Origin of the sequence: Mitsuaria sp. WAJ17 (genome assembly GCF_014174515.1) — a bacterium.
Taxonomy (GTDB): Bacteria; Pseudomonadota; Gammaproteobacteria; order Burkholderiales; family Burkholderiaceae_C; genus Roseateles_B.
In genome coordinates this window covers 229,141-285,723 of the sequence record NZ_JACJUG010000002.1, presented here as the reverse complement: position 1 = coordinate 285,723, position 56,583 = coordinate 229,141, and the positions used below count along the sequence as shown (strand labels likewise).

The window sequence follows — 56,583 nt, the reverse complement described above, 5'->3', positions numbered from 1 at the left end:
CCAATTGGCCTGGCACTGGCTGTGGCTGGGCTTCGTGATGGCCATGGTCTTTGGCCATGCGCCCATCATGCTGCCCGCCCTGCTGCGCCTGCAGCCGCGCTACAGCCCCTGGGCCCTGGCGCCGCTGGGCCTGATGGCGCTGAGCCTGCTGCTGCGGGCCCTGGGCCAACTGGGCGTGGAAGCGTCACACCTGCTGCCCTGTGCCGCCTGGCTGCATGGTCTGTCCCTGCTGGGCTTCGGCCTGCTGATGGCCTGGCTGTGCCACGCACGGCGGCCCTCCTGATCGCCCGCAGCGTCGGTCAGGGCAGGCGCCGCGGCGGCGCCTCGGCATGGCAGATCAGACCACCACCGCCGCTCTTGGCCCGGTACATGGCCTGGTCGGCCGCGCCCATCAGCGTTTCGCCGTCCTGCCCGTGCTCGGGGAAGCGGCCGACCCCCACGCTGGCGCCGACCCGCAGCTCGCGCCCTTCCCACAGCACGGGCTCGGCCAGGGCGTCGCGGATCTTGCGGGCGACCACGTCCACGTCCTCGGGATCGCTCACCTGGTCGATGAGGATCACGAACTCGTCGCCGCCGATGCGGGCCACGGTGTCGGACTCCCGCACCATGTGCCGCAGCCGCAGGGCCAGAGCCTTGAGCACGGCATCACCGGCCGCATGGCCCACGCTGTCGTTGATCTCCTTGAAGCCGTCCAGGTCCACGAAGAGCATGGCCAGACGGCCCTGGTCACGGCGGGCATGGGCCAGGGCATGGTCCAGCCGGTCCATGAAGAAGCGGCGGTTCTGCAAGCCGGTCAGGCTGTCATGGCTGGCCAGGTGGTCCAGCTCGTGCTGCTTCTGGGCCAGCTTGGCGAACTGGCCGCCAATCTGCATCTGCATGTGCTCGATGGAGCGGGCCAGCATGCCGATCTCGTCCCGGCGGCCGGTGGGCAGTTCATCGCTGCGCAGACCGCCCACGAAACCCTCCACCGCGCGGACGATCTGCGCCAGCGGCCGGGTCAACGCGCGCGCCAGCAGGGCGGCCATCAGCACCGCCAGCGCACTGAAGGCGGCGACGATGCGCAGCACCATGCGCCCGAGACTGTCGCTCTCGGACAGCACCTCGGACAGGGGTTGCGAGAGGCCCAGCACAAAGTCCTCCTCCGCCTTCAGCATTGACGGCGGCTGACGCACGAAGGCCGCCACATGGGCCGTGGCATTGCTGCCCAGGGAACGGGTCACCACCGTCTGTTCGCCCTGGACCGGCGGGTTCACCAGCAGTTCGCTCACGCTGGGGAACTCGTCCTGCACCAGCGAGGACTGGCCGCGGTCAAAGGCAAAGGTCTTGCTCCGGTCGGGATGGACCAGGTACTCGCCCTGCGCGTTGCTGAGGTAGAGCTGAAGGCCCGGTGGGAGGTCGGCGGCGAGCTGGCCGAAGAGGCCATTCAGGTCCACATTGATCACGATGACGCCCAGCACCACGCCATGCATGTCCATCACCGGCGCGGACACCTCCAGTGCCGGCTTGCCATGGCCGGCATGGGCGCCGACCTCATGGTTGATCACCGCGCGCGAGACATAGACCTGGCCGGCCTGCAGGCGCATCGCCTCGTAGACGTAGGGATAGTGGCCCTTCTCCTGCAGGTCCTCGCCCTGCACGCGGGTCACGCCGATGTCGTCACGGTCCACGCGCACGCGCTCGAGGCCATGGTTGGCGGCGTCCATCAGGCGCATCTGGAAGTACTCGGGATGGGTCTCCAGCACCTGGCGGAACAGCTGGGCCAGGGTGGTCTCGTTGCGGGCCACCAGCTCGGGGTCCGCGCGCAGCAGCAGGCGGGCGGCACCCGGATGACCGGCCACCATCAGCACGTCCCGGGCCGTGCCGTCCAGCCCCACGGCCAGCTGGCGGACCAGCACCCGAGTGGCCGTCACGAGGCGCTGCTCGGCGGCCGCGACCAGGAGTTGGCGGCTGGCACTGTAGGCGTAATAGCCCGTCAGCCCGGCGGCCAGCACGCCGCTCAGGGCCAATGCAAGGCCCAGACGCCAGGAGATGCCGACCTTCATCGATGCAGCACCTTGGACGGCTGGTCACCGGACTGGATGCGGGACCAGAGCAGCTCGCGCCGCGGCTCGTCCTCCACCGGCTCCAACCAACGCAGCGGCACCTGCGGCGCGCTGCTGACCGATTCGCTGACCGTGTTGGCCAGGCCCTGGCGCGTGACCAGCAGGCTGCTGGCGGGCTCCTCCAGCATGAAGTTGATCCAGGCATGGGCCAGTTCGGGCTGGCGCGTGGCCGTGGAGATGGCCCAGCAATCCAGCCAGGCCAGCGCGCCTTCGCGCGGAATCACATAGCCCACATCGGCACCCGCAGCCTTCAGGAGGTGCACCTGTTGCATGCCGTAATTGGCGTACATCAGGGCGACGCGATGCCGCTGGAACAGCTGCACGGACTCCTCCGGCAGGCTGTAGAAGCTCAGCACATTGCGCCGCAGGGCCACCAGCTTGTCCACGGCCGCCGGCCAGCGCGAGTCCTCGATGTGGAAGGGCTGGGCCTGGCCCAGGGCCAGCGCGGCCAGCGAGAAGTTGTGGGTGCCGCCCGCATAGGCCAGGACCTTGCCCTTCCAGCGCGGATCCCAGAGGTCCTGCAGGGAGCCAGGCGGTGTGGTGATCTGGCGCCGGTCGTAGATCAGGCCCATCTCCGAGTAGGTATAGGGCACGGCGAAGACCCGCAGCTGGCCCTCGCGCCGGCGGCTCAAGCCCGGGATGGACGCCAGCTCGCGGAAGCGCGGCAGCTGGCGCCGGGTGTTGGGGATGCGCTGGAGGTCGATGGGCAGGGCCATGCCCTGCTCGATGTACTGCTGGAGTTCGGCGGTGTTGAGGGCGAAGACGTCGAAGTCGCCGCCCTTGTTGGCCAGCAGCCGCTGGCGCATGGCCTCGTCGGAGCCAACCACGGTGAGCTCCACCCGCGCCCCGGTCTTCTGGGTGAAACCCTGCAGCACCTCAGGATCGGCATAACCCGGCCAGGCCAGCACGCGCAAAACCTTGGCCCCCGGCTGTGCCGCAGCCGGGCCATGCGGGCCCAGGAGTCCCGGAAGTCCCAGGACGCAGGACAAGACGAGCAGGAAGCGCAGCGCCATGCGTTCATCGTAGAGGAAGCCGGCGAAGGCCGGCCCGGTCCTTGGGCGTCAACGCCACAGGGAGAAGCCTTGATTTGCGGCAGATGCCGCGAATCAAGGCTGGGCGCCTTGTCGCGCTGGGCCTCAGGCGACCGCCACCGGCAGGCCATGGGCCATCCAGGCGGCCATGCCCCCTGCCAGGTTGCGCACCTTGCTGTGGCCGTGGTGCAGGAGGTAGCCCATGGCCTGCTGGCTGCGCCCCCCGGCCGCGCAGGCCAGGACCAGCTCGGCATCGCGCGGCAGCTCGTGGTGGCGGCGCTCCAGCTCGCTCAGGGGCATGGGGATGCAGCGTTGCACGGCGTAGGCCAGGCGGGCTCTCTCGTGGGGCTCGCGCACATCCACCAGCCAGGCCCCCTGGTGCAGGGCCTCCAGGGCGGATCGGGGATCGAGGTGCAGCGGGGGCTTGTTCATGTCGGTGCATTCCTTGCGTGGTCAAGCAGGACAAATGGAAGGAAGCGCTCAAGGCCTGAGGACGCTGGCGCCAGCCTTGGCGATGCGCGCGTGCTGGCGGGCCAGTTGGCCGCAGACGAGGTCACACAGCGCATAGACCGAGGGGTCGGCGATGCGGTAGTACACATGGGTGCCCCGGCCCTCGCGGTGCACCAGACCATGGTGCTGCAGCTGCGCCAGATGCCGCGAGATGTTGGCGGTGCTGCTGCCGCAAGCCCGGGCCAGATCGCCCACGCACTGCGGCTGCTCGCGCAGCAGATGGAGCACGCGCAGCCGGCTGGGCTCGGCCAGCAATTGGAAGAAGCCCGCCACCTGCGGCAGAGCGCTGTCTGGCAGGTTGCGAATGCCGCCAGGCTTCGCCGCATTGACCGGCGCCGGCAGCGGCGGGGATACATCGGGGGCAGGACGGGACTTGGGCATGACAGGCCGACCTCCGGCGGGCGCAGCAGCCATGGACCCATCCGGTCCACGCCGCCTGGATGGAACCATTTGACTATTTGCATGATTGCGCAAATAATAAATATAACACGACGCCCTGTCCAGCCCTCGACGCCCCACCATGCGCAAGATCCCTTCCCCCGCCCTTCTCCCGGTCGCAGCCCTGCTGATGCTGGCCCTGGCCGGCCTGCCAGACGGCCCAGCCCAGGCAGCCGAGATGGTCCTGCCCTCGCTCAGGACCTACACCGTGCAGGCAGGCAGCGGCGCGCAGAGCCAGTCCTTTGAGGCCCGCGTCGAAGCCATGCGCCAGACCACGCTGGCCGCCCAGGTGGCTGGTGCCGTGGTGGAGCTGCTGGTCAAGCCCGGAGACACCGTCAAGGCAGGCCAACTGCTGATGCGCCTGGACGCCCGCAGCGCCGACCAAAGTGCCCAGGCCAGCGAGGCTCAGACCCAGGTCGCGCGCGCCCAGTTGGAGCTGGCCCGGCGCGAGCTGGACCGCCAGCAACAACTCTTCAACCAGCGCTTCATCAGCCAGGCGGCCCTGGATCAGGCGGACGCCCAGTTCAAGGCCACGGCGGCCCAGGTGCAGGCCCAGTTGGCCCAGGCCGGCGCGGCGCGCAGCCAGAGCGCCTGGTTCCAGCTGCGTGCGCCCTTTGCCGGCGTGATCGCGGAGCTGCCCGTGGTGCAGGGCGATATGGCCCTGCCCGGCCGCAGTCTCGCCGTGCTCTACGACCCCTCAGCCCTGCGCGTCACGGCCCATGTGCCGCAGGCCCAGGCACAAGCCGCCCAGGCCGCGGGCAACGCCGTCCTGCTCGACCTTCCCACCCTGGGCGTGCAAGGGCAGATCCCCAGTCGCGTGCAATGGCTGCCGACCGTGGACAGCAGCAGCGGCACCATGGAGCTGCGGGCCGAGCTGCCCGCCACCCTGAAGGGCCTGGTGCCCGGCCAGTTCGCGCGCATCCGGCTGAGTGGCGCGGCTGAGGCTCCCGCCCTGGCAGCCCCCCTGCTGGTGCCGACCCAGGCCGTGGTGCGCCGTGCGGAAATGACCGGGCTCTATGTACTCAATGCCGAAGGCCGACCCCTGCTGCGCCAGGTGCGTCTGGGCGAAAGCCGCGGCAGCCAGATCGAGATCCTCAGCGGCCTGAAGGCCGGCGAGCGCGTGGCCCTGGAGCCGCAGGCTGCCGCCCGGCTGCGTTGAGCGGGAGTCCCCATGGATTCAATGGACAAGCCGGCACTGGGCGCCTCGGGGCGCATCGCGGCCTTCTTCCAGTCTGCCCACATCACCCCGTTGCTGGCCCTGGTGGCCCTGCTGTTGGGCGTCTTTGCTGTGCTGGTCACGCCACGCGAGGAGGAGCCGCAGATCAACGTCACCATGGCCAACGTGCTGGTGCCCTTCCCCGGCGCCTCGGTCAAGGACGTGGAGCAGATGGTGGCCAGTCCCGGCGAGCAGGTGCTCTCGCGGATGGCGGGGGTCGAGCATGTGATGTCGGTCTCCCGTCCCGGCCTCGCAGTGCTGACCGTGCAGTTCAAGGTCGGCGTGCCGCGCACCGAGGCCCTGGTGCGCCTGCATGACACCGTCAGCAGCCATGCCGACTGGCTGCCCGTCGGGCTCGGGGTGCAGCAGCCCCTGGTCAAGCCCAAGGGCATCGACGACGTGCCCATCGTCAGCTTCACCCTCTTCAGCACCCAGCCCGAGACGGGCGCCTACGATCTCGAGCGCGTGGCCCACAGCCTGGAGAACGAGCTCAAGCGCGTGCCCGGAACCCGTGACGTGGTGAGCCTGGGCGGCCCGGGCCGCGCCGTGCAGATCCACATCGACGCCGCGCGCCTGGCCAAGGCCGGGCTCAGCCTGGGCGAACTGCGCCAAGCCCTGCAGTCGGCCCAGATGGGACAGCCCGTTGGCGAGCTGCTGCAGGGCGGCCAGGCCATCGCGCTGGAGGCCGGCTCCTGGTTGTCCTCGGCCCGCGACCTGGAGGAGCTGGTGGTGGGCGTGCGCGAAGGCCGGCCCCTGTTCCTGCGTGAGGTGGCCCGCATCGTCGATGGCCCCCTGACGCCCAGCCGCTACGTATGGCACGGCACGGGCGGTGCGCCGCAGCCGCAAGGGGCGGCCTCCGAGCTGCGGGGCGAGCATCCGGCCATCACGATCGCCATTACCAAGAAGGCCGGCGAGAACGCCATCGACGTCGCCAATGCGCTGCGACACCGGGTGGAGGCGCTGCGCAACACCGTCATCCCCGCCGAGGTGCTGGTGCAGGAGACGCGCAACTACGGCGCCACCGCCAACGACAAGGCTCAGAAGCTGATCCAGAAGCTGCTCTTCGCCACTGCCTCGGTGGTGGGCCTGGTCTTCCTCGCCCTGGGCCGGCGCGAGGCCGCCATCGTGGGCGCGGCCGTGATCCTCACGCTGACCGTCACCCTCTTCGCCTCCTGGGCCTGGGGCTTCACTCTCAACCGGGTCTCGTTGTTCGCGCTGATCTTCTCGATCGGCATCCTGGTGGACGACGCCATCGTGGTGGTCGAGAACATCCACCGCCACCAGCAGATGCATCCGGGCCGCAGCCTGGCCCAGCTGATTCCGGGTGCCGTCGATGAGGTCGGCGGCCCCACCATCCTGGCCACGCTGACGGTGATCGCCGCCTTGCTGCCCATGGCCTTCGTCAGCGGGCTGATGGGGCCCTACATGGGGCCCATCCCCATCAACGCCAGCATGGGCATGCTGCTGTCACTGGCCATCGCCTTCGTGGTGACACCCTGGCTGGCCCGCCTGTGGATGAAGGCGCTGCCCGCCGATCATCCGGCGGATCCGGACGCATTGCAGGGGCTCTCCGCGAAGCTGGCGCCTCTCTTCACGCGGCTGTTCACGCCACTGCTGGACGCACAGCGCGGCGCCCGCAGCCGCCGACTGCTGGGCCTGGGCATCGCGGGGCTGATCGCGCTCTCGCTGGCCCTGCCCGCGGGAGGGCTGGTCATGCTCAAGATGCTGCCCTTCGACAACAAGTCCGAGCTCCAGCTGGTGGTGGACATGCCGGCGGGCACACCGGTGGAGCAGACGGCCGCGGTCATGCACGAGCTGGGCGCCTACCTGTCCACCGTGCCCGAGGTGCTGCACTACCAGGCCTATGCCGGCACGGCCTCGCCCATCAACTTCAACGGCCTGGTGCGCCAGTACGAGCTGCGCGCCGGTGGCGAGCTGGGCGACATCCAGGTCAATCTGGTCGACAAGCACCACCGCCAGGCGCAGAGCCATGCCATCGCCACCCGCCTGCGCCCGCCGCTGCAGGCCATCGCCCGGCGTTTTGGCGCCAACGTGAAAGTGGTGGAAGTGCCGCCGGGCCCGCCGGTACTGGCGCCGCTGGTGGCCGAGGTTTACGGCCCCGACGACGCCGGCCGCCAGCAGCTGGCACGCCAGGTGCGCCAGGTCTTCGAGCAGCAGACCGGCGTGGTGGACGTGGACGACAGCAGCATCGCCGCCGCCCCGCGCCAGCTGCTGCTGGTGCAGCGCGCCCGCGCCGCGCAGCTGGGCGTGAGCCAGGCCGCCATCGTCAGCACCCTGCGCACGGCCCAGGCCGGCGAGGCGGTGGTCTGGCTCCATGACCAGAGCAAGTACCCCGCCGCCGCCTGGCTGCAGCTGCCACCCGAGCAGCAAGGCAGCCTGGACGCCCTGCTCTCCCTGCGCGTGCGCTCGGCGCAGGGAGCGCTGGTGCCGCTGCGCGAGCTGGTGACGATCTCCGACAGCCTGCGCGAGCAACCCATCCATCACAAGGACCTGCTGCCGGTGAACTATGTGATGGGCGACATGGCCGGCCGCGTGGACAGCCCGCTCTACGGCATGTTCCAGATGCGCAGCGCCATCGCCAGCATCCAGGCGCCGGACGGCGCCGGGGTCGATGAGCACTTCATCCGACAGCCCGACGACGCCTACCGCGGCTACGCCCTCAAGTGGGACGGCGAGTGGCAGATCACCTATGAGACCTTCCGCGACATGGGTGCCGCCTACGCCGTGGGCCTGGTGCTGATCTACCTGCTGGTGGTGGCGCAGTTCGGCTCCTACCTGACGCCGCTGATCATCATGGCGCCCATCCCGCTGACCCTGATCGGCGTGATGCCAGGCCATGCCCTGCTGGGCGCACAGTTCACCGCCACCAGCATGATCGGCATGATCGCGCTGGCCGGCATCATCGTGCGCAACTCCATCCTGCTGGTGGATTTCATCAATCTTCAGGTCCGCGCCGGCATGCCCTTCGAGTCGGCCATCCTGCGCTCGGCCATCACCCGCGCCCAGCCCATCCTGCTGACGGGCCTGGCCGCCATGCTGGGCGCCTTTTTCATCCTGGACGACCCCATCTTCAACGGCCTGGCCATCTCGCTGATCTTTGGCATCCTGGTCTCGACCCTGCTGACGCTGATCGTCATCCCGACGCTCTATTTCATTGCCTACCGCCACCGCTTGCATCTGCTGCAGGCCGCGTCTTCAACACCCTCCCCCACTGAAGGAGACTGACATGACTTCCTGGCAAATCGTCCGCATCGCCGCCGGCTTCTTCGTCTTGATGTCCCTGGCCCTGGGTCTGCCCGGCAGCCCCGTGTTCCACTCGCAATGGTGGCTGGCCTTCACGGCCTTCGTCGGCCTGAATCTCCTGCAAAGCGGCTTCACCCGCTGGTGCATGATGGAGTCGATCCTGCGCAAGCTCGGCGTGCGCCCGGGCTGCTGAAGCAAGGAGCTGTCCATGCATCTGGTCTGTGCCCATTGCGGCGCGACGAACCGTGTCCCCGAGGAGCGCCTGCAGGACCAGCCGGTCTGCGGCCGCTGCGGGTCCGAGCTCGCACCGACGCATCCGCTGGCCCTGAGCGACGCGCTGTTCGCCGACTACATCACCAAAACCGAAGCCCCCGTGCTGGTGGACTTCTGGGCGGCCTGGTGCGGCCCCTGCCGCATGATGGCGCCGCAGTTCGAGGCGGCGGCAGCGCAGGCGCCCGGCGTGCGTTTCATCAAGGTGGATACGGAGGCCTGCCCGCAGACTGCAGCACGCCTGGGCATTCGCAGCATTCCCACCCTGGCGATGTTCCTGGGCGGCCGCGAGATCGCGCGCCAGAGCGGCGCCATGCCGGCCGCCGAACTGCTGCGCTGGATTCAATCCCATCTCCAGAAAGGACATCCCTGATGAGCGATGAACACGTTCGCGTCGATCTGGTCCAGCAGGCGGACTACCGCTGCGACACCCGCTTCGGCGGCGAAGTCCCCGCCCTGCTGACCGATGAACCGCCGCCCCTGGGCTCGGGCCTGGGCCCCTCGCCCGTGCAGCTGCTGTGCGCGGCGGTGGCCAACTGCCTCACGGACTCCCTGCTCTTCGCGCTGCGCAAGTACAAGCAGGCGCCGGAGCCGCTGCGCTGCAGCGTCGAGGCGCAGGTCGGCCGCAATGCCGAAGGCCGACTGCGGGTGCTGGCCATGCAGGCGCGGCTGCAGCTGGGTGTGCCCGCGGCGCAGCTCCTGCACCTGGATCGCGTGCTGAGCCAGTTCGAGGCCTTCTGCACCGTGACGCAGAGCGTGGGCCATGGCATCGCCATCACGACGGAAGTGCGGGACGCCGAGGGCGCCCTGCTGAAGCCAGCCACCCCTCTCGTGCATTGACCCCTCCGAGGAGAACTCTCATGCAAGCCAATGTCGGAAACCTGGACCGCGCGATGCGCGTCATCGCCGGCACCGTCCTGATTGCCGCCACCCTGATGGGCTTCATCGGCCTGTGGGGCTGGATCGGCGTGGTCTTCATCGCCACCGGCCTGCTGCGCTTCTGCCCGGCCTACCTGCCCTTGGGCATGAGCACCTGCAAGGCTCCGGACCGCAAGTGACAGGCCGCGCCTGATGCCGCCCTCGGGGTCAGGTTTTGCCTGAATCGCGGGCGATCTGCTCCTGTACCCAGTGCTGCAGCAGCTCGACGGGCTGCTGGCTGCGCTGCAGCTCATAGAGTGGGCCGATGCTCAGCACCTTGCCCCCGGGACTCAGCAGGGCGAAGGCCGGGAAGGAATTGATACCCAGCGACTGCAGGAAGGGCTTGGCCTGGGGATAGACCGGCCAGCGCAGGCCGTGGTCCTGCACAAAGCGGCGGCTGGTGGCTTCGTCGTCGAAGGTGACGGCGGCCAGGCGCAGTTCGGGCATGCGGGCCTGCAGGCCGTTCAAGGTGGGCACCTCCGCCACACAGGGCGCGCAGGTAGAGAAGTAGAAGCTCATCAGCGTGTAGCGGCCCTTGAGCGTGTCGGGCGTCAGCGCCGCCTGGTCCAGGGAACGCAAGGAAAAGTCCGGCACAGCCTCACCCGGCGCGACCTTGAAACGCATCGGCTCCGGGCGCTTGCCCGGCAGCTGCAGCTGCAGCGTCACTTCCTGCGCGCTCTTGGCGACGGCCAGGCCCAACTTGCCCTCCGCGCCCGCGAGGCGCTGGTAGAAGGCCTCGCGCGCCAGGCTGCGGCCTTCCTCGTCCCGGTAGCTGACCTTCGTCTGCGGAGACACGCCGAAGGCCGTCAGGAAGGCCGGCTCCTCGGCCGCCGACTGCAGCAGGCTCAGGCCTGCGGCCTGCGCCAGGTTCAAGCTGGCGCCGAAGGCCAAGGCCGCCAGCCATGCGGCCAAACGGACGGGAGGGAGATGTCGGGCGCTGATCATGGGCGCTAGTGTCATCCGCGGGTGGCGCCGCCATCTTAGGGCCCGCTTAAGCCCGGACCGCGCTGGAGGAACCTGCGGCAGGGCTCTGCCCTGTCGCCCTGTCGCCCTGGCGTCAATCTGCAGGGGAAGGCCCCAGGGCCGGGGCCGCGGCCACTCGGTTAGTGTTGCGGGATGATCAGCACCCCGCCCCGCACAGTCTTCGAGGCTGATTTCACCACCGCCCTCTGCCAGATCTTCGAGGAGCACATCAGCTTCAACAAGGTGCTGGGCCTGCGGGTCACCGGGCTGGAGGCGCAGGCTGCGGAGGCCGCTGTGGCCATGCGCCCCGAGCTGATCGGCCATTTCGCCCATCAACGCATGCACGGGGGGGTGATCTCGGCCACGCTGGACGCCTTGGGCGGCCTGGCCGTGATGGCCGCCATCGGCGACCGCCACCGCGAGGAGCCGCCGGCCACCCGCCTGCAGCGCTTCAACAAACTGGGCACCATCGACCTGCGGGTGGACTACCTGCGCCCCGCCATCGGCGAGCGCTTCCGGGCCCGTGCCGAGGTGCTGCGACTGGGCAGCCGCGTGGCCAGCACCCGCATGGAGTTCATGGATGACCAGGGCCGCCTCTTGAGCACGGGATCGGCGGCCTACATGGTGTCCTGAGCCAGGCCGCAGCAGCGGCGGTCAGGCGCGCCGATCATGCGCCCCGGCGGCGTAAAAGGCCTTTTTGTGTTCGTACATCATCGTGTCGGCGCGATGCACCGCGGCCTCGATGCGCTCGCCGCCGCGCCAGACGGCATGCCCCATGGACATCTCCAGCAGCGCCCCCGCATGGAACTGGTTGTTGAGCTCCAGCAGCTCCTCGACCTGGGCCTGCAATGCCTCCACGGCCGTTTCGTCGGCCCCGGGCATGAGCAGCACGAATTCGTCTCCGCCAACGCGTGAGGCCGTCATCGGCGCCTCCACCGCCTTGGCCAGCACCTCGCCGGCGCGGCGAAGCAGGGCATCGCCCGCGGCGTGGCCGGCCTCGTCGTTGAGGCGCTTGAGCCCGTTGACGTCCAGCAGCAGGATGCCCAGCGGTGCCAGGCCGCGGCGCTCCAGGCGGTTGATCTCGTCGCTGAAGAAGCTGCGGTTGCGCAGCTTGGTCAGGGCGTCGTGCTTGCCCAGGAACTCGAGGTAGGCTTCGGCCTTCTTGCGGGCGCTGATGTCAGTCAGCGAGACCTGCACCAGGGACCAGTCGTGCTCATGGCCCGGCAGAACGCTGAACTGCAGGTGCACATGCAGCAGCTCGCCGTCCAGGGTGTAGTTGACCGTCTCGCGCTGCTGGAAGATCTGGCCGTTCCACAGCTCGATCAGCTGCTCGGTGAAGGGGCGACGCATCTCGTCCCGGAAGACATCGCTGAGCCGTGCCACCAGGGTGGCCTGATCGGGCGAGCGGAACAGGCGCAGGGTCTGACGGTTGACGCGCAGCACGCGGATCTGGGCCATGCAGCGATCGACGAAATCCGGGTGCACGTCGGTGAAGGTGCGGAAGTCGGTGATGCCCTGCTCGCGGACCTCGTCCAGAAGGCGCTTGACGCCGCTGAAATCCTCCACCCACAGCGAGACGGGTGAATGCTCGAAGAGGCCGTTGGCATAGCGCTCGCTGGCCTGCAGCTCACGCTGGGCCTGCGCACGCGCCGTCACATCCTCCAGGGACAGCAGCACCCTCGACCAGTCCGTCTCATGCCCCGGCAGCACCCGCACAGCCAGGCGCACGTCCAGGCGGCGACCATCGAGGGTGTAGTTGACGGTCTGGCTCTCGTAGCTCAGCTCGCCACGCCACAGCCGCTCCAGATCCTGTACGTGGTGCCCCAGCATGTCGTCCCGGAAGACAGCGCCCAGACTGGCCAGCAGCTGGGCCTGATCTCGGGCGCCAAACAGGCTCAGGGTCTTGCGGTTGACACACAGCACGCGGATGCCTTCCGTGCACACCCGCAGGTCGGCAGGATGGCTCAGCAGGTGGGCGCGCAGATCGCTCACGCCCTCGGAGCGCAAGCGCTTGAACAGTTGGGCCAGGGCGCTGAAGTCTTCCAGCCAAAGAGACACCGGCGCCAGCTCGAAGAGTGCAAACCACTCGTGGGTGTCGGCGTGCCCGTTCGGGGCGGCACGGGCTTGGGCGGGCTTGTCGGCATGCATGGCTGGGTCTGGCATTAGGGTTCCCGCCCCAGTCTAGCGGTGAATCCCGGGAGCGAGGCGCCAAGGATTTGGCATAGAGTCCGGGCATGCAGTCCCCGCAGTACCCGCAGTACCCCGGAGCCGGCCCGGCCGAGCCCCCTCGCGCGGCCCCGGTCGCCCCCGCCAGTCCGGCTTCGGGCGAAGCCCTTCTGGCCCAGGCCATCCAGTCCTGGCAGACGGGCGACCTGTTGGGCAGCTGCCGCCAGGCCCTGGCGGCCGCCGTCGCGCTCAGCGGCGGCCCGACGTCCACCGCCCTGCCACATGCCCTGCGCCAGGCTGCCCTGGCCCTGTGCGAGTTCGGTCTGGCCGCCGAAGCGCTGCCCCTGGCCCGGGCCTCGGTGCACTACCTGGAGCGAGAGCAGCTGCATGAGCCACTTTCTGCCTGCCTGAGCTGCCTGGGCCATGTCCATGCGCGGCTGGGCGAGCTGGACCAGGCTGAGCTGCTGCACATGCGGGCCCTGTCCCTGGCTCGCGAATCCATCGACAGCGCCGATCGCATGCGGGCCTACACCAATCTGCTGGTCTCCATGGCCGCCGCCCACGAGCAGGCCCTGGACCGCGGCGACGAGGAAGGTCGGGTGATGGCCCGCCTCGCCCTGCGCCGCGCCGAGCGCCAGTTGGGTGGCGCCCGCTCCCTGGCCCAGGATGGCCGGCTGCATGCCGTCTTTCAGGGAGTACTGAAGCTGGCCGTGGCCCACCTGCTGGTGCTGCTGCATCGGCTGGACGAGGCCGAGGTCCTGCTGAACCAACTGCTGGCGCAATGGTCCGTCGATGACCGGACGCGCTACTGGCGCTGGTCTGCCGAGGAAACCCTGGCCGACCTGCTGAACCGCCGGGGCCGCCATGCCGAGGCCTGGCATCTGCTGGCCCTGCTGCTGGCCGAGCCCGATCTGCAGATCAATGTGCAGTTGCACGGCTCGGTGCTGCGCCAGGCCCTGCGCAGTCTGCGCGCCATGGACGGGCCGCAGACGCAGGCCCGCATCCGCGAGCTGGAGATGCAACGGCAGCAGTGGGAGCAGCGCTGCGCCCAGGCCGCAACACAGGCGCGCGAGGCGCTGGCCCAGGAGCTGCTGCAGCTGGATCCCTGGCTGCGTTCCGTGCTCAGGGGTGCGGACTGACGCGGTAGGCGCAGCGCCGCGCGCCCGCCAGTTGATGCTCGGTGCGCTGCACCTGCCCCCAGGGCGCCAGGCAGCGTTGGAACAGGGCCAGCTCCGAACGACAGAAGCCCTGGCAGGCCTGGGCCGCGGCGCAGATGGGGCAATGGTCCTCGATTAAAAGCCAGTCCGCCCCCATCCGCTCGACCCGCGCCATATAGCCCTCCCGCTCACGCTCGGCGGCCAGCGCCGCCAGGGCACTGCGCAGGGTGCGCTTGCCGGCCAGTGCAGCCTGGTAGCGGCGTTCGCTGTCCTGCTCGCGGGCGTCGATCAGGCGCTCCAGCGCGGGCTCGCCCAGCAGGCTGCGGATCTGCCGGATCAGCTGGACCGTGAGTTCGCCATGGCGGTCCGGAAACTCGGCATGGCCCGCAGCACTGAGCCGCCAGACCCTCCGCGGCCGGCCGACAGCGCCCGCCTCGTCCTGCCACTGCAGCAGGCCTTCGTCGGCCAGTTGCTGCAGCTGTTTGTGGGCGCCCATGGCGCTGAGGCCCAGGACCTCGGCCAGCCCGGCCGCCGTCTGTGGGCCGCCGCTCTTGAGCTGCTGTAGCAGGCGTTGGCGGGCTTCGGTCTTCATGCCTGGCCCTCTTGCCGGACTGCTCGCCGGTGCTCCGCCCGCGCCAGCGCCACCAGCTGCCAGGCCGCCAGCACACAGGTCAGACCGCCCAGGCCCATGATCCAGCGCGAGGACAGCAGGGCAAGACCTGACCCCAGCAGGGCCACCACCACATTGGCCAGGCAGAAGATGGTGGACAGCAGGCCCATCACCCGGCCCTGGCCATGGCTGGCGAAGCGCTCGGACATCCAGGCAGGCATGACGGCGTTGTAAAGCGCCAGCGGCAGGCCCAGGAAGGCGATCATGAGCAGGCCCGGCGTGGACGGCAGCACCGCCAGCAGGCTCAGCCCCAGGGCTGCGGCCAGGGCCAGCCAGGCGGCGTCGCGCAGCGGGTGCTGACGCCGCCCGCTGCCGAAGCGCCCTGCCATCACGCTGGCCAGGGTCATGGTGGCGCACTGGGCCGCAGTGACGTAGGCAATGCCGCGGCTGTCGAGCCCGGCCTGCTCCAGCATCCACAGCGGCGCGAATTCGTAGAGGGCCGTCACGCCCACGGTGTAGAGGAACTGCAGCAGCGCCAGGCGAGCCAGCACCGGGTCCTCGCGCAGCAGCCCCAGGGCCTGCTGCTCGCGCATGGACTGCAGCAGGCGCAAGGGCCCGGCCACTCGCTTGCCCGCGGGCACACCCGCCCCCAGGATCAGCAGGCAGGGCAGCATGGCCAGGCCGGCCAGCAGGAAGGGCACGGGCTCGCCCAGGCCCAGCGTCAGCCCGCCGGCCAGCGGCCCCAGCAGCCAGCCCGCGTAGAGACAGGCATTGAGCCATGCCAGGCCCCGGGTGCGGTCGATCTGGCCGTGCAGGTCGGCCACCAAGGCACGGGCCACGGCCACATTGCCCTCCGTGATGCCCGTCAGGAAGCGTGCCAGCACAAAAACCAGGAACCAGCGCTGGTGCAGGGCATAGGCCGTCAGCAGATAGCCCAGCAGCGTGGCCGTCAACGTGACGTTGAGGGTGGCACGGCGGCCGAAGCGGTCAGACAGCGGGCCGATGAAAAGGCTGCCCAGCAGGATGCCCAGCGGGTTGACTGCCAGGGCCAGGCCCATCAGCAGCTTGGGGTCGAGGCCCAGGAAGTGGGTGAAGGCATCCGGCGGACCATCGACAAAGATGGGGGCCAGGATGGGATAGGGCATGGACACGCCGACCGTGCTCATCAGGGCCAGTGCGCAGACAGCGCCCAACACCCAATAGGGATGGCGGATCTGCGAGGCTTCGGGCTGCGGAAGGGGCGAATTCAGTGCGGCGCTCATGGGGCGGGGACTGCTGCGCAGGGCTGTCGATTCGTCATGGCGGCATGATGCGGGCAGCGCTTCAATTAATCAACAAAACGTTTATTAACCACGCAAGCGCCGCTGACATCGGCAGGCACCGAAGGCACAATCCCCCCATGGCATTCCGTGCACTCGAACTCCCTGCTGACATCAGCGGCCGGCTCTGGCTGCAGTCCATGCCCGGCCGGCTGGAGCCCTGGGGAGCCTTTCTCGATGAGGCGAGACTGCGCCAGCTGAGTCTGGTCAGCTGCCTCAATCCGATGGACGAAGTGGCGCAGCTCTCCCCGCTGTACCACAAGGCCGTCAGCGAGGGCCGCCTGCCCTTCCGCTGGCAGCACTTGCCCATGCGCGACTTCGGCCTGGGCAGCAACCCCGAGGTCTTCCGCCAGGGCGTGGAGACGCTGATCCACAGCCTGCGCGTGGGCGACCGCGTGCTGCTGCACTGCGCCGCCGGCATCGGCCGCACAGGCACCGTGGCAGCCTGTGTGCTCAAAGGCCTGGGCATGGAGGTGGACGAGGCACTGCAGCGCGTGCGCAAGGCCGGCTCCAACCCCCAGTCCGCCGTGCAGAGCGGCTGGGTGGAGCAGTTCTGAGCGCCGCGCCTGCCCCCCCGCACGCACTGCCGCCCCCACCGGCACCTGAGACCCTGCGGCTGGGCTGGATCCACGTCAGCCCGGGCTGCGTGGTGGTGGACAAGCCCAGCGGCCTGCTCTCCGTGCCCGGCCGGGGCGAAGACAAGAAGGACTGCGCGGCCAGCCGCGTGCAGGCACGATTCCCGGAGGCCCTCGTCGTGCACCGCCTGGACATGGCCACCTCGGGCCTGCTGGTCTTCGCCCGCAGCCAGGAGATGCAGCGTTTGCTGGGCGATGCCTTTGCCGCTCGCCGGGTCGAGAAGCGCTATGTGGCGGTGCTGGGCGGCCTCGTCGAGGCCGACGAGCAGGCCATCGACCTGCCCCTGCTCACCGACTGGCCGAACCGCCCGCGGCAGATGGTCTGCCATCAGCGCGGCAAACCCTCGCAGACCCTGCTGCGGGTTCTGGAGCGCGACAGCGCTCGGCAGCAGACGCGCGTCGCGCTGCTCCCGCTGACCGGGCGATCGCACCAGCTGCGTGTGCACTGCCTGGCCATCGGCCACCCCATCCTCGGCGACGCGCTCTATGCGCCGCCAGCCCTGCAGCAAGCCGCCCCGCGCCTGCTGCTGCACGCCTGGCAGTTGGGCCTGCCCGACATGGGCGAGGCGCCGGCGCTGCTGCTGCAGAGCCCTCCCCCGTTCTGAGCGCCCAGCCCGCTGCCATCCGATGCAATCCAGCGCGAGAATGCAGGCATGAACAGCCCCAAGCGCCACCTCTACATCCTCAGTGGCAGCTCGCGCGGCCTGGGCCTGGCCCTGGCTCGCGAACTGCTCGCAAGCCCCGAACACCAGGTCCTGGGCATTGCCCGGCGGGACAACGAATCGCTCTACGGCCTGGCCGCCTCCACCGGCAGTGTGCTGCAGCAATGGCGCCAGGACCTCGCCCAGCCCCTGCCCGTGGCCCAGGCCCTGAAGCAGTGGCTGCAGGCCCAGCCCCTGGAGCGCTTCGACACCCTCACCCTGATCAACAATGCCGGCGTTGTGACCCACCCGGGCGCCGTGCAGGACACGCCCCTGGCCGAGCTGTCCAGCGCCCTGCGCGTGAGTGCGGAGGCGGCGCTGCTGCTCAGCGCGGCCTTCCTGGACGCCTGCCGCCTAGCGCCGGGCGAACTGCGCGTGCTGAACATCTCCTCCGGCCTCGGGCGTCGTGCCATGGCCGGTACGGCGGCCTACTGCGCAGCCAAGGCGGCGCTGGACCACCTCTCCCGCGCAATGGCCCTCGATGAGGCGCATCGGGCCAGTCTGGGCCTGAAGGCGGCCCGCATCGTATCCCTGGCGCCGGGCGTCATCGACACCGACATGCAGCAGCAGCTGCGAAGCGCTGCCCCCACCGTACTCCCGGACCAGCCTCGGTTCAGCGCCCTGAAGGCCGATCAGCAGCTCAGCAGCCCGGCCCAGACGGCCACGGCCGTGCTGCGCTACCTGGCGCGGCCGGATTTCGGGGAGCAGGTGATCGCAGACGTTCGCGAGGTCTGAGGCGCTCCGGACGATTCAGCGACGAGGCACCCGCGGGCGCTCAGCCGGCTGATCAGCCCAGCAGATTGGCCAGCGTCAGCAGGGCCAGCAGGAACATCCACAGCACCACGGAGCGCCAGACCAGGCCCACCACGCTCTGCAGATGACCCAGGGCTGGCGGCATGCCGGGGGTGGAGCCTTCGGCGCGGGTGGCGTCCATGTCACCGCCGGCCTCGAAGGTCTTGCTGCGGTCCGGGGTGACGCCCGGTGCGGCCGAGCCGCCCAGTTGCACGCCCAAGGCACCGGCGGCCGAGGCCAGGATGATGCCCTCGTTCGGGTGCATCCACAGGCCGGCGTCACGCCGCCAGCCGTTCACCGCTTCCTCGAAGTTGCCGACGATGGCAAAGCCGGTGGCGGTCAGGCGGGCGGGCACGTAGTCCACCCAGCCGAAGAACTGGCGGGAGATCTCCATCAGGCGCTCGTTGGTGGGGGCGTCGATGGTGCGGCTCTTGAAGGCCCAGTAGCGGCTGGCAAATTCAGCCATGCGGTACAGGATGGCACCCGCAGGTCCCAGGCCCACGGTGGACAGCACGATGAACCAGAAGAACACACCGAAGACGTGGCGATGCGCGGCCAGCAGCGAATGTTCGACCACATGGCGCAGCAGCTCCGTGCGGGGAAGTTCACTGGCATCCAGGTGCCGCCATTCAGCCAGCAGCCGGCGTGCCTCCAGCTCGTCGGCACGCTCCAGGGCGTCGCGGATGTCAGTGAAGTAGTGGCTGAACTGGCGGAAGCCCAGGGTCAGGTACAGCACCAGCACGTCCAGGGCCAGCGCACCCAGCACCGTGAAATGCCGCACCAGGCCGTAGAGCGCCGCAGCCAGCAGCGCGGGGCCCAGCACCGTGATGCCCCAGACGACCAGGGCGTGGCGTTCCTTGCCGGCGTCGAAGTTGCGGCCCGTCCAGCGCACCCAGCTGATCACGCCCTCATGCACGGCATTGCCATGCGGCAGCGGCTTGAGCTGCTCACAGATCAGGGCCAGCAGGACGGCGAAGAAGTTCATGGGCCCGCATGATAGCGGCCCTGCGCCCCTCAGGCCGAGAGGAACCGGTAGAAGTTGCGCAGCATGGCAGCCGTCGCGCCCCAGATGAAGTACTCGCGCGACACCCCGGCAAGATCTGACCCCGTCCAGGGCATGGACAGGAACTGCCGCTCCCCCTCCTGCCAGCGGAAGACGTGGCGCTGATGGCGGGCCGGATCCATCAAGAAGGCCAGCGGCACCTCGAAGGCCTCGGCCACCTCGAACTCGTCCAGCGCCAGGCTGAAGTCGGGCTGTACCAGGGCCACGACGGGGTGCACCATGAAGGCCGTCACCGTGCGGTAGATGGGCAGTTGGCCCAGCACCTCCACATGGCTCGGATGCAGGCCGATCTCCTCCTGGGCCTCGCGCAGGGCGGTGGCGACAGCGTCGGCGTCCTCCGGCTCGGTACGCCCGCCAGGGAAGCTGATCTGGCCGGCGTGGTCCCGCAGATGGGCTGTGCGCTGGGTCAGCAGCACCTGCAGGCCCTCGGGGCGCTGCACCAGGGGCACCAGCACCGCCGCCGAGGCCGGCTCACGCTGGCTCAGCATCCCGCCGTCGCCCGGCAGCTCCGGCGACCAGTCGGGCGGCGCACGGAAGCGGGCGCGCAAGGCCTGCGCCGTCAGGGTTTCGGCCGGCACCGCCGGCAGCCCCACATCCCGGGAGCTCACCGGCACGGCACGCGGATCAAGAATGGGCGATCGACTCATTCAGCCAGCATAGCGCGAACGCCCTGCCCCAGGCCTGCGCTGGGGGAGGCGGGCCCCGGCAGCCTCAGCGCCCGGCCACGCCTGCCCGTCACCCGGTGGCTCGGCTCGGCGGTGACGCCGCTCCGGCCGGGCGCCTTGCACCCAACCGGGGAGCGCAGGGGGCCGCCCGGGAGCGCTCCACGCCTCCCCCCGCCAAGACCAAGCACCACAAAGCAAAAGCCCCGCACATTACTGCAACGGGGCTTCCAGTCATTCACCCAGGCCGACTCCAGCCGGCCGGGACGAAGGATCAACGCTCGGCGATGGGCTTCACGTCGCGGGGCGTGGCGCCCACGAAGAGCTGGCGCGGACGGCCGATCTTGTATTCGGGGTCGGCGATCATCTCGTTCAGCTGGGCGATCCATCCCACGGTGCGGGCCAGTGCAAAGATGGCGGTGAACAGAGGCACGGGGATGCCGATGGCGCGCTGCACGATGCCCGAGTAGAAGTCCACGTTCGGGTAGAGCTTGCGGGCAACGAAGTATTCGTCTTCCAGCGCGATCTTCTCCAGCTCCATGGCCAGCTTGAACAGCGGGTCGTTGTGCAGGCCCAGCTCGCCTAGGACTTCGTGGCAGGTCTCGCGCATCAGCTTGGCGCGCGGGTCGTAGTTCTTGTAGACCCGGTGGCCGAAGCCCATCAGCTTGACGTTGCTGCTCTTGTCCTTGACCTGCTTGATGAACTCCCCGATCTTGGCCACGCCACCCATCTGCTGGATGTCGTTGAGCATGTTCAGGCAGGCCTCGTTGGCGCCACCGTGAGCCGGGCCCCACAGGCAGGCCACGCCGGCGGCGATGGCTGCGAAGGGATTGGTGCCCGAGGAGCCGCACAGGCGCACCGTCGAGGTCGAGGCGTTCTGCTCGTGGTCGGCATGCAGCGTAAAGATGCGGTCCATGGCGCGCACCAGCACGTCATTGGGCTTGTAGTCCTCGCAGGGCGTGGCGAACATCATGCGCATGAAGTTGCCGGCGTAGGAGAGGTCGTTCTTCGGGTAGATGTAGGGCTGGCCGATGGTGTACTTGTAGGCCATCGCGACCAGGGTCGGCATCTTGGCGATCAGGCGGATGGCCGCGATCTCGCGATGCTCGGGGTTATTGATGTCGGTGCTGTCGTGATAGAAGGCCGACATCGCGCCCACCAGGCCGGTCATCACGGCCATCGGGTGCGCGTCACGACGGAAGCCGCGCAGGAAGAACTGCATCTGCTCGTTGACCATCGTGTGGTGCATCACGCGGTTCTCGAACTCGGCCTTCTGGTCGGCGTTGGGCAGTTGGCCGTTCAGCAGCAGGTAGCAGGTTTCCAGGTAGTCGCAGTTGACAGCCAGTTGCTCGATGGGATAGCCGCGGTACAGCAGCTCACCCTTGTCGCCATCGATGTAGGTGATGGTCGAGTTGCAGGAGGCGGTCGACAGGAAGCCCGGGTCATAGGTGAACTTGCCCGTCTGGCCGTAGAGCTTGCGGATGTCGATCACATCGGGACCCACGGAGCCCTTGTAGATGGGCAGATCCATGCTGGGGCTGCCGTCGGAGAACGACAGGGTGGCTTTGACGTCAGACGGTGTCATGGGGCGTTCCTTATGACTTCTTGGAAAAACAGGTCAGCGGCGCTGACAGATCAGAGGGGAGTCCTGAGCATGCCCAGGACCTCCAGCAGTTCGGGCGTGACCGACTCGCCCTCGGGTTCCTTGCGCGCCAGCAGGAGGTCCATCAGATCGTTGTCCGACAGGTCCATCAGCTGGCGCAGGCCTTCGGCCTGACGTTCGGTCAGGCTGGACTCGTAGCGCTTGAAGAACCGCTCAATGAAGAGGTCATTCTCCAGCAGTCCGCGGCGGCAGCGCCACTTCAGTTTGGAGAGAGCTCTCTCGTCGATGAGGGCATCGGACAAGGTTGTCACGGATGAGGGCCTTTGCAAAGTGTCCAGGGCGGGTCCGAGCATCAGACGGCGCGACGCACCATCAGCTCCTTGATCTTGCCGATGGCCTTGGTGGGGTTCAGGCCCTTGGGGCAGACGTCCACGCAGTTCATGATGGTGTGGCAGCGGAACAGGCGGTACGGGTCCTCGAGGTTGTCGAGGCGCTCCGCGGTGGCCTGGTCACGGCTGTCCGCGATGAAGCGGTAGGCCTGCAGCAGACCGGCGGGGCCCACGAACTTGTCGGGGTTCCACCAGAAGCTGGGACAGCTCGTGGAGCAGCTGGCGCACAGGATGCACTCGTACAGGCCGTCCAGTTCCTCGCGTTCCACCGGCGACTGCAGGCGCTCCTTGTCGGGCAGCGGCGTGTCGTTCACCAGATAGGGCTTGATGGAGTGGTACTGCTTGAAGAACTGCGTCATGTCCACGATCAGGTCGCGGACCACGGGCAGGCCAGGCAAGGGCTTGAGCACCACCACCTGCGGCAGCGAGCGCATATTGGTCAGGCAGGCCAGGCCGTTCTTGCCATTGATGTTCATGGCATCGGAACCGCAGACGCCCTCTCGGCAGGAGCGGCGGAAGCTCAGCGTGGGGTCCACGGCCTTGAGCTTGATCAGCGCGTCCAGCAGCATGCGTTCGTTGCCCTCGAGCTCGATCTCGAGGGTCTGCATGTAGGGCTTGGCGTCCTTGTCCGGGTCGTAGCGGTAGATCTGGAAGGTACGTTTTTGGCTCATGTTCTTGTCCTCAGAAGGTACGCACCTTGGGCGGCACAGATTCCACGGTCAGCGGGGTCAGCTTGACCGGCTTGTAGTCCAGGCGATTGCCTTCGGAGTACCACAGGGTGTGCTTCATCCAGTTCGCGTCGTCGCGGTTGGGGAAGTCGTCGTGGGCGTGGGCACCACGGGATTCCGGACGGGCGGCGGCCGAGGTCATCGTGGCCTTGGCGGCCTCGATCAGGTTCTCGACTTCCAGCGCCTCCACACGGGCGGTGTTGAAGACCTTGGACTTGTCCTTCAGGCCGATGTGCTTCACGCGCTCGGCGACTTCCAGGATCTTCTTGACGCCCTCGTCCATCACGGCCTGGGTGCGGAACACGCCGGCGTGCTTCTGCATGGTCGAGCGGATGTCGTTGGCCACGTCCTGGGCGTATTCGCCATTGGAGGCCGACTCCAGGCGCGCCAGGCGGGCCAGGGTCTGGTCGGCGGCGTCCTTGGGCAGGGGCTTGTGCTCGCGGTTCTTGAGGTTGAACTCGACGATGTGCTTGCCGGCCGCGCGGCCGAACACCACCAGGTCCAACAGCGAGTTGGTGCCCAGGCGGTTGGCGCCGTGCACCGAGACGCAGGAGCACTCGCCCACCGCGTACAGGCCGTTGATGACCTCGTTGGGGTTGCCGTTCTTGGGCACGACCACCTGACCGTTGATGTTGGTGGGGATGCCACCCATCTGGTAGTGGATGGTCGGCACCACGGGGATGGGTTCCTTGGTGATGTCGACGTTGGCGAAGTTGTGGCCGATCTCGAACACCGAGGGCAGACGCTTCATGATCGTCTCGGCGCCCAGGTGGGTCATGTCCAGCAGCACGTAGTCCTTGTTGGGACCACAGCCACGGCCTTCCTTGATTTCCTGGTCCATGGAGCGGGACACGAAGTCACGCGGGGCCAGGTCCTTCAGGGTCGGGGCGTAGCGTTCCATGAAGCGCTCGCCGTTGGCGTTGCGCAGGATGGCGCCCTCGCCGCGGCAGCCTTCGGTCAGCAGCACGCCCGCACCAGCCACGCCGGTGGGGTGGAACTGCCAGAACTCCATGTCTTCCAGCGGGATGCCAGCACGTGCCGCCATGCCCAGGCCGTCACCGGTGTTGATGAAGGCGTTGGTGGAGGCCGCGTAGATGCGGCCGGCACCGCCGGTGGCCATCAGCACGGTCTTGGCCTGCAGGATGTGGACCTCGCCGGTCTCCATCTCCAGCGCGGTCACGCCGACCACGTCGCCCTCGGCGTCGCGGATGACATCCAGGGCCATCCACTCCACGAAGAACTGCGTCTTGGCCTTGACGTTCTGCTGGTACAGGGTGTGCAGCAGGGCGTGGCCAGTGCGGTCGGCCGCTGCGCAGGCGCGCTGCACGGGCTTCTCGCCGTAGTTGGCGGTGTGGCCGCCGAAGGGGCGCTGGTAGATGGTGCCGTCCGGGTTGCGGTCGAAGGGCATGCCGAAGTGCTCGAGTTCGTACACGACCTTCGGGGCCTCGCGGCACATGAACTCGATGGCGTCCTGGTCACCCAGCCAGTCCGAGCCCTTGACGGTGTCGAAGAAGTGGTAGTGCCAGTTGTCTTCCGACATATTGCCCAGCGAGGCACCGATGCCACCCTGGGCAGCCACGGTGTGCGAACGGGTCGGGAAGACCTTGGACAGCACGGCCACGTTCAGGCCGGCCAGGGAGAGTTGCAGCGAGGCGCGCATGCCGGAACCACCGGCACCCACGATCACCACATCGAACTTGCGCTTTGCGAGCGAGCTTCCAACTTGCATTTTTTACAGCCTCCAGAGGACTTGGATCGCCCAACCCGCGCAACCCACCAACCAGACCAGGGTGAACACATGCAGGGCCAGGCGGATGCCCACGGCCGGCACGTAGTCCATCCAGATGTCGCGAACACCCACCCAGGCGTGGTACGCCAGGGAGATGATGGTCGCGAAGGTCACGAACTTCATCCATTGCTGGGAGAAGATGCCCGACCACAGCTCGTAGCCCATGGGCTGCTTGGTGAACAGGATCTGGGCCAGCAGCACGATGGTGAACAGGGCCATCAGCACAGCCGTTGCGCGCTGGGCCATCCAGTCACGCAGGCCATAGTGCGCACCGCTGACGATGCGCTTGGTTCCGTAAGTACTCATTCTTTGCACCTCAATCCAGGTCAGGCCTTCAGTACAGGCCGAAGAGCTTGGCGCCGAGCACCAGCGTCAGCAGCACGGACAGCGACAGGGTCAGCACGGCGCTGGAACGGCCCTGCTCCTTGCTCACGCTGTGGGTGGCATCCATCCAGAGGTGGCGAACGCCGGCGATGAAGTGATGCAGATAGCCCCAGATCAGGGCCAGCGTCACCAGCTTGACCAGCACGCCGGGCACGGGCCCCAGGCCGGCCACGAAGGCGTTCTTGAACACGTCGAAGGAGATCTCGGTGCTCAGGCTGGTGTCCAGCATCCAGATGACGAAGGGCAGCAGCAGGAACATCAGCAGGCCGCTGATGCGATGCAGGATGGAGACGAAACCCGCCGCGGGCAGTCGGTACGTCCGCACATCGGTGAAGATGTTGATGTTGCGGTAGACCGGCCGTTGCTTTGTCGTCGTGGAGGAGGAGATGTCCGTCATACCCGACCTTTTGTAATCAATGTGAAACCTGAGGATTTTATTGCAACGCAACAGGGTCAGGCCTTGCCTTTCACTGCCACGGGCTTCTTTCTTTGAGAGGGCGTCAGTTCAGATCGTTGCGATAGAAGTGCGTGGAGGTGTTGTAGAGGCCCCGGCGCAGCTCCACCGGGCGATCGCCATAGGTAAAGGACAGGCGCTCCACGCTCAGCAGCGGCGCACCGACTTCCACCTGCAGAAGCGCGGCAACCTCTTCATCGGCCGCCACGGCACGGATCTTTTCCTGGGCACGGATCATCTGCACCCCAAACTCGGACTCAAACAAACCATAGAACGGACCGCGGTGCTGGTTCAGCAGCTCGGTCGTCAAACCCTTGAACAGACTGCCCGGCAGCCAGATGTCATCCAGCACCACCGGCCGGCCCTTGCTGTGCAGCAGGCGGCGCACCTCGACCATGGCATCGCCCGCACGCATCTGCAGCTGACGGGCGATCCAGGCCGGCGCACGCTGGCGCCGGCAGTCCAGCAGCTGGCGGCCCAGGCCGGGGTCCTGGCTTTCGTCAGGCATGAGGCGCAAGAAGCGGTACTGCTGCTTCTGCTCCGCATGCGTGGCGACGAAAGTACCCTTGCCCTGGCGGCGCACCAGCAGATTCTCTGCCGCAAGTTCGTCAATAGCCTTACGGACCGTCCCCTGGCTGACGCCGAAACTGGCCGCGAGCTCCATCTCGCTGGGAATGGCCTCGCCGGCCTTCCAGGCCCCCGCCTGCAGTCGCTGGATGATCAGACCCTTGATCTGGCGATACAGCGGCGAGAAGGCAGGCGATGACAGGCCCGGGGCCGCCGCGGGCGCAAGCTCGCCACGCTGAAGCTCAGGGCCAGGCGTGCTCGGGACTGCAGGAGGATTCGGCATGGCCGGGATTCGAGCACAGGCCGACCCGCGCCGTCGAGCGGATTCAGCAAATCCTCTCAAAAATGTCTTCTATAAGACATAAGACAGTCAGTTTTATGCAAAGGACGCCGCATAATCTCGCCTGCCCGGCCTCAAGTGGCAGCGTTGAAATGGGTCAATAGGGGAAACGCCCGGACTCTGACCTACACTTGCGGCCACCGCGCTGCCGCCTGCCCGCCCTTCGGTCTCGCTCTTCCCGGGGATGACCGCCGTGCACTGCAACCAGTGGCGCCACGAACAGCTTTTTCATCCTTTTCGGAGACCTCCATGAGCAAGAAACCCGTTCGCGTTGCCGTCACCGGCGCCGCAGGCCAGATCGGCTACGCCCTGCTGTTCCGCATCGCCTCCGGCGAAATGCTGGGCAAGGACCAGCCCGTGATCCTGCAGTTGCTGGAGATCCCCGACGAGAAGGCCCAGAACGCACTGAAGGGCGTGATCATGGAGCTGGAAGACTGCGCCTTCCCGCTGCTGGCCGGCATCGAGGCCCACAGCGATCCGATGACCGCCTTCAAGGACACCGACTTCGCCCTGCTGGTCGGCGCCCGCCCCCGCGGCCCCGGCATGGAGCGTTCGGACCTGCTGGCCGCCAACGCCCAGATCTTCACGGTGCAGGGCAAGGCCCTCAATGCCGTGGCCTCGCGCAACGTCAAGGTGCTGGTCGTGGGCAACCCCGCCAACACCAATGCCTACATCGCGATGAAGTCGGCCCCGGACCTGCCGGCCAAGAACTTCACCGCCATGCTGCGCCTGGACCACAACCGCGCCGCCTCTCAGATCGCCGCCAAGACCGGCAAGGCTGTGGCCGACATCGAGAAGCTGGCCGTCTGGGGCAACCACTCGCCCACGATGTACGCCGACTACCGTTTCGCCACCATCGGCGGCCAGTCGGTCAAGGCCATGATCAACGACGAGACCTGGAACCGCGAGACCTTCCTGCCCACCGTCGGCAAGCGAGGCGCCGCCATCATCGCCGCCCGCGGCCTGTCCTCGGCCGCCTCGGCTGCCAATGCCGCCATCGACCACATGCGCGACTGGGCCCTGGGCACCAACGGCAAGTGGGTCACCATGGGCATCCCGTCCAAGGGCGAGTACGGCATCCCCGCCGAAGTGATGTTCGGCTACCCCGTGACCTGCGAGAACGGCGAGTACAAGATCGTCGAGGGCCTGGAGATCGATGCCTTCTCGCAAGAGTGCATCAACAAGACCCTCAACGAGCTGCTGGAAGAGCAGAACGGCGTCAAGCACCTGCTGTAATCAGCGCAGCGCCTGACAGCATCACGGACTACGCTTCGTGATACGGTGAAGGGTCGGCCCCGTGCCGGCCCTTTTTCATTTCAGCCACTGATCCATCGAGCCCCGCCCATGAGCACCGCGCCGCACCCTCGCCTGGCCCTTTTTGAAGAGGGCGATGCCGCCACCCTGCTGCCCGTCGTCGACCACTACTGCGGCGTGGAGGCGCGCATGCGCAAAAGCCTGGCGCTGCAGGCCGAGATGGGACCCGTGTTCGACATCACCCTCGACTGCGAGGACGGCGCCCCAGTGGGTGGCGAGGTCGAGCATGTGCTGCTGGTCAACGAGGTGCTCAACGACCCGCTGAATCGCCATGGCCGCGTGGGCGCCCGCGTGCATCCGCTGGGCCATGCGGCCTTCGAGGCCGATGTCGAGGGCCTGCTGGCTGGCGGCGGCGAGCGTCTGGCCTACCTGATGGTGCCCAAGCCCCAGTCCTTCGAGGATGTGGACCGTGCCGTCGCCTTCATCGACGCCACCCGCGCGCGCCTGGGCCTGCTGCGCGAGCTGCCCGTGCATGTGCTGATCGAGACCCACGGCGCACTGCGCGACGTGCAGCGCATCGCGGCGCATCCGCGGATCGAGTCGCTGTCCTTCGGCCTGATGGATTTCGTGTCAGCCCACCGCGGCGCCATTCCCCGCGCCGGCCTGACCGTGGATGGCCAGTTCAGCCACCCCCTGGTCGTGCGCGCCAAGCTGGAGATCGCCGCCGCCGCGCATGCCCACGGCAAGACGCCCTCACACTGCGTGGTGACCGAGTTCAAGAACACCGACGCCCTGGAGCTGGCGGCCGGCCGAGCCGCGCGCGAGTTCGGCTACACCCGCATGTGGAGCATCCACCCCAACCAGATCCGGCCCATCATCGAGGCTTTCGCACCCCGCATGGCCGAGATCGATGAAGCCATCGAGATCATCCACGCCGCGCAGGCGGCCTGCTGGGCTCCCATCCAGCACCGCGACACTCTGCACGACCGCGCCAGCTACCGCTACTTCTGGCAGGTGCTGGAGCGCGCCCACCGCACCGGGCAGGCCCTGCCGGCGGAAGTCGAGGCCGCCTACTTCAGCGGCTGACCTGCCCAGGCCCAATCCGAGGCGCCGCAGTGCAGGCCTCACGTTTTCTTGCAGATGAAGGGATTTCTGGCATAGACAGCCGATCTCGCGGGGCGCATGCTTGCGCCGGTCGCTTCCCGGGCTTGGCCAAGCGGCCACAAATAGCACTTTTGCTTGCACAATCAAGCATCTGCACAGGATTTCTCATGCAACACCTCCGCACACTCTCCTTCGCCCTGGGCGCCTGCGCTCTGCTGCTGGCGGGCCAGGTCTTCGCTGCTGCCAAGGAAACGCCGGCGGCACCCAAGAACCGCCTCGCCGCCAAGCTGAAGCCCCAAACGGCCGTGGCCCCCCTGCCCCCGCCCGAGGAAGCCACGCTGTCCGAAGAGCAACTGGCCGTGGCCCCGCGCGTGCATGCCGGCGACGCCCAGTGCGAGTTCAACCAGCAAGTCCAGATCACCCCCCATCCGGACAAGCCCGGCCGCTTCCGCCTGCAGTTCGGCAAGATGGTCTACAACATGACGCCGGAGCCCACCACCACCGGCGCCGTGCGCCTGGAAGACAAGCACGCCGGCGTGGTCTGGCTGCAGATCCCGTCCAAGTCCATGCTGATGAACGCCAAGGCGGGCCAGCGCATGGTGGACAGCTGCCAGCACGCCGAGCAGCGCGCGTTCGTGGCCAATGGGGCAGCCACGCCGCAGCCGGGCACCGGCATCGGTATCACGCCGGGCACGACCGCCAGCAACTGATCCGTCTGCACTCGGTCAGGAGGAGGCTGCGGCCTCCTTTTTTCATGCCCGAGTCACCCTGTCGGGCTTGGGGATCCGTCAGAAGTACGTACAATCAATGCATACTTTCAGCGGCATACCCCAAGGAGCACAAGCATGGAAGCGACTGTTGCCGAACGCGGGCAGATCACCCTGCCCAAGGCCGTCCGCGACGCCCTGGGACTGACCAAAGGCACCACCCTCAAGGTGGAGTTGGACGGCGGTCGCATCATCCTGCGCAAGGATGTGGGGGACGCCCTGTCGCGCATGCGGGGCCGGATCAAGCTGCCGCCAGGCACCAGCTCGGACGACGTCATGCGTGAGCTCCGCGGCCGTGCCCCGGGCGACCCCTATCCGCCGCCCGACGAAGCCTGAACCCCGCCCTCAACTTCATTGACTGGCACCCCTTCCCATGATTGCCGTCGATACATCCATCCTGGTCGATTACATCGGTGACGGTCCCCTGGCCGAGCAAGCCGAGCAGCTGCTGCGCGTCGCGCTGTCCGCCGGCCCGGTCGTGGCCTGCGAGGTGGTGATCAGCGAGGTCGTGGCCGGCCTGGGGCACAGCGACATCGTGCTGGAGACCCTGGAGGCCATCGGCATCAGCTACTCTGCGCTGGAGCTTCGCTCGGCGCTGCGGGCGGGCGAGATGCAGCGCCGCTATCGCACCCGCCTGCAAGGCCAGTCCGAGCTTCCGCAGGCGCGGCGATCCGTCCCCGATTTCCTCATCGGCGCCCATGCCCTGCTGCAATGCCAGGGCCTGATCACCCGTGACGCCGGTTTCTTTCGTGACTACTTCAAGGGTCTGCGCGTCATCGCGCCCAAGCCCTGAGAGTCATCTTCCTTTCCTTGTCCCTGGAGTCCCTCATGCTGACTGCCTACCGCCAACACACCGCCGAGCGCGCCGCGCTGGGCATCCCGCCTCTGCCCCTGGATGCCAAGCAGGTGGCCGAGCTGATCGAGCTGATCAAGAACCCGCCGGCCGGAGAGGAGGCCTTCCTGGTCGACCTGCTGACCCACCGCGTGCCCCCGGGCGTGGACGACGCCGCCAAGGTCAAGGCCAGCTTCCTGGCGGCCGTGGCGCACGGCGACATCGCCGTCGGTCTCATTTCCAAGGCCAAGGCCACCGAGCTGCTGGGCACCATGGTGGGCGGCTACAACGTCAAGCCCCTGATCGACCTGCTGGACGACGCCACGGTCGCTGATGTGGCTGCCGCCGGCCTGAAGAAGACCCTGCTGATGTTCGACGCCTTCCATGACGTCGCCGAGAAGGTCAAGGCCGGCAATGCCCAGGCCAAGGCCGTGATGCAGAGCTGGGCCGATGCCGAGTGGTTCACCTCGCGCCCCGAAGTCGCGCAGAAGATCACCGTCACCGTCTTCAAGGTGCCCGGCGAGACCAACACCGACGACCTCTCCCCCGCCCCCGACGCCTGGAGCCGCCCGGACATCCCGATGCACTACCTGGCCATGCTGAAGAACACGCGTCCTGACGCGGCCTTCAAGCCCGAGGAAGACGGCAAGCGCGGCCCGATGCAGTTCATCGAGGACCTGAAGAAGAAGGGCCACCTGGTTGCCTACGTGGGCGACGTGGTCGGCACCGGCTCCTCGCGCAAGTCGGCCACCAACAGCGTGATCTGGGCCACCGGCGAGGACATCCCCTTCGTGCCCAACAAGCGCTTCGGCGGCGTGACCCTGGGCGGCAAGATCGCCCCCATCTTCTTCAACACGCAGGAAGACTCCGGCTCCCTGCCCATCGAGGTGGACGTTGGCAAGCTGGAAATGGGTGACGTCATCGACGTGCTGCCCTACGCCGGCCAGATCGTGAAGAACGGCGAGGTCATCGAGACCTTCGCGCTCAAGAGCGAAGTGCTGCTGGACGAAGTGCGCGCCGGCGGCCGCATCAACCTGATCATCGGCCGCAGCCTCACCGGCAAGGCCCGCGAGTTCCTGGGCCTGCCCGCCTCCACCCTATTCCGCCTGCCCAAGGCCCCGGTGGACAGCGGCAAGGGCTACACCCTGGCCCAGAAGATGGTCGGCCGCGCCTGCGGCTTGCCCGAAGGCAAGGGCATGCGCCCCGGCACCTATTGCGAACCCAAGATGACCACCGTGGGCTCGCAGGACACCACCGGCCCCATGACCCGCGACGAGCTGAAGGACCTGGCCTGCCTGGGCTTCTCGGCCGACCTGGTCATGCAGTCCTTCTGCCACACCGCCGCCTATCCCAAGGCCGTGGACGTGAAGATGCACCGCGAGCTGCCCGCCTTCATCAGCAACCGGGGTGGCGTGGCCCTGCGTCCGGGCGACGGCGTGATCCACAGCTGGCTGAACCGCCTGCTGCTGCCTGACACCGTCGGTACCGGTGGCGACTCCCACACCCGCTTCCCCATCGGCATTTCCTTCCCCGCGGGGTCAGGTCTTGTCGCCTTCGGCGCCGCCACCGGCGTGATGCCCCTGGACATGCCGGAATCCGTGCTGGTGCGCTTCAAGGGCCAGATGCAGCCCGGCGTCACCCTGCGTGACCTGGTGCATGCCATCCCCCTGTACGCCATCAAGGCCGGCCTGCTGACCGTCGAGAAGAAGGGCAAGAAGAACATCTTCTCGGGCCGCATCCTGGAAATCGAAGGTCTGCCCGACCTGAAGGTGGAACAGGCCTTCGAGCTGTCCGACGCCTCGGCCGAGCGCTCAGCCGCCGGCTGCACGATCAAGCTGAATCCGGCACCGATCAAGGAGTACCTGACCTCCAACATCGTCCTGATGAAGACCATGATCGCCGACGGCTACGAGGACAAGCGCACGCTGGAGCGCCGCATCAAGGCCGTGGAAGCCTGGCTGGCCAAGCCCGACCTGCTGGAGGCCGATGCCGACGCCGAGTACGCTGCCGTGATCGAGATCGATCTGGCCGACATCAAGGAACCCATCGTCTGCTGCCCCAACGATCCGGACGACGCCAAGTTCATGTCCGAAGTCGCCGGCACCAAGATCGACGAAGCCTTCATCGGCTCCTGCATGACCAACATCGGCCACTTCCGTGCGGCCGCGAAGGTCCTGGGCGGCGCCCGTGACATCCCGGTCAAGCTGTGGGTCGCCCCGCCGACCAAGATGGACCAGAACGAGCTGATCAAGGAAGGCCACTACGCCACCTTCGGCACGGCCGGCGCACGCACCGAGATGCCGGGCTGCTCGCTGTGCATGGGCAACCAGGCCCAGGTGCGCGAAGGCGCCACCGTGATGTCCACCTCGACCCGCAACTTCCCCAACCGTCTGGGCAAGAACACCAATGTGTTCCTGGGCTCGGCCGAGCTGGCTGCGGTGTGCTCCAAGCTGGGCCGCATCCCGACCGTGGCCGAGTACCACGAGGCCGTGGGCATCGTGAACAAGGACGCCAGCAGCATCTACAAGTACCTGAACTTCGACCAGATCGAGGAGTACGCGGACACCGCCAAGGGCGTGAACGTCTGAAGGGCCTGAGGCCCGGCCGCTGAAAGGCGGCTGATGCCCCGATCCAACACCCTGGCCTGCCTGCCGGCAGCCAGGGTGTTGTTCTTTGTGCGGCGCGCCGGGCTCGGGAGGCGGCCTTGCCCTTGCCCGAGACTGCCCTTGCTGCTGCAACGGTTCTGAGCTGGCACTGCCCCCGCTCTGCCCCCCGATCGACCCTAACCCGGGACTGACTCGCCGTCCGGCCTGCGAATTCGTGGTTTTGCCCTTGGAGACCCCGAACTCCATCGGTGTTTTCCTGCTGACTGTCATCGTCCATTTGCGACACTCTGTCGATTGTCTTCATGCGCCCGTTGCCTTCTGCCAGGAGGAGCCTCGGGCGACCTTGTTCCAGGTCCCTACCTCCGCCCCGATGCTCATTGCCGGCTACCGCCAGACCGACGTCATTTACGCCAATGCCGACACCGTCGTGGCTGCTGCCGTGGCGCCGGACGGCGCACGCGTCGTCCTCAAATACTCCGACAGCGAGCAGCCTGCCCCCGAGTTGCTGGCCCGCTGGCGCCATGAGTTCCAGACCCTGCAATCGATCGACTCCGAGTGGGTCATCAAAGTTCATGCCCTGCACCAGGACGGGCGCAAGCTGGTCCTGGCCATGGAGGCCTTTGCCACCAGCAGCCTGGCGCAGCTGATCGAGGGCCAGCACCTGGACCTGAGCGAGAAGCTGGGCCTGGCCCTGCAGCTGTGCCGCGCCCTGAGCGATGTGCACGCGCACCGTCTGATCCATGGCGACATCGCCCCCAAGAACGTGCTGGTGGACCTGCGCCAGATGCGGCTCAAGCTCTGCGACTTCGCCCTTTCCTCGCCGCTGGACCGCGAAGAGGCCCTGCCGGGCCCGGGCCTGCGCGGCACCCTGGACTACATCTCCCCCGAACAGACCGGCCGCACCAGCCTGGAGGTGGACTACCGCAGCGACTTCTACTCCCTGGGCATCACCCTCTACGAACTGTTCGCGGGCCGCCGCCCCTTCCTGATGAGCGACCCCATGGCCCTGCTGCACGCGCAGCTGGCCCTGATGCCCACGCCTCTGCACCAGCTCGACGAGAGCATCCCCGAGCCCCTGTCCCTGCTGGTGCAGAAGCTGCTCGCCAAGTATCCAGACGAGCGCTACCAGAGCAGCTACGGGCTGCTGCAGGACCTCGAGCGCTGCGCCCGCGGCTGGACGGACCGGCGCCACATCGAGTCCTTCCATCTGGGACGGCACGACACCCCCGAACGCTTCTGCATCGCCCAGAAGCTCTATGGCCGCGAAGCCGAGACCGCAGCGATGCTGGCCGCCTTCGAGCGCGCGGCCTCTGGGCGCGCGGAGCTGCTGCTGGTCAGCGGCGCCTCGGGCATAGGCAAGACCGCCCTGGTGGCCGAGCTGCATCGGCCCGTGCTGGCCCGGCGCGGCTACTTCCTGCGCGGCAAGTGCGACCAGTACCGTCGCAACGAACCCTATGCGGCGCTGTGCCAGGCCTTCCAGCCCTTTGTCGAGCTGCTCGCGTCCGAAGGCCTGGATCGCCGTGGTTATTGGGGTGAGACCCTGCGCCAGGCCCTGGGCGACACCGCCGGCTCCATCGCCGCACTGCTGCCGCAACTGGGCCTGCTGATCGGCGAGATCCCGCCCCTGCCTGCCCTGCCCGCCGCCGAGCACGAGCAGCGCTTCCATTTCGCCTTCGCCGCCTTCACCCGCGCCCTGGCCAGCAGCGCCCATCCCCTGGCCCTGTTCCTGGATGACCTGCAATGGGTGGATGGCCCCAGCCTGCGCCTGCTGCAGCACCTGCTGTCCGACCAGGAAGGCCACTGCTGCCTGCTGGTGGTGGGCGCCTACCGCGACCAGGAAGTGGATGAGGGCCACCCGCTGCGGCAGATGCTGATGAGCCTTCAGCAGGCCGGCCATGTCAGCCCTGGCCGCCTGCACCTGGACCACCTGCAGCCCGAGCATGTCTCGCAGCTGATCGCCGACAGCCTGCATGGCAGCGCCACCGAGATCGCCCCCCTGGCCGGCCTGTGCATGGAGAAGACCCGCGGCAATCCCTTCTTCCTCAACCAGTTCCTGCGCCGGCTCCACGCCCTGGACGACCTGCACTACGAGCGCCGCAGCGGCCGCTGGACCTGGGACATCGCCCGCATCCGCCAGCGCGACATGACGGACAACGTCGTGACCCTCATGCTCGACAGCATGCGCGTGCTACCGCCCCTCACCCAGCACCTGCTGGCCAGCGCGGCGCACCTGGGCGAGAGCTTCTCGCTCAGCGAGCTGATGGCCGTCAGCGAGCTCGACGGCGAGGCCTGCGCCCGCGTCCTCTGGCCGGCCCTGCAGGCCAGCCTGGTGCTGCCGCTGGACGAGGGCTACAAGTTCACCGGTACGCCCACGCTGCTGGCGGAGGCGCGCTACCGCTTCCTGCATGACCGCGTCCAGCAGGCCGCGCATGACCTGACCCCCTCGCACGAGCTCGCAGCCCTGCAGCTGCGCTGTGGCCGCCGCCTGCTGGCCGCCAGCGATGAGGCCCAGTGCGAACAGCGCCTCTTCAGCATCCTGGCCTGCCTCAATGCGGGGCGAGGCCTGATCCAGCAGCCTGCCGAGCTCAATGCCCTGCGCGGCCTCAACCTGCGTGCCGGCCTGCGTGCCAAGGCCGCCTCTGCCCACGCCACCGCGGTGGACTTCCTGCGTCATGCCCATGCGCTCCTGCCCAACGATGCCTGGCAGCAAGACCCCCAAGGCACGCTGGGCCTCTTCAAGGAGCTGGCCGAGGCCGAGTACCTGGCCGGCAACTTCCAGGCCGCCGAGCTGCTGTACCCGCTGGCCCAGGCCGCCTGCCCCAACGGCGAGGGCCGCGCCCAGCTGGGACAGGTGCAGGCGGAGCAATACCACATCCAGGGCCGATTCGCGGATGCCGTCGATGTCCTGCTGCGGGCCCTGGCCGAGATCGGCCGGCCCTTCCCGGTCACCGAGGAAGAAGCGCGGGCGCTGTTCCCTGCGGAGTTTGCCGCCACCGAGCTGCAGTTGGCCGAGCGCGGCGAGGACGCCATCCTTCGCGCGCCGGAGATGCGGGACCAGTTGGCCCTGCTGGAGATGCGCCTGGGCATGGCACTCGCCTACTCGTCCTACCAAGCCGGGCGCTTTGCCGCCTTTGTGCTGAACACCTGCCGCATGATGAGCACCACGCTGCGGCATGGTCAGAGCGACCTCAGCTGCATCGCCTATGTGGCGCACATGACCTCGCGCTCCGTGATGCAGCGCCCCTACACCGAGTGTTATGCCCTGGGCCATCTGGCGCGGCAGTTGGCCGAGCGCCGCGGTGCGGTCTTCTTTCGCATCACGGTCTACCAGTATTTCAGTGCCTTCTACCAGCACTGGTGCGAGCCGCTGGCCCCATCGATCGAGCAGGTCGAACTGGGCTGGGAACTGGGCCAGAGCGGGACCAATCCCGTGGCCGCGGGCTATTGTGCACTGCTGAGCTCGGTCAACCATTTCGCCCTGGGCACGCCGCTGGACGAGCTGGAGCTGGCGTGCGAGCGCGGCCTCCGGTTCTTGCAGAAGACACGCCAGCCTGCCACCGAGGCCATGCTGCGCCACGGCGTGCTTCAGCCCCTGCTGGCGCTGACCGGCCGGACCCTCGCGCCCCTGAGCTTCGACACCCAGACCTGCCGCAGCAGCGAGCTGCTGAAGGCCGTTCCCCTGCAGCCTGGCATCCCGCTGGCCCTGATGGTGGCGGCCCGCCTGCGCCACAGCTATCTGCTGGACGACGCCGCCGGCTGGCGCGAAGCCCTGCCCCTGCTGCCCATGGTGGCCATGTGCCTGCCGGACAGCCCCTCCTTGGTGGAAGGCTGCTTCTATTCAGCCCTCGGCCACCTGCGGGCGGGCTTCCCGCAAGGCGAGGCGCCGCTGGACACCGCCCGGGAGCTCCTGGGCCGCTTCGAGACCTGGGCACGCCACGGCGAGGCCAACTTCCTGCACAAGCAGCTGCTGATCGGCGCCGAGCTCGCACGGGTCGAAGGCCGCGACAAGCAGGCCATGGAACTCTACGCCCAGGCCATCGACCAGGCCCAGGCCAGCGGCTTCACGCCCTGCGCCGCGCTGGCCAACGAGCTCTACGCCCGCTTCTGGACCGAGCAGCGCCAGCAGCAGCTCGCTCGCACCTTCGTCCGCGAGGCGCACTACCACTACCGCCAATGGGGTGCCGTGGTGAAGTGCAGGCAGCTGGAATCGATGTGGCCCGGTGCGGCTTTCTCCAGCGCCCGCGCTCCCCAGGGCAGCCAGAGCCGCAGCAGCCCGACCTACCGCGACTCGCTGGACCAGATCACCCGGCTGGACCTCCACTCCCTGCTCAAGGCCAACCAACTGCTGACCCAGGAAATCCAGCTCGACGCCCTGCTGCCGCAGATGCTGGGCGTGCTGCTGGAGAACGCCGGCGCCGAGCGCGGTGCCATCGTGCTGGACGACGAAGGCCGCCTGGTGGTCGAGGTCATCGGGGGGCTGAACGAGCACCACCGCATGGACTCCAGCCGCATCGGCCGCCCTCTGGACGAGCTCAACAAGGGCGCCCTGGCCCTGCTGCCCAGCAGCCTGATCGAGTACACCAAGCTGAGCCGCCGCACCCAGCTGCTCAACCGCCCAGCCGCTGACGAGCGCTTCTCGCACAGCCGCTACCTGCGCCAGTACGAGCCCAAGTCCGTGCTGTGCCTGCCGGTGCTCAACCAGGGCAAACTGGTCGCGGTGATCTACCTGGAGAACCGCCAGTTGGAGAACGCCTTCACCCCGCGCCACCAGCAGACCCTGGAGCTGCTGAGCTCGCAGGCGGCCATCTCCCTGGCCAATGCGCGGCTGTACGAGCAGCTGGAAGAGAAGGTGGAGCGCCGCACCCAGGAGTTGCGCCAGATGAGCATGCGCGACGGCCTCACCGGCATCGCCAACCGGCGCGCCTTCGACGAGCGCCTGGCCATCGAATGGCGGCGCAGCCTGCGCCACGGCACGCCGCTGTCCCTGCTGATGCTGGACATCGACCATTTCAAGCAGTTCAACGACCATTACGGCCATCTGGAAGGCGACCGCTGCATCAAGACCGTCGCCCAACTGCTGCAAGGCGTTGCCAGCCGCGGCAGTGACCTGGTCGCCCGCTACGGCGGCGAGGAGTTCGCCCTGCTGCTGCCGGACACCGACAGCGCCGCCGCCGAACGCCTGGCCCAGGCCTGCCTGGAGGCCATCGAGGCCCTGGCCATCCCGCATGCCAAGTCCGCTGCTGCCGCGCATGTGAGCCTGAGCCTGGGCTGCAGCACCCTGCAGGCCAGCGAGGCCTGCACGCCCGAGATGCTGCTGGGGCACGCCGACCAGGCCCTGTACCGCGCCAAGCGGGCCGGAAGGCGGCGCTGGATGCGGTTCGACGTGACGGTCTGAGCACGCCCAGCCCCGGATCAGGGCAAGACCTGACCCCAGGCCGGTGCCTGGCACAGGCAGCCCTGAGCGAGGCCACAGGGCCGCGCTGTTCCCGGAGTGCCCGGATCAGCGCTGCAGGGCCGTCTCCAGTGCCTCCAGCAGCTGCTTCACCAGGCCCTGGATGCGCTCGTCCACCAGCTCGTTCTGCTCATCGAAGAGACCGGCGGTGAAGGTACTGCAGAAGACCTCGGGCTTGTTGAGCACGCGCAGGTCCAGGGCCACCGCGACCTGGCGCAGATGGTACTGCGCGCGCGAGGTGCCCATGCCGCCGCCCGCCCCCATCAGCGCGACAGTCTTGCCGGCCAGCAGGTGGTTGTCCTTCTCGCGTGAGGCCCAGTCCAGCGCGTTCTTGAGCACCGGGGCGATGGAGTAGTTGTACTCGGGGCAGGCCAGCAGCAGGCCGTCCGCCAGGCGCAGCTGCTCGAAGAAGCGCGCCACCGGCGGGGGCGGCGCGGGATGGTCGGCGTTGTAAAAGGGGAACTCGCCGAGCTCCGCCATCTCCAGCTGCAGTCCCTCGGGCGCATTGCGCAGCGCGTAGCGGGCCAGGGCCGTGTTGCGGGAGGCGGCGCGCAGGCTGCCGCTCATGACCAGGATCTTCTTCGCCATCATCATCTCTCCTTGCCATCCGGCCGGGGACGGAGCACCCGCCCCGCCCCGCCGGTCGGCGTCGATCAGATGCTGATGCTATTCGGGATCTGCGATGGCAGCTGGAAGGGGTATTCCACCGGGCGCAGGCGGTTGCGCTCGCGGATCTCACGCTCCGCCAAGGCCAGGTCAGTCTGGAACTCCGCCACCAGCGGCCCGACACGCGCATCCTGGAAGTAAGGATTTCGCGGGTTGTGCTCGTAGTGGCCGAAGGTATCGAACTGCACGCCGGAGAGCAGGTACTCGAAGGAGAAGGTGTAGAGGGACACGTCCAGCGGCGGGTACCAGCGGATGCAGTCCTGCTCGCTGTTCACCATCGTGCTGCGCGCGGGCGCGGGGTCATAGAGCGTGCCGGCCACCGAGGGCATGTAGGACATCAGCGGGTACTGCGCGTAGTTGACCGAGGCATGCTGCGGGCCTGCGATGTAAATAACCTGGGCGACCACCTCAATCAGGTAGGCCAGGCTGTCGATGCGCCAGGGGCGCTTGGGATCGCCCGTGGCCGTGAGGCCGCGCATGCCCTTGAAACCGGCGAACTGCGGCGCTGTCATCTCGTGGATCCAGCCCTGCAGCTCGTAGTCCCCGGCCACCTCGGCGTCGCTGCTGTAGTAGACGCGCAGGTAGCGCTCGACAAAGCGGTGCGTGGCCTGCCACAACAGCATCGTGTCGTCGCGGAAGGGGAACTTGGGCAGGCCGTCCACGCCACGGATGCGGAAGAGGCGCTCGGGGTGGTTGTCGTCCCAGCGGTAGGCCTGGTGGGCCTGGGCCACCACGCCCAGGGTGCATTCGATGGCCGGGCCCACGTTGGTGGCCACCACGCCGCCGGGGATGATGAGGCTGTGGATGGCGGAATCGTTGATGTTGATCGTGAAGCGGAAGTGCGGCGCCAGCAGCTTCAGGATGGGGTGGTTCTCGGCCAGTTGGCGCCGCGCAGCCACCACGATGGGCTCGATGACGAGGTGGCAGGCGCCCAGGTGGGCGATGGCCTCGTGCTGGATGGCCGCGGCCACGTTGACGAAGTACTTGGCGATGCGCCACTTGAAGCCATTGGCGTCATTGGCATTGCCCGCATCCTTGGGCGTGTAGATGGGCGCGGTCTCGGGGTCGTGCTTCTGGGCCAGTTGCACGGCGATGGGTTGCAGCACGCCCTCGGGCTGCGAGGGGTAGCCTGCCGGCGGCGTGGTGTTCCAGTAGAAGAGCGCGATGGGCGCGGCCATGTAGCGCTGCTCACCGTGCAGCGGGTCGGCCCAGGCGCCGTCCAGCAGGGCGTAGTCGCACACGAAGAGGCGGCCCTGCTCCGCCACCTGAGCCAGGGTCAGGCCGGACTGGCCGGTCTCCTTTTGCAGCATGGCGTCAGTCACCGGCATCTTGGCCAGCAGATCGGCCAGGGGCATCTTCTGGATGCCCTCCATCGGGTCGTCAACGTCCGGCGCGACAGGCGTCGGCACCACGCCACGCAGCAAGGTGGTGTTGTAGCCGGCCGTCTGCAGCCAGCCGAAGAACCAGTCCTGCTGGCAGGGCTTGCCCTGGCCCTGAGGCATCCAAGGCTGCGGCTGGATGGACAGCATCAGCGGCGTCGGCAGGCTCACGAAGAGGCGCTCGTAGTCCTCGATGCCCTGGGCCTGCAGGTAGTTGCGGCCCGGCTCCTCGCTGAGCATGTCAAAGAGCGTGGACTTCAGGAAGGCAGTGGGCCCGTTCTGGAGGAATTCCTTGAAGACCGCGTCCAGTCCCACGGCCATCTTGGCCAGGTCCTTGGGCAGATTGCCCAGGGTCTCCAGCGCCGCGGGCAGGCCGGCCAGGGCTTCGAAGAAGTCCTTCAGCTCCTCGATGTCCCGCAGCGGGTGGAGGATGCTGAAGTCCTTGAGCTTGGCATAGGCCTCCTCCACGCGGCGCAGCGCGGCGGTGGGCACGTCGGCCAGCAGCTCGCGCTCCAGCAGCATCAGCACCACGCGCTTGAAGTTGTCGGTCAGCGCGAGGAAGACCTGCACGACCTGAGCCTCGTAGTCCAGGCTGAACTTCTCGGCCTCCGGCAGGTCGGCCGACAGCGGCACGCCTTCCAGGTAGCTTTGCATGTAGTTGTACTGCGTCCGCGCGATGGAGAGCTGGAAGGCCCGGGCCTTGCGGGCATTCGCGTCATGGTGCTGCGGCAGGCTGGGGATCTGCGCCGGGCGGGCGTCGCTGGCGATGCTGGTGATGATGTCGGGAAGGCTCATCGGAAGTCGTCTCGCTGATGCGGCGGCTCACGATGCAGGGGACTGCAGGCTCGTGCGCGCGCCGGGGCTGTTGGTTGGGGCGCGCTCTATCAACTGCCTGGCGCGGCTGGGCAGCACGGTACCACCGCGCGCCTGGGCCACAAGGCAGAAAAATCCCGAGAGACGGCGAGTGATCCGTTGATGCTTCACGCACCGCCCCTGCACAAGATGCTGGCCCGTCGGCGCACCCACCAACTACCGCCAGCACTTGCCAGACCAATTATTAATACGTACTATCCAAAACAATCACTATTTTCTGTTTTTTTGGATAGCCAATGAAAATCTCCAAGCAGCAGCAAGACCAGAACCTGCGGCGCCTGATCGAGGCCGCGGTGGAGCTGATGAGCCGCCAGGGCTTCGAGGCGACCAGCATGAAGCAGATCGCCCGCGAGGCCGGCCTGGGCGACGCCACGATCTACAAGTACTTCCCCAGCAAGGAGAAGCTGGTGCTGGGCTACTACGAGCTGGCGCTGGCCGAGGCGCTGGCCCGCACGGAGCAGACCAGCGGCTTCGAGCGCTACACCCTGCAGGAGCGACTGCAGCGCCTTGTTGATGCGGTGCTGGAGCGCCTGCTGCCCGACCGCGAGTTCGTGGCCCTCACCCGCCAGCTGGCGCAGCAGTCGCCGCTGCTGCTGCTGGGCGACGGCCTGCCCGGCAAGAGCGCCCTCAAGCGCGTGGTGAAGGACTGGCTGGCCGCGGCCGAGGCCGCCGGCGAGATCGCCCCCTGCGACTACCAGGGCCTGGTGGCCGGCCTGTTCACCGACGGGCTCTTCGGACTGATCACCTACTGGCTGGACGACGATAGCGAAGACTTCGCCGACACCACCCAGCTCAGCGAGCTGGTGCTGGGACTGCTGGTGATGGTGCTGCGCAGCGGCGTGATCAACAAGCTCGGCGAGCTGGCCGCCTACCTGCTGCGCAACCAGCTGGCGCGCCTGCTGCAGGGCCAGCGGGGCGAGCTGCTCCAGATGCTGGCCCTGGCCGGACGCGGGCTGGGCAAGGCCGTGGCCGCCGCTGGCCCATCCACAGGCCGGGCACCCGAGCCCAAACCCGAACCCAAACCCAAACCGACAAGGCAGCCGAAAACGAAACCCGCATCGCCGCCCGCCCAAGCCCGCCAGCGCACGGCACGGAGCAAGCCATGAAGGCGCACCGCATCGCCAAGATCCCGGTCCCGGCGGAGAGCCGACTGGCGCCGTCCCTGGCCAGCGCCGACTTTGCCGACTGCTACGCCCTGCCCGACCCGCAGCCGCAGCAGGAGCTGCTGGCGCTGTGGCTGCAGCTGGCGGCCCGCAGCCCGCGCTGGATGAACCTGCTGATGAGCCTGCGCAACCGGGCGGTCCGCCTGGTGGGACTGAAGCATCTTGGCCAGCTGCAGGCCGACGCCGCCAAGCCGGCCGAAGCCTACCGGGTGGGTGACCGCGTCGGCATCTTCACGCTGGAGGGCCTGCATCCGGACGAACTCCTGCTGGGCGACAACGACCGCCACCTGCATGTGCGCCTCTCGCTGCGCCGCTTGCCCGCGCAGGAGGGGCCGCCCCGGCTGGCGCTCAGCACCGTCGTGCACGAGCACAACCGCCTGGGCTGGCTCTACATGGCCGTGGTGGGCCCGGTCCACTCGCTGATCGTGCCCCTGATGCTGCGCCAGATCAGCCGCCGCCAGCGACCCAAGGCATGACGACCGCCGAACGCCCCCCGCGCAGCGGCCGCCTGGCGCGCAGCGCCATCGCGGGCCGCGCCCTGGTCCAGGCCGGCGCGAGCCGGCTGGTCCACAAGGCGCAAGACCTGGCACGCACCGAGGAAGAGCGCCAAGCCGCGCGCGCCGCGCAGGAAGCGCAGCTGGGCCGCATCCTCTTCACCGCGCTGAACCAGCTCAAGGGCGTGGCCCTGAAAGCCGCGCAGATGCTGGCCGGCGAGCCCCAGCTGCTGCCCGAGGGCCTGCGCCAGCAGCTGGCGCGCGCCTGCTACCAGGCCACGCCGATGAACCGCGCCCAGGTCGACCGCCAGCTGCGCCAGGCCCTGGGCCACGACTGGGCGCAGCGCCTGCCGGACTTCGACGCCCAGGCCTTTGCCGCGGCCAGCCTGGGCCAGGTGCACCGGGCCCGGCTGGCCGACGGCCGCGCGGTCGCGATCAAGCTGCAGTACCCCGGCATGGCGGCCACGGTGCGCAGCGACATGCAGCTGCTGCGACTGCTGCTGGACGGCCCCTTCACCGGCCTGCTCGACGAGGCCGGCGGCCTGCCGGCGCCCCAGCTCCTGGCCACGCTACTCGACGAGATCGAACGCAGCCTGGAGGCCGAGCTGGACTATGCGCAGGAAGCCGAGGCCATGCAGGCCTTCCACGCGCAGCTGCGCCTGCCAGGCCTGGTGGTGCCAGCGGCCGTCCCCGAGCTGAGCACGCGCCAGGTGCTGGTCATGGAGACGCTGGCCGGCCGGCACCTGCAGGAGTGGCTGGACACCCGGCCCAGCCAGGCCCAGCGCGACCACTACGGCCAACTGATCTTCGACGCCTTCCTGCGCATGGTCTTCGAGCTGCGCTGGCTGCATGCGGACCCGCATCCCGGCAACTACCTCTTCATGGCCGATGGGCAGCTGGGCCTGCTGGACTTCGGCTGCACCCAGCGGCTGTCGGAAGGATTCACCGCCGGGCTGGCGCAGGCCTGGAACGCGGCCCTGCGTCCGGATGCCGATGAAGCGCTGCACCAGGCCTACCTCAGCCTGCAGCTGATCAGCCCCGGGATGACGCTGCAGCACTTCCGCGCGGAGCTGCGACCGGCGCTGTCACCCTTGCTGGACTGGCAGCTCGCGCCCTTCCGCAGCCCGGTCTATGACTTCGGCCAGGACCGTTGCCTGCCCCGACTCGAAGCCGGGCCGCAGCGCACGGCCCTGCAGGCCCTGCACCAGTTGCCCACCGAGCTGGCCTTCTTCGACCGCAGCTACCTGGGTCTCAACCAGCTGCTCCACCGCCTGGGTGCGCGGGTGCAGACCAGCAACCGCTGGATAGGCCCGCCCACCACCTCACCCATGACCTGAAAGGAATGCCCATGACCCCCACCACCACTGTGATTGACGCGTCGCCGCCCCTGCGCCCCTCCCGCTGGCAGGCCTGGGAAGGCCCCTGGCTGCTTGCCGTCGCCGCGGTGCACACCCTGTTCGGGCTGCTGGTCTTCGCCCCGGTGCTGCGCGCCATGGTGGCGCAAGGCTGGATCGACACCGTAGGCACCGACCCCCTGCGCGGCGCCGTCAGCTGGTTCCTGCTGTTCGGGTTGCCACTGGCCCTGCTGGCCCTGTGCATCGGCCCCTTGAGGCAGGCAGGTCAGATCCGGCGCCTGCGCCTGCTGGGCTGGGGCCTGCTGGGCCTTTGCGCCGTGGGGGCGAGCCTGATGCCCGCCTCCGGCTTCTGGCTTGCGCTACCGCCGGCGCTGAGCCTCCTGCGGCCGCGCCGGCAAGGCCGTTGAGGCGGCAAACGCCCCTCAGCTCGCGCGCTTCACCAGCGCCATCATCGGCCTGAGCATCGGTGCCACCACCGGCACCGTCAGCATGGTGCTGCCCACGGCCATCAGCAGCAGGGCGGTGAAGGTCTCGGAGGTGATGATCTGCTTGTCCAGCAGCACGTTGGCGAAGATGATCATGATCAGCGCCTTGGTCTGCAGCAGCCAGCCGATGATGCGGGCCTCGCCCGGCGCCCAGCGCAGCAGGCGCCCGGCGATCTGCAGGCCCAGCAGCTTGCCGCCTACCGAGACCGCCAGCAGCAGCCCCGCCACGCCGAAGACCGCATAGCCGCCCATCTCCCAGTTGGTGCGCAGGCCCGTGGAGAGAAAGAACACCGGCATCAGCACCATCAGCACGTGGTGGCGCAGCAGGTCCATCTGGGCCTGGTCGAACCAGTCGGCGTCCATCACCGCGCCGGCCAGGAAGGCCCCGACCATGAAGTGCAGGCCCGACCAGTCCGCGCCGAAGGACACCAGGGCCAGCCAGATCAGGCTGACGAACCAGCGGTCCGCGGCGGGCAGGCGCAGCATCAGGCGGCGCAGGCCCCAGGTGGCCACGGCAAACAGGATCAGGAAAAGCCCCTGGCGCCCCACCCGCTGCCAGTCCATCAGGATCAGGGCCAGCACGCCCCAGATGGCGATGTCGTCCAGGCTGGCATAACGCAGGATGCGCTGGCCCAGGGGCTGGCGCAGGATCTCCAGCTTCTCCATCAGCAGGATCAGGATGGGCAGGGCCGTGACGGCGCAGGACATGCCCACGCCCAGCACGAACTGCCAGGTCTCGGCCCGGGCGCCCATCCAGCCGCCGCCGAGCAGGGCCAGCGCGGCCAGGCTGCCTGCGATCAAGGGCGTGCCCAGCGCCAGACCGGCGGTGATGCCGCTCTCCACGCGGTGGACCCAGGCCTTCTTCAGGTCCAGCTCGATGCCCGCGATCCACACGAAGAGCATCACCGCCCACCAGGCCACGCCGTTGAGCGACTGCACGACCGCCGGGTTGAAGACGAACTGGTAATAGTCCGGAAAGGCGCGCCCCAGCACACCCGGCCCCAGCACGATGCCCATGATGATCTGCACCACGACCAGCGGCGCCCAGTAGTCGGTGCCCCCCAGGCGCCACACCAGATAGGGCACCGTGAAGATCACCGTCATGGCGATCAGGAAGATTTCGGTCGTGTTCATCGCGCCATGATGGCGATGAAGCCCGCTGCCGTGCAGCGGACTCACCCGGTGAACGGAACACCAGATTTCATGCTAAGAAAGCGTTTTCAGGGCAGACGCATGAAGCTCACTTCCGCCCGCCCACTGGCCGCGGTGATCAGGCCCAGCACGCGGCTGTGCTCGGCATCGACCATGTCCCAGCGCAGGCGCCAGCCCCAGTTGCCCCCGAGGATGCCGGGCACGTTCATGCGGTGTTCCCCGCCCAGGCCCAGCACGTCCTGCATGGGGAAGACGGCCATGTTGGCGACGGAATTGCAGCAGGCGCGGATCATGGCCCAGTGCACGTCGTGCTCGCCGCAGGCCAGGTAGGCGCCGGCGAAGGCGCGCTCGCGGGCGCTGGCGTGGCGCCACCAGCCCAGCACGGTGTCGTTGTCATGCGTGCCGGTGTAGGCCACGGCGGCGCGCGGCCACATCTGGGGCAGGAACTCGTGGCTGCCGTCACCACCGAAGCCGAACTGCAGAATCTTCATGCCGGGGAAGCCGCAGGCATCGCGAAGCTGGTGCACGTCCTCGGTGATGAAGCCCAGGTCCTCGGCCACGATGGGCAGCGGCCCCAGGGCCTTCTCGATGGCGTCGAACAGGGCCTTGCCCGGGCCGGAGCGCCAGACGCCCTGCTTGGCATCGGGGCTGCTGCCGGGAATCTCGTAGTAGCCGGCGAAGCCGCGGAAATGGTCGATGCGGAAGACGTCGGCGCTGCTCAGCGCGCGGCGCACGCGGGCCGTCCACCAGGCATAGCCCTCGGCGGCCATGCGGTCCCAGCGGTACAGCGGGTTGCCCCAGCGCTGGCCCTCGGCGGAGAGCGCGTCGGGCGGCACGCCGGCCACGGTAACGGTCTGGAACTGCTCGTCGAGATCGTAGAGGTCCGGGCGGGCCCAGCAGTCGGCGCTGTCATGGGCCACGAAGATGGGCAGGTCGCCCATGATGCGCACGCCACGTTCGTTGGCATAGCGCTTGAGGCCGGCCACCTGCCAGTCGAAGCACCATTGCACGAAACGCCAGAAGTCGATCTCGGCGGCGTGTTCCTGGCGTGCGGCGGCCAGGGCGGCGGGCTCCCGGCGTGCCAGGTCTTGCGGCCACTGCCACCAGGGCTGACCGCCGCGGGGGCTGCGGATGGCCATGAAGAGGGCGTAGTCCTCCAGCCAGTCCGCCTGCGAGGCGCACCACGTGGCGAACTCGGCCTGATCGGCCGCGCTGGCCTTGGCGCGGAAGCCGGCCTCGGCGGCGCGCAGCTGCTGCTCGCGCCAGGGCAGCACGCGGCCGTAGTCCACGCGCGAGGCATCGAAGCCTTCCGGCGGCAGCTGCGGCGCGCTCATCCAGCCCTTGGCCACCAGGGGCTCGAAGGCCACCATCCACTGGCTGCCCGCGAAGGCCGAGACGCCCTGGTAGGGGCTGTCACCAGGGCCGATGGGGGTTGAGGGCAGCCACTGCCACAGCCCCTGACCGGCGGACTGCAGCCAGTCCACGTAACGGTAGGCATCCGGGCCGAAATCGCCCATGCCGTGCGGGCCAGGGAGGGAGGTGATGTGCAGCAGCACACCGGCGAGGCGTTGGTTCAGGTCCATGCGCGCAAGTCTCGTACAAAAAGGAATGGAAGGGCGTGGCGGTGGTGTCGGCTCAGTCGGGTTGGGACTGCAGCAGCCAGAGGCTGCGGGCGGGCACCTCGAAGGCCAGGTCCAGGCTCAGGGCCTGCACCTGCGGGCGACCGTCGGCCTGGCTGCTGTCCAGCAGCAGGCGCCAGGGCGTGCCGCTGCATTCAGCGGGCGCCAGGAAGCGCCGGGCCTGGGCCTCGGGATTGAACAGCAGGGCCAGCCGCGGCTGGTCCCCCGCGGGCAGGGCCGAGATCAGGCAGGCCAGCGCCTGCTCGTGGCCCAGGTGCCAGTCCTGCACCTGCATCTCATGGCCCTGCGGCGAGAACCAGCGCAGCTGCGCCTCGCCCCCGTGCGCCGCCCCGCCCTGCCCGGCCGACGCGAACCAGCGCTCATGCCGCAGCAGCCGCTGGGCGCGACGCAGCCCGCTCACATGGGCCACGAAGGCCTGCAGGGCGCTGCTGTCTTGCTGCCAGTCCAGCCAGCCCAGGGCGTTGTCCTGGCAATAGGCGTTGTTGTTGCCCTGCTGGCTGTTGGCCAGCTCGTCTCCGGCATTGAGCATGGGAGTGCCCTGGGCCAGCAGCAGAGTGGCCAGCATGGCGCGGCGCAGGCGTTCGCGCGTGGCCTGCACCTCGGCCGGGGCGCCCTCGCCTTCGTGGCCGAAGTTGTGGGCCAGCTCGCCGTCGCGGCCATCGCGGTTGTCCTCGCCGTTGGCGTGGTTGTGCTTGCCGCTGTAGCTCAGCAGGTCGTGCAGCGTGTAGCCATCGTGCACGGCGATGAAGTTGACCGAGGCCGTGGGCAGGCGCTGCGCATGGTGGAACACATCGCTGGAGGCGCTGAAGCGCCGAGCGAACTCGCCGCGGCTGATGGCATGGCCCAGGCGGGCCTGTGTGGCCTCGGGGCCGATCCAGTAGCCGCGCACGGCATCGCGGAACTTGTCGTTCCATTCCATGAAGCGGCCGGGGAAGCGGCCGAGCTGGTAGCCGTCGTAGCCGGCATCCCAGGGCTCGGCGATCAGGTGCACGCCGGCCAGCACCGGGTCTTGGCGCAGCGCGGTGAAGAAGGCGGCCTGCGGATCGAAGCCATGCGGGCCGCGGCCCAGCACCGGTGCGAGGTCGAAGCGGAAGCCGTCCACCCCCATCTCCTGCACCCAGAAGCGCAGGGAATCGAGCACGAACTGCGTGACCCGCGGATGCTGGGTGTTGAGCGTGTTGCCGCAGCCGGTGAGGTTCTCGGCGCGGCTGGCGTCGTCCGGCACGGCGCGGTAGTAGCTGCGGTTGTCCAGGCCACGCCAGGACAGCGTGGGGCCGAACTCGTTGCCTTCGGGCGTGTGGTTGTAGACGACGTCCAGCACCACCTCCAGGCCCGCAGCATGCAGGGCCTCGACCATGGCGCGGAACTCGGCTGCCACCAGGGCCGGGTCGTGCCGCACGGCAGAGCTCGCCAGGCGCGGGTCCGGCGCGAAGAAGCCCAGGGTGTTGTAGCCCCAGTAGTTGCGCAGGCCCTTGCCCGCGAGGTGCGGCTCGTCGATGGCGTACTGCACCGGCAGCAGGGAGAGCGTGCTCACGCCCAGGCGCTGGAAATGCGCAATGGCCGCCGGGTGGGCCAGGGCGGCGTAGCTGCCGCGCAGCGCCTCTGGAATGCCGGGGTGCGTGGCGGAGAAGCCCTTCACATGCACCTCGTACAGCAGCAGGTCCGCCGCCGCGTGCCGGGGTGCTGAGGCGCGCGGGCTCGGCGCGGCCGGCGGCGCGGCCACCCGCGCCTTCAAGGCGTGCAGGGCGTTGTCCCGGGTGTCGAAGCTGCGCGCGCCTTCGGGGTGGCCCAGCTCGTAGCCATGGTGCTCCGGGCGCCAGCTGAAGTGGCCGACGATCTCGCGGGCATAGGGATCCAGGAGCAGCTTGTGCGCATTGAAGCGCTGGCCGCACTCGGGCGCATAGGGTCCGTGCGCCCGCAAGCCGTAGACAAGACCTGCCCCCAGGCCCGGCAGGAAGCCGTGGAAGATGCCGTCGTGCGGGCCGTGGAGCCTGTAGCGGCGCAGTTCGCGTTGGCCATCGGCATCAAACACGCACAGCTCGATGGCCTCGGCGTTCTCGGAAAACACGGCCACGTTGACGCCGCCATCGCGGGCCAGGGTGCCCAGGGGCTCGGTGCGGCCGGGGGCCAGGTGATCGGGCAAGGCAGTGTTCATGCAGCAGCGGCGTCAGGGCGGGCCAGCAGGGCCCGCAGCGGCAGCGCCAGGCGCCGGGCCCAGTGCTGCTCGGTGTGGTCCGCGCCTTCGAAGACGCGGGACTGGGTGAGCGGCGGACGGTGGCCCCGCTCGGCCAGCAGGGCGTCCACGCGGGCCTGCGCCTCGTCGTAGAGCGCATCCAGGCCAACGGTGCCGCGATCCAGGTACAGGCGGTGCGAGCCGGCCGCGGGCAGCTTGCGCTCCAGGTAGGCCAGCAGCGCGCCGGGGATCTCGGCGTTGCGCTCGTACAGGCCGATCCAGTGCGTGCTCAGCGCCGCAGCGCCGCCGAAGACCTCCGGATACTCGCACAGGCCGTAAAGGCTGATCAGGCCGCCCATGCTGGAGCCCATCAGAAAGGTCGATGCGGAGCGGGGATCGGTGGCGTAGCGCGCATCGATGCGAGGCTTGAGCACGTGGACCAGGCTGTGCAGATAGGCATCGGACAAGGGTGGGCGCTTCAGATGCCCGGCGAGGTAGCGCTGCCCGGCAGCCGTCGTTTCCACGGCGGGCCAGCAGGCCTGCGGAAAGAACTCGGCATGGCGCTGCCCCGCGTGGTTGTGCAGACCCACCACGATGAAGTCGCGCAGCGTGCCCTCGGCGATCAGCGGCGCGGCGACGGTGTCCACCGCCCAGGCCTGGCGGTTCCAGGTGCTGCGGGCATCGAAGAGCATCTGGCCGTCGTGCATGTAGAGCACCGCATGGGGCCGGTCCGCGCGATAGCCCGGCGGCAGCCAGACATCGACCGGTCGATCGCCCAGCCGCGCGTCCTCCAGCACCAGCCGCTCCAGGCGGCCGGCGGACACCTGAGGCAGCGCGCCCTCTTCAGCGCCGACGGCCCCGGCCGCGGCCAGCGCCGCTGCGCCCTGCATCAGCTGGCGCCGCTTCATGCGCCCTCCTCCACCGGCGCCAGCATCAGCGTGGCCAGCGGCGGCAGCAGCAGCTGCAGATGGCCGTCTGCCACAGTCAACACGGCCTGCTGGTTGCCCAGGTTGCTGCCGCCATAGTAGCTGGCATCGGTATTGATCACCTCGCGCCAGGCGCAGGCACCGTCCGGCATGGGGATGCGATAGCCCTCGCGCGGCACAGGCGTGAAGTTGCATACCACAAGCGTCTGCTCGCCGCCCGGCTCCCGGCGCAGCCAGGCGAAGACGCTGTGCTCGCGGTCCTCGCTGACCAGCCACTGGAAGCCGGCGGCCTCGCAGTCCTGGCGGTGAAGGCTGGGGCGCTCGCGATAGACGCGGTTGAGGTCGCGCACCAGCACCTGCACGCCCGCATGCGCCGGGCGGTCCAGCAGGTCCCAGGGCAGCTCGGCATCGTGGTTCCATTCGCTGTCCTGCGCGAACTCCTGGCCCATGAAGAGCAGCTTCTTGCCCGGATGGCCCCACATGAAGCCGTAGTAGGCCCGCAGATTGGCGAAGCGCTGCCAGTCGTCGCCCGGCATCTTGCCCAGCAGCGAGCCCTTGCCGTGCACCACCTCGTCATGCGAGAGCGGCAGCACGAAGTTCTCGCTGAAGGCGTAGACGAGGCCGAAGCTCATCTTCTCGTGGTGCCACTTGCGGTGAATGGGGTCCTCCTGCATGTAGCGCAGGGTGTCGTTCATCCAGCCCATGTTCCATTTGTAGTGGAAGCCCAGGCCGCCGGCCGAGGTGGGCGCGCTGACGCCGGGGAAGCTGGTGGATTCCTCCGCCACGGTGATGCCGCCCGGCGCCTCGGCACCGATCACCTCGTTCATGCGTCGCAGAAAGGCGATGGCCTCCAGGTTCTCGCGGCCACCGTGCACATTAGGCACCCACTCGCCAGTCGGGCGGGAGTAGTCGCGGTAGAGCATGGAGGCCACGGCGTCCACGCGCAGGCCATCCACGCCCCACTGCTCCAGCCAGTACAGGGCGTTGCCCACCAGGAACTGCTGGGTCTCGATGCGGCCGAAGTGGTAGATCAGGGTATTCCAGTCGCGATGGAAGCCCTCGCGCGGGTCGGCGTATTCGTAGCAATGCGTGCCGTCAAACTGGGCCAGGCCGTGGGCGTCTGCCGGGAAATGAGCGGGCACCCAGTCCAGCAGCACGCCCAGGCCTTGGGCATGGCAGGCGGCCACGAAGTGGGCCAGTCCTCGCGGGTCGCCCAGGCGGGCAGTCGGCGCGTAAAGGCCCAGGGCCTGGTAGCCCCAGGAGCCGTCGAAGGGGTGCTCGGAGATGGGCAGCAGCTCGATGTGGGTGAAGCCCAGGCCCGCGGCATAGCCCGGCAAGGTGGCGGCCAGGGTGTCCCAATCCACAAAGTCGCCGGGCCCGCCGCCAGGGGGGCGCCGCCAGGACAGGGCGTGCACCTCGTAGATGCTGATGGGCGCGTCGCGGCGGTTCACCGGACGGCGATCGACGGGCAGGCGCAGCTGAGGCGGCTCGGCGCAGACGATGCTGGCCGTGTCCGGCCGGAACTGGGCCTGGCGGGCGTAGGGATCGGCCTTGCGCAAGACCTGACCCTCGGCACCCAGGATCTCGAACTGGTAGAGGTCGCCCGCCTGCACGGCAGGGATGAAGAGCTCCCAGACGCCCGCCTCGTGCCGGCGCCGCATGGGATGACGGCGGCCGTCCCACTGGTTGAAGCTGCCCACCACGCTGACGCGCCGGGCGTTCGGTGCCCAGACGGCGAAGCGCGTGCCGGCCACGCCATCCACCTGCTGCAGATGGGCGCCCAGCACCTGCCAGGGCCGCAGGTGCCGGCCGGCCGCGAGCTGCTGCAGCTCGGCTTCAGACAGCTGGGGGCCGAAGGCGTAGGCATCGTCCATGCGCTGCCAGGGGCCGCCGGCCTGCCACTGCACGAAGAGGCGGTAGGCGAAGGGCTTGCGGCGGCGCGGGATGAGAGCCTCGAAGAACAGAGCCGGCTCACGCACCGTCATGCGGCACAGGGCACGGCCGCTGGCGGCGTCCAGCACCTGCACCGCCTGCGCACCGGGCAGGCAGGCGCGCAGCCACAGCCGGCCTTCGTCGTCGGCATGCTGACCCAGCACGGCGAAAGGGTCGCCATGGCGGGCCTCCCTCAGGGCCTGAAGGGTGCTGTCGTCAACCATGCCCACGCCTCGGAGATCAGGCCTTCAGCGAGGCCGGCGACCAGACCCGCTCGACGTACTCGGCAATGGTGCGGTCCGAGGAGAACCAACCCATGCCCGCCACGTTGCGGACGGCCTGCTCGCCCCAGGCCTGCGCATCGCGATAGACGGCATCGACCTTCAGCTGGGTGGCCACGTAGTCGGCGAAGTCGGCCATCAGCAGGTAGGGATCGGCGCCCAGCAGCTTATCGACCAGGGGCTTGTAGCGGGCACTGTCGCCGCCGCAGAAGTCTCCCTCGGCGATGGCGCGGATCACGCCCTGCAGCTGGCGGTTCTGCTCGACGAACAGGCGCGGGTCGTAGCCCAGGCTCTTGAGCCCGGCCACGGCCTCGGTGCGCAGGCCGAAGACGAACATTTGGTCCACGCCCATGTGCTCGGCCATCTCGATATTGGCGCCATCCCAGGTGCCGATGGTCAAGGCGCCGTTGAGGGCGAACTTCATGTTGCCGGTCCCCGAAGCCTCGGTGCCGGCGGTGGAGATCTGCTCGGAGAGATCGGCGGCCGGGATGATGGTCTCGGCCAGCGAAACGCCGTAGTTGGGCAGGAACACGAGCTTGAGCTTGTCCCCCACGCGCGGATCGCTGTTGACCACGCGGGCCACGTCGTGCGCCAGCTGGATGATGAGCTTGGCCATGTGATAGGCCGAAGCCGCCTTGCCGGCGATCACCACGGTGCGCGGCACCCAGCCCTGGCCGTCCACGCCGTCCGGGTTGGCGACGATGGCCTGGTAGCGGGCGATGACATGCAGCAGGTTCAGCAGCTGGCGCTTGTATTCGTGGATGCGCTTGATCTGCACGTCGAAGAGGCTGTCCACGCTCACGGCCAGCCCCAGCTCGCGGCGGATGCGCTCGGCCAGTCGCTGCTTGTTGACGCGCTTGACGCTGCGCAAGCTGGCGATGAGGCCAGCATCCTTGGCATGCGCGGCAAGGTCCTGCAGCTTGGAGAGGTCCTGGCGCCAGGCCGTGCCGATCTGCCCGTCGATCACGGCGGACAGCGCCGGGTTGGCCTGCTGCAGCCAGCGGCGCGGGGTCACGCCATTGGTCACGTTGTGGAAGCGCTCGGGAAAGATGCGGGCGTAGTCCGCAAAGATGGTCTGCACCATCAGGTCCGAGTGCAGCGCGGCCACCCCGTTGACGCGGTGCGAGGCCACGATGGACAGCGCCGCCATGCGCACGCGGCGCTCGCCGCCGTAGTTGCCGCCTTCATCGATGAGGGAGACGCGCGCGGCCAGGGCGTCGTCGCCCGGGATGCGCTCACGCAGCTCCTGCAGGAAGCGGTGGTTGATCTCGTAGATGATCTCGAGATGGCGCGGCAGCAGGGCCTCGAACATGCGCACGGGCCAGGTCTCCAGGGCCTCGGGCATCAGGGTGTGGTTGGTGTAGCTGACGGCCTGGCGGGTGATGGCCCAGGCCTCGTCCCAGGACAGACCGTGCTCGTCCAGCAGCAGGCGCATCAGCTCGGCGGGGGCCAGGGCCGGGTGGGTGTCGTTGAGATGGACGGCGTTGGCTCTGCCGAGGTCCTGCAGCGTGCCGAACTCGCGCAGATGGCGTGCGATCAGGTCCTGCAGCGAGGCGCTCACCAGCAAGGCTTCCTGCTTGAGGCGCAGCTCCCGGCCGGCGTCGGTGGAGTCGTCGGGGTAGAGCACCCAGTTGAGCGCATCCGCGGCCACTTGGCGGCTGGCGGCGCCAGCGTAGTCACCGCGGCAGAAGGCCTGGAAGTCGATGGGCGCGGCAGCCTGGGCATGCCACTGGCGCAGGGTCGAGACCCGCTCGCTGTGGTGGGCCGGCACGATGAAGTCATAGGCCTGGGCCACCAGCACCTCGGTCGGCACCCAGCGGCGCGCGCCGCTGGCGTCCACCTCCACACGGCCGCCGAAGCCCACGCTGTAGCGCAGCTCCGGGCGCGGCAGCTCCCAGGGATTGCCCTGCCGCAGCCAGTCATCGGGAGACTCGACCTGGCGGCCGTCCTGGATGCCCTGGGCGAACATGCCGTACTGGTAGCGCAGGCCGTAGCCGAAGGACGGCAGGCCCAGCTCAGCGAAGGAATCGAGGAAGCAAGCCGCCAGACGGCCCAGGCCGCCGTTGCCAAGGGCGGCGTCGGGCTCGCGCTCCAGCACGGTGGAGAGGTCCTGGCCCTGCGCCTGCAACTGCTCCTGCAGCACGCCGTCCAGGCGCAGTGCGGCCAGGGCGTTGCTGAGCGCGCGGCCCATCAGGAATTCCATTGAGAGGTAGTGCACGCGGCGGCAGGCCGCATCAGCACCGCGCTTGGCGTCGGCCGCCTGCGTGGTGGCCCAGCGCTGGGCCAGCAACTCGCGACTCGCCGCGGCGGCGGCGCGCATCAGCTCGTCACGACCGGGCTTGGTACCCACCAGGGCGCGTTGCTGCAGCTCGCGTTGCAGGGCTGCCTTGAAGGCTGCCTTCAGGGCAGCGGCAGAGGGGGAAGAGGATTCGGAGTTCATGGCACCTCGCGCCGTGGATTTGGCTGCGTTGAGAAGCGTGGACAGCATAGGAATTCATCCCTGGGGCAGCCAGGACCGGCCCCTGCGGTCGGCCGCGGACCCATGAAAGAGACCCGGCGGCACGTCGGACACACAGCCCACAGAGTCCAGCCCCGTGAGCGCGACGATGAAAGTATCACTCAGCTCGCTGAATTTGTGTAGTTTCACTACATCGGGTTAACCCGCAACATTGCTTAAGTTGTTGATTTTCAATAACAGATGGACTGGAAATTCGGGTGCATCATGTTGTGAGACTACATTTTGAACTGTATATTCTCTACAAACGAGGTCCTAGCCCTGCACGGACCACCCCATGAGCGAGACAAGCCGCCCTGCCCGCGCAGGCCGGCGGAGGTAGACAAGTGGCGAGCGTGTTGCTGCAGTCCGTGGCCAAGGCCTACGGCGAGACCCAAATCCTGCATGGCATCGACCTGGAGATCCGGGACGGCGAGTTCATGGTCTTCGTGGGCCCCTCGGGATGCGGGAAGTCCACCCTGCTGCGCTCCATTGCGGGCCTGGAGGACATCACCGGCGGCGAGCTGCGCATCGGCGGCCGCCTGGTCAACGACGTGCCGCCGGCCGAGCGGGGCATCGCCATGGTGTTCCAGTCGTACGCGCTCTACCCGCACATGAACCTGTACGACAACATGGCCTTCGGCTTGCAGTTGGCCAAGGTGCCCAAGGCCGAGATCGACAGCGCCGTGCGCCACGCCGCGCGCATCCTGCACATCGAGCACCTGCTGGAGCGCAAGCCCAAGGACCTCTCCGGCGGCCAGCGCCAGCGCGTCGCCATCGGCCGGGCCATCGTGCGCAAGCCCGAGGTCTTCCTCTTCGACGAGCCCCTGTCCAACCTCGACGCCGCCCTGCGCGTGCGCATGCGCTACGAGTTCGCCAAGCTGCACGAGGAACTCAAGACCACCATGGTCTACGTGACCCACGACCAGGTCGAGGCCATGACCCTGGCCGACCGCATCGTGGTGCTGCAGGCCGGCCGCATCGAGCAGGTGGGCACGCCGCTGGAGCTCTACGAGCACCCCCGCAACCTCTTCGTGGCCGGCTTCATCGGCAGCCCCAAGATGAACTTCATCGCGGGCGAGATCGCCGCCATCGAGGCCGGCCATGCCGACGTCCGCCTCGCGGGCGGCCTCGCCATGCGCGCGCTGGTGGACGCCAGCCGCGCCCAGGTGGGGGACAAGGTCACCCTGGGCATCCGCCCCGAGCACATCCGTACCGTCGGCGAGGGCAACCGGCTGGAGACCACGGTCACCTTCGTCGAGTCCCTGGGCGGCACGACCTTTGCGTACTGCCCCTTCCCCGGCATCGAGGAGGCGCTGACGTGCCAGTTCGAGGGCCGCAACGGCTGCGACCGCCTGCGCAGCGGCGACCAACTGGCCCTGCGCTTCCCGCCCGAGGCCGTCTACCTCTTCGACGCCGAGGGTCAGGCCCTGCGCCGTCTGGCCGCGCCGGAGCTGGGCGCATGAGGGCCGCGCTGATCACGC

Annotated in this window: 50 protein-coding genes (2 of these 50 cut by a window edge); 25 read left to right on the top strand and 25 right to left on the bottom strand. The window is 68.5% G+C overall.

Going from position 1 to position 56,583, the window contains the following annotated elements; translation table 11 throughout:
- Positions 1-283, top strand: partial view of a hypothetical protein gene (locus tag H5407_RS02880; protein ID WP_183102898.1) — the end only. Its footprint begins 788 nt before the window's first position; only the last 283 of its 1,071 coding nucleotides appear in the window; its start codon lies beyond the left edge, outside the window; the stop codon is at positions 281-283.
- A 16-nt stretch (positions 284-299) separates the two neighbouring features.
- On the opposite strand, the gene H5407_RS02875 is transcribed toward H5407_RS02880, so the two are convergent.
- The 4 genes from H5407_RS02875 to H5407_RS02860 all read right to left on the bottom strand — a co-directional run bounded on the left by H5407_RS02875 (position 300) and on the right by H5407_RS02860 (position 3,949).
- Positions 300-2,042 carry a diguanylate cyclase domain-containing protein gene (locus H5407_RS02875; protein ID WP_183102897.1) on the bottom strand — a complete coding sequence of 581 codons (1,743 nt, stop codon included), beginning with the start codon at positions 2,040-2,042 and terminating at the stop codon, positions 300-302.
- Entirely contained in the window at positions 2,039-3,115 is a 1,077-nt protein-coding gene (locus tag H5407_RS02870) for a PotD/PotF family extracellular solute-binding protein (RefSeq protein ID WP_183102896.1), read from the bottom strand. The genes H5407_RS02875 and H5407_RS02870 overlap by 4 nt, the downstream gene beginning before the upstream one ends.
- A 123-nt stretch (positions 3,116-3,238) precedes the next feature.
- Positions 3,239-3,565 (bottom strand): rhodanese-like domain-containing protein, encoded by a 327-nt coding sequence (locus tag H5407_RS02865; protein WP_183102895.1) that lies wholly within the window; start codon positions 3,563-3,565, stop codon positions 3,239-3,241.
- A gap of 48 nt (positions 3,566-3,613) precedes the next feature.
- Positions 3,614-3,949 (bottom strand): helix-turn-helix transcriptional regulator, encoded by a 336-nt coding sequence (locus H5407_RS02860; RefSeq protein WP_183102954.1) that lies wholly within the window; start codon positions 3,947-3,949, stop codon positions 3,614-3,616.
- Between the two features lie 214 nt (positions 3,950-4,163).
- Between H5407_RS02860 and H5407_RS02855 the strand changes: the two genes are divergently transcribed.
- Genes H5407_RS02855 through H5407_RS02830 form a run of 6 tightly spaced genes read left to right on the top strand, consistent with a single transcriptional unit; the run spans position 4,164 to position 9,889 of the window.
- Positions 4,164-5,240, top strand: a complete 1,077-nt coding sequence (locus tag H5407_RS02855; protein WP_183102894.1) for an efflux RND transporter periplasmic adaptor subunit — start codon at positions 4,164-4,166, stop codon at positions 5,238-5,240.
- Between the two features lie 21 nt (positions 5,241-5,261).
- Entirely contained in the window at positions 5,262-8,543 is a 3,282-nt protein-coding gene (locus tag H5407_RS02850) for an efflux RND transporter permease subunit (RefSeq protein ID WP_183102953.1), read from the top strand.
- 1 nt (position 8,544) lies between these two features.
- Positions 8,545-8,754, top strand: coding sequence for a DUF2892 domain-containing protein (locus H5407_RS02845; protein WP_183102893.1), 210 nt, complete (start codon positions 8,545-8,547; stop codon positions 8,752-8,754).
- 15 nt (positions 8,755-8,769) lie between these two features.
- On the top strand, positions 8,770-9,204 hold the full coding sequence (gene trxC, locus H5407_RS02840; protein WP_183102892.1) for a thioredoxin TrxC: 435 nt from the start codon (positions 8,770-8,772) through the stop codon (positions 9,202-9,204).
- Positions 9,204-9,671 (top strand): OsmC family protein, encoded by a 468-nt coding sequence (locus tag H5407_RS02835; protein ID WP_183102891.1) that lies wholly within the window; start codon positions 9,204-9,206, stop codon positions 9,669-9,671. The genes trxC and H5407_RS02835 overlap by 1 nt, the downstream gene beginning before the upstream one ends.
- Positions 9,672-9,691: 20 nt before the next feature.
- Positions 9,692-9,889 (top strand): DUF2892 domain-containing protein, encoded by a 198-nt coding sequence (locus H5407_RS02830; protein WP_183102890.1) that lies wholly within the window; start codon positions 9,692-9,694, stop codon positions 9,887-9,889.
- 28 nt (positions 9,890-9,917) lie between these two features.
- Here H5407_RS02830 and H5407_RS02825 read toward each other — a convergent pair whose 3' ends face one another.
- Positions 9,918-10,694, bottom strand: coding sequence for a TlpA disulfide reductase family protein (locus H5407_RS02825; RefSeq protein ID WP_183102889.1), 777 nt, complete (start codon positions 10,692-10,694; stop codon positions 9,918-9,920).
- A gap of 171 nt (positions 10,695-10,865) precedes the next feature.
- Here H5407_RS02825 and H5407_RS02820 point away from each other — a divergent pair, with 171 nt between their 5' ends.
- Entirely contained in the window at positions 10,866-11,345 is a 480-nt protein-coding gene (locus H5407_RS02820) for a thioesterase family protein (protein WP_183102888.1), read from the top strand.
- Positions 11,346-11,366: 21 nt separating this feature from the next.
- Here H5407_RS02820 and H5407_RS02815 read toward each other — a convergent pair whose 3' ends face one another.
- On the bottom strand, positions 11,367-12,860 hold the full coding sequence (locus tag H5407_RS02815) for a sensor domain-containing diguanylate cyclase (protein ID WP_183102887.1): 1,494 nt from the start codon (positions 12,858-12,860) through the stop codon (positions 11,367-11,369).
- Positions 12,861-12,946: 86 nt separating this feature from the next.
- Between H5407_RS02815 and H5407_RS02810 the strand changes: the two genes are divergently transcribed.
- Positions 12,947-14,017: a hypothetical protein gene (locus tag H5407_RS02810; RefSeq protein WP_183102886.1), complete on the top strand. Its 1,071-nt coding sequence runs from the start codon at positions 12,947-12,949 to the stop codon at positions 14,015-14,017.
- Here the strand turns inward: H5407_RS02810 and H5407_RS02805 are convergent.
- Together H5407_RS02805 and H5407_RS02800 are read right to left on the bottom strand one after the other, a co-directional pair.
- Positions 14,001-14,627, bottom strand: coding sequence for a metalloregulator ArsR/SmtB family transcription factor (locus H5407_RS02805; protein WP_183102885.1), 627 nt, complete (start codon positions 14,625-14,627; stop codon positions 14,001-14,003). The genes H5407_RS02810 and H5407_RS02805 overlap by 17 nt on opposite strands.
- Entirely contained in the window at positions 14,624-15,907 is a 1,284-nt protein-coding gene (locus H5407_RS02800; RefSeq protein WP_183102884.1) for an MFS transporter, read from the bottom strand. Before H5407_RS02800 ends, H5407_RS02805 begins: the two co-directional genes overlap by 4 nt.
- 137 nt (positions 15,908-16,044) lie before the next feature.
- Here H5407_RS02800 and H5407_RS02795 point away from each other — a divergent pair, with 137 nt between their 5' ends.
- From H5407_RS02795 to H5407_RS02785, 3 genes are all read left to right on the top strand, one after another.
- Positions 16,045-16,521 (top strand): tyrosine-protein phosphatase, encoded by a 477-nt coding sequence (locus H5407_RS02795; protein ID WP_183102883.1) that lies wholly within the window; start codon positions 16,045-16,047, stop codon positions 16,519-16,521.
- Positions 16,522-16,616: 95 nt separating this feature from the next.
- Entirely contained in the window at positions 16,617-17,204 is a 588-nt protein-coding gene (locus tag H5407_RS02790) for a pseudouridine synthase (protein WP_310737603.1), read from the top strand.
- Between the two features lie 48 nt (positions 17,205-17,252).
- The gene (locus H5407_RS02785) at positions 17,253-18,035 is read left to right on the top strand and encodes an SDR family NAD(P)-dependent oxidoreductase (RefSeq protein WP_183102882.1); all 783 of its coding nucleotides are present in this window, start codon (positions 17,253-17,255) and stop codon (positions 18,033-18,035) included.
- Between the two features lie 52 nt (positions 18,036-18,087).
- Here the strand turns inward: H5407_RS02785 and H5407_RS02780 are convergent, their stop codons facing one another.
- The 9 genes from H5407_RS02780 to H5407_RS02740 form a co-directional block, all read right to left on the bottom strand.
- A complete protein-coding gene (locus H5407_RS02780) occupies positions 18,088-19,077 on the bottom strand; it encodes a CobD/CbiB family protein (protein WP_183102881.1) in 990 nt (329 codons plus the stop codon).
- Positions 19,078-19,106: 29 nt separating this feature from the next.
- Positions 19,107-19,802 (bottom strand): CoA pyrophosphatase, encoded by a 696-nt coding sequence (locus H5407_RS02775; protein ID WP_183102880.1) that lies wholly within the window; start codon positions 19,800-19,802, stop codon positions 19,107-19,109.
- A gap of 289 nt (positions 19,803-20,091) precedes the next feature.
- Complete coding sequence (gene gltA / locus H5407_RS02770) at positions 20,092-21,402, bottom strand: citrate synthase (RefSeq protein ID WP_183102879.1); 1,311 nt, start codon at positions 21,400-21,402, stop codon at positions 20,092-20,094.
- A 50-nt stretch (positions 21,403-21,452) separates the two neighbouring features.
- Positions 21,453-21,722, bottom strand: a complete 270-nt coding sequence (locus H5407_RS02765; RefSeq protein ID WP_255501042.1) for a succinate dehydrogenase assembly factor 2 — start codon at positions 21,720-21,722, stop codon at positions 21,453-21,455.
- 50 nt (positions 21,723-21,772) lie between these two features.
- On the bottom strand, positions 21,773-22,480 hold the full coding sequence (locus tag H5407_RS02760) for a succinate dehydrogenase iron-sulfur subunit (RefSeq protein ID WP_183102877.1): 708 nt from the start codon (positions 22,478-22,480) through the stop codon (positions 21,773-21,775).
- A gap of 10 nt (positions 22,481-22,490) precedes the next feature.
- Positions 22,491-24,266, bottom strand: coding sequence for a succinate dehydrogenase flavoprotein subunit (gene sdhA / locus H5407_RS02755; protein WP_183102876.1), 1,776 nt, complete (start codon positions 24,264-24,266; stop codon positions 22,491-22,493).
- A 3-nt stretch (positions 24,267-24,269) separates the two neighbouring features.
- Positions 24,270-24,632, bottom strand: coding sequence for a succinate dehydrogenase, hydrophobic membrane anchor protein (sdhD, locus tag H5407_RS02750; protein ID WP_183102875.1), 363 nt, complete (start codon positions 24,630-24,632; stop codon positions 24,270-24,272).
- A 28-nt stretch (positions 24,633-24,660) separates the two neighbouring features.
- Positions 24,661-25,107: a succinate dehydrogenase, cytochrome b556 subunit gene (sdhC, locus tag H5407_RS02745; RefSeq protein WP_183102874.1), complete on the bottom strand. Its 447-nt coding sequence runs from the start codon at positions 25,105-25,107 to the stop codon at positions 24,661-24,663.
- 103 nt (positions 25,108-25,210) lie between these two features.
- The gene (locus tag H5407_RS02740; protein WP_183102873.1) at positions 25,211-26,014 is read right to left on the bottom strand and encodes a GntR family transcriptional regulator; all 804 of its coding nucleotides are present in this window, start codon (positions 26,012-26,014) and stop codon (positions 25,211-25,213) included.
- A gap of 306 nt (positions 26,015-26,320) precedes the next feature.
- Here H5407_RS02740 and H5407_RS02735 point away from each other — a divergent pair, with 306 nt between their 5' ends.
- The 7 genes from H5407_RS02735 (at position 26,321) to H5407_RS02705 (ending at position 38,029) form a co-directional block, all read left to right on the top strand.
- Positions 26,321-27,307: a malate dehydrogenase gene (locus tag H5407_RS02735; RefSeq protein ID WP_183102872.1), complete on the top strand. Its 987-nt coding sequence runs from the start codon at positions 26,321-26,323 to the stop codon at positions 27,305-27,307.
- 108 nt (positions 27,308-27,415) lie between these two features.
- On the top strand, positions 27,416-28,411 hold the full coding sequence (locus tag H5407_RS02730; RefSeq protein WP_183102871.1) for a CoA ester lyase: 996 nt from the start codon (positions 27,416-27,418) through the stop codon (positions 28,409-28,411).
- 185 nt (positions 28,412-28,596) lie between these two features.
- Positions 28,597-29,139 carry a hypothetical protein gene (locus H5407_RS02725; protein ID WP_183102870.1) on the top strand — a complete coding sequence of 181 codons (543 nt, stop codon included), beginning with the start codon at positions 28,597-28,599 and terminating at the stop codon, positions 29,137-29,139.
- Between the two features lie 135 nt (positions 29,140-29,274).
- Entirely contained in the window at positions 29,275-29,532 is a 258-nt protein-coding gene (locus H5407_RS02720) for an AbrB/MazE/SpoVT family DNA-binding domain-containing protein (protein ID WP_183102869.1), read from the top strand.
- Positions 29,533-29,569: 37 nt separating this feature from the next.
- Positions 29,570-29,989, top strand: coding sequence for a type II toxin-antitoxin system VapC family toxin (locus H5407_RS02715; protein WP_183102868.1), 420 nt, complete (start codon positions 29,570-29,572; stop codon positions 29,987-29,989).
- A 35-nt stretch (positions 29,990-30,024) separates the two neighbouring features.
- Positions 30,025-32,616, top strand: coding sequence for a bifunctional aconitate hydratase 2/2-methylisocitrate dehydratase (gene acnB / locus H5407_RS02710; RefSeq protein ID WP_183102867.1), 2,592 nt, complete (start codon positions 30,025-30,027; stop codon positions 32,614-32,616).
- A 361-nt stretch (positions 32,617-32,977) separates the two neighbouring features.
- A complete protein-coding gene (locus tag H5407_RS02705; protein ID WP_183102866.1) occupies positions 32,978-38,029 on the top strand; it encodes a diguanylate cyclase domain-containing protein in 5,052 nt (1,683 codons plus the stop codon).
- Positions 38,030-38,134: 105 nt separating this feature from the next.
- Here H5407_RS02705 and H5407_RS02700 read toward each other — a convergent pair whose 3' ends face one another.
- Positions 38,135-38,674 (bottom strand): NADPH-dependent FMN reductase, encoded by a 540-nt coding sequence (locus tag H5407_RS02700; RefSeq protein WP_183102865.1) that lies wholly within the window; start codon positions 38,672-38,674, stop codon positions 38,135-38,137.
- Between the two features lie 65 nt (positions 38,675-38,739).
- Positions 38,740-40,926, bottom strand: a complete 2,187-nt coding sequence (locus H5407_RS02695; RefSeq protein WP_183102864.1) for a lipoxygenase family protein — start codon at positions 40,924-40,926, stop codon at positions 38,740-38,742.
- A 314-nt stretch (positions 40,927-41,240) separates the two neighbouring features.
- Here H5407_RS02695 and H5407_RS02690 point away from each other — a divergent pair, with 314 nt between their 5' ends.
- From H5407_RS02690 to H5407_RS02675, 4 genes are read left to right on the top strand one after another with little or no spacing between them, the layout of a single operon-like run.
- The gene (locus tag H5407_RS02690; protein ID WP_183102863.1) at positions 41,241-42,110 is read left to right on the top strand and encodes a TetR/AcrR family transcriptional regulator; all 870 of its coding nucleotides are present in this window, start codon (positions 41,241-41,243) and stop codon (positions 42,108-42,110) included.
- Positions 42,107-42,643 carry a DUF2867 domain-containing protein gene (locus tag H5407_RS02685; protein WP_183102862.1) on the top strand — a complete coding sequence of 179 codons (537 nt, stop codon included), beginning with the start codon at positions 42,107-42,109 and terminating at the stop codon, positions 42,641-42,643. Before H5407_RS02690 ends, H5407_RS02685 begins: the two co-directional genes overlap by 4 nt.
- Entirely contained in the window at positions 42,640-43,998 is a 1,359-nt protein-coding gene (locus H5407_RS02680; RefSeq protein WP_183102861.1) for an AarF/ABC1/UbiB kinase family protein, read from the top strand. Before H5407_RS02685 ends, H5407_RS02680 begins: the two co-directional genes overlap by 4 nt.
- A gap of 11 nt (positions 43,999-44,009) precedes the next feature.
- Positions 44,010-44,423: a DUF6463 family protein gene (locus H5407_RS02675; protein WP_183102860.1), complete on the top strand. Its 414-nt coding sequence runs from the start codon at positions 44,010-44,012 to the stop codon at positions 44,421-44,423.
- A gap of 15 nt (positions 44,424-44,438) precedes the next feature.
- Here the strand turns inward: H5407_RS02675 and H5407_RS02670 are convergent, their stop codons facing one another.
- The 6 genes from H5407_RS02670 to H5407_RS02645 all read right to left on the bottom strand — a co-directional run bounded on the left by H5407_RS02670 (position 44,439) and on the right by H5407_RS02645 (position 55,045).
- Positions 44,439-45,635 carry a cation:proton antiporter gene (locus H5407_RS02670; RefSeq protein WP_183102859.1) on the bottom strand — a complete coding sequence of 399 codons (1,197 nt, stop codon included), beginning with the start codon at positions 45,633-45,635 and terminating at the stop codon, positions 44,439-44,441.
- An 86-nt stretch (positions 45,636-45,721) separates the two neighbouring features.
- Positions 45,722-47,236: a 4-alpha-glucanotransferase gene (gene malQ / locus H5407_RS02665; RefSeq protein WP_183102858.1), complete on the bottom strand. Its 1,515-nt coding sequence runs from the start codon at positions 47,234-47,236 to the stop codon at positions 45,722-45,724.
- 52 nt (positions 47,237-47,288) lie between these two features.
- On the bottom strand, positions 47,289-49,448 hold the full coding sequence (gene glgX / locus H5407_RS02660; RefSeq protein ID WP_183102857.1) for a glycogen debranching protein GlgX: 2,160 nt from the start codon (positions 49,446-49,448) through the stop codon (positions 47,289-47,291).
- Positions 49,445-50,374 carry an alpha/beta hydrolase gene (locus tag H5407_RS02655; RefSeq protein WP_220800428.1) on the bottom strand — a complete coding sequence of 310 codons (930 nt, stop codon included), beginning with the start codon at positions 50,372-50,374 and terminating at the stop codon, positions 49,445-49,447. The genes glgX and H5407_RS02655 overlap by 4 nt, the downstream gene beginning before the upstream one ends.
- On the bottom strand, positions 50,371-52,548 hold the full coding sequence (gene glgB / locus H5407_RS02650; protein ID WP_183102856.1) for a 1,4-alpha-glucan branching protein GlgB: 2,178 nt from the start codon (positions 52,546-52,548) through the stop codon (positions 50,371-50,373). The genes H5407_RS02655 and glgB overlap by 4 nt, the downstream gene beginning before the upstream one ends.
- 16 nt (positions 52,549-52,564) lie before the next feature.
- Entirely contained in the window at positions 52,565-55,045 is a 2,481-nt protein-coding gene (locus H5407_RS02645; RefSeq protein WP_183102855.1) for a glycogen/starch/alpha-glucan phosphorylase, read from the bottom strand.
- A gap of 401 nt (positions 55,046-55,446) precedes the next feature.
- Here H5407_RS02645 and H5407_RS02640 point away from each other — a divergent pair, with 401 nt between their 5' ends.
- A complete protein-coding gene (locus H5407_RS02640) occupies positions 55,447-56,565 on the top strand; it encodes an ABC transporter ATP-binding protein (RefSeq protein ID WP_183102854.1) in 1,119 nt (372 codons plus the stop codon).
- Positions 56,562-56,583: the start of a maltose/maltodextrin ABC transporter substrate-binding protein MalE gene (gene malE, locus H5407_RS02635; protein ID WP_183102853.1), read on the top strand. The gene runs 1,154 nt beyond the window's last position; only the first 22 of its 1,176 coding nucleotides appear in the window; its start codon is at positions 56,562-56,564; its stop codon lies off the right edge, out of view. Before H5407_RS02640 ends, malE begins: the two co-directional genes overlap by 4 nt.

Bases quoted from the DNA above. Each gene is read 5' to 3' on its own strand.
- H5407_RS02875 (WP_183102897.1), bottom strand. From the start codon at position 2,042: ATGAAGGTCGGCATCTCCTGGCGTCTGGGCCTTGCATTGGCCCTGAGC.
- H5407_RS02870 (WP_183102896.1), bottom strand. From the start codon at position 3,115: ATGGCGCTGCGCTTCCTGCTCGTCTTGTCCTGCGTCCTGGGACTTCCG.
- H5407_RS02865 (WP_183102895.1), bottom strand. From the start codon at position 3,565: ATGAACAAGCCCCCGCTGCACCTCGATCCCCGATCCGCCCTGGAGGCC.
- H5407_RS02855 (WP_183102894.1), top strand. From the start codon at position 4,164: ATGCGCAAGATCCCTTCCCCCGCCCTTCTCCCGGTCGCAGCCCTGCTG.
- H5407_RS02850 (WP_183102953.1), top strand. From the start codon at position 5,262: ATGGACAAGCCGGCACTGGGCGCCTCGGGGCGCATCGCGGCCTTCTTC.
- H5407_RS02845 (WP_183102893.1), top strand. From the start codon at position 8,545: ATGACTTCCTGGCAAATCGTCCGCATCGCCGCCGGCTTCTTCGTCTTG.
- trxC (WP_183102892.1), top strand. From the start codon at position 8,770: ATGCATCTGGTCTGTGCCCATTGCGGCGCGACGAACCGTGTCCCCGAG.
- H5407_RS02835 (WP_183102891.1), top strand. From the start codon at position 9,204: ATGAGCGATGAACACGTTCGCGTCGATCTGGTCCAGCAGGCGGACTAC.
- H5407_RS02830 (WP_183102890.1), top strand. From the start codon at position 9,692: ATGCAAGCCAATGTCGGAAACCTGGACCGCGCGATGCGCGTCATCGCC.
- H5407_RS02825 (WP_183102889.1), bottom strand. From the start codon at position 10,694: ATGATCAGCGCCCGACATCTCCCTCCCGTCCGTTTGGCCGCATGGCTG.
- H5407_RS02820 (WP_183102888.1), top strand. From the start codon at position 10,866: ATGATCAGCACCCCGCCCCGCACAGTCTTCGAGGCTGATTTCACCACC.
- H5407_RS02815 (WP_183102887.1), bottom strand. From the start codon at position 12,860: ATGCATGCCGACAAGCCCGCCCAAGCCCGTGCCGCCCCGAACGGGCAC.
- H5407_RS02810 (WP_183102886.1), top strand. From the start codon at position 12,947: ATGCAGTCCCCGCAGTACCCGCAGTACCCCGGAGCCGGCCCGGCCGAG.
- H5407_RS02805 (WP_183102885.1), bottom strand. From the start codon at position 14,627: ATGAAGACCGAAGCCCGCCAACGCCTGCTACAGCAGCTCAAGAGCGGC.
- H5407_RS02800 (WP_183102884.1), bottom strand. From the start codon at position 15,907: ATGAGCGCCGCACTGAATTCGCCCCTTCCGCAGCCCGAAGCCTCGCAG.
- H5407_RS02795 (WP_183102883.1), top strand. From the start codon at position 16,045: ATGGCATTCCGTGCACTCGAACTCCCTGCTGACATCAGCGGCCGGCTC.
- H5407_RS02785 (WP_183102882.1), top strand. From the start codon at position 17,253: ATGAACAGCCCCAAGCGCCACCTCTACATCCTCAGTGGCAGCTCGCGC.
- H5407_RS02780 (WP_183102881.1), bottom strand. From the start codon at position 19,077: ATGAACTTCTTCGCCGTCCTGCTGGCCCTGATCTGTGAGCAGCTCAAG.
- H5407_RS02775 (WP_183102880.1), bottom strand. From the start codon at position 19,802: ATGAGTCGATCGCCCATTCTTGATCCGCGTGCCGTGCCGGTGAGCTCC.
- gltA (WP_183102879.1), bottom strand. From the start codon at position 21,402: ATGACACCGTCTGACGTCAAAGCCACCCTGTCGTTCTCCGACGGCAGC.
- H5407_RS02760 (WP_183102877.1), bottom strand. From the start codon at position 22,480: ATGAGCCAAAAACGTACCTTCCAGATCTACCGCTACGACCCGGACAAG.
- sdhA (WP_183102876.1), bottom strand. From the start codon at position 24,266: ATGCAAGTTGGAAGCTCGCTCGCAAAGCGCAAGTTCGATGTGGTGATC.
- sdhD (WP_183102875.1), bottom strand. From the start codon at position 24,632: ATGAGTACTTACGGAACCAAGCGCATCGTCAGCGGTGCGCACTATGGC.
- sdhC (WP_183102874.1), bottom strand. From the start codon at position 25,107: ATGACGGACATCTCCTCCTCCACGACGACAAAGCAACGGCCGGTCTAC.
- H5407_RS02740 (WP_183102873.1), bottom strand. From the start codon at position 26,014: ATGCCGAATCCTCCTGCAGTCCCGAGCACGCCTGGCCCTGAGCTTCAG.
- H5407_RS02735 (WP_183102872.1), top strand. From the start codon at position 26,321: ATGAGCAAGAAACCCGTTCGCGTTGCCGTCACCGGCGCCGCAGGCCAG.
- H5407_RS02730 (WP_183102871.1), top strand. From the start codon at position 27,416: ATGAGCACCGCGCCGCACCCTCGCCTGGCCCTTTTTGAAGAGGGCGAT.
- H5407_RS02725 (WP_183102870.1), top strand. From the start codon at position 28,597: ATGCAACACCTCCGCACACTCTCCTTCGCCCTGGGCGCCTGCGCTCTG.
- H5407_RS02720 (WP_183102869.1), top strand. From the start codon at position 29,275: ATGGAAGCGACTGTTGCCGAACGCGGGCAGATCACCCTGCCCAAGGCC.
- H5407_RS02715 (WP_183102868.1), top strand. From the start codon at position 29,570: ATGATTGCCGTCGATACATCCATCCTGGTCGATTACATCGGTGACGGT.
- acnB (WP_183102867.1), top strand. From the start codon at position 30,025: ATGCTGACTGCCTACCGCCAACACACCGCCGAGCGCGCCGCGCTGGGC.
- H5407_RS02700 (WP_183102865.1), bottom strand. From the start codon at position 38,674: ATGGCGAAGAAGATCCTGGTCATGAGCGGCAGCCTGCGCGCCGCCTCC.
- H5407_RS02695 (WP_183102864.1), bottom strand. From the start codon at position 40,926: ATGAGCCTTCCCGACATCATCACCAGCATCGCCAGCGACGCCCGCCCG.
- H5407_RS02690 (WP_183102863.1), top strand. From the start codon at position 41,241: ATGAAAATCTCCAAGCAGCAGCAAGACCAGAACCTGCGGCGCCTGATC.
- H5407_RS02685 (WP_183102862.1), top strand. From the start codon at position 42,107: ATGAAGGCGCACCGCATCGCCAAGATCCCGGTCCCGGCGGAGAGCCGA.
- H5407_RS02680 (WP_183102861.1), top strand. From the start codon at position 42,640: ATGACGACCGCCGAACGCCCCCCGCGCAGCGGCCGCCTGGCGCGCAGC.
- H5407_RS02675 (WP_183102860.1), top strand. From the start codon at position 44,010: ATGACCCCCACCACCACTGTGATTGACGCGTCGCCGCCCCTGCGCCCC.
- H5407_RS02670 (WP_183102859.1), bottom strand. From the start codon at position 45,635: ATGAACACGACCGAAATCTTCCTGATCGCCATGACGGTGATCTTCACG.
- malQ (WP_183102858.1), bottom strand. From the start codon at position 47,236: ATGGACCTGAACCAACGCCTCGCCGGTGTGCTGCTGCACATCACCTCC.
- glgX (WP_183102857.1), bottom strand. From the start codon at position 49,448: ATGAACACTGCCTTGCCCGATCACCTGGCCCCCGGCCGCACCGAGCCC.
- H5407_RS02655 (WP_220800428.1), bottom strand. From the start codon at position 50,374: ATGAAGCGGCGCCAGCTGATGCAGGGCGCAGCGGCGCTGGCCGCGGCC.
- glgB (WP_183102856.1), bottom strand. From the start codon at position 52,548: ATGGTTGACGACAGCACCCTTCAGGCCCTGAGGGAGGCCCGCCATGGC.
- H5407_RS02645 (WP_183102855.1), bottom strand. From the start codon at position 55,045: ATGAACTCCGAATCCTCTTCCCCCTCTGCCGCTGCCCTGAAGGCAGCC.